At 67.7% G+C, this 57,671-nt stretch carries 52 protein-coding genes, 1 tRNA gene and 2 pseudogenes (1 of these 55 running past the window's edge); 25 read left to right on the forward strand and 30 right to left on the reverse strand.

Going from position 1 to position 57,671, the window contains the following annotated elements; translation table 11 throughout:
• A pseudogene (locus A5753_RS00965) lies at positions 1-529 on the reverse strand (hypothetical protein); the annotation flags it as partial.
• 307 nt (positions 530-836) lie between these two features.
• Between A5753_RS00965 and A5753_RS00970 the strand changes: the two are divergent.
• From A5753_RS00970 to A5753_RS00980, 3 genes are read left to right on the forward strand one after another with little or no spacing between them, the layout of a single operon-like run.
• Complete coding sequence (locus A5753_RS00970; RefSeq protein WP_067122178.1) at positions 837-2,549, forward strand: hypothetical protein; 1,713 nt, start codon at positions 837-839, stop codon at positions 2,547-2,549.
• 2 nt (positions 2,550-2,551) lie between these two features.
• Complete coding sequence (locus A5753_RS00975; RefSeq protein WP_067122181.1) at positions 2,552-3,214, forward strand: glycosyltransferase family 2 protein; 663 nt, start codon at positions 2,552-2,554, stop codon at positions 3,212-3,214.
• On the forward strand, positions 3,211-3,873 hold the full coding sequence (locus A5753_RS00980; RefSeq protein ID WP_067122184.1) for a DUF2064 domain-containing protein: 663 nt from the start codon (positions 3,211-3,213) through the stop codon (positions 3,871-3,873). The genes A5753_RS00975 and A5753_RS00980 overlap by 4 nt, the downstream gene beginning before the upstream one ends.
• Before the next feature lie 9 nt (positions 3,874-3,882).
• Here A5753_RS00980 and A5753_RS00985 read toward each other — a convergent pair whose 3' ends face one another.
• The 10 genes from A5753_RS00985 to A5753_RS01030 all read right to left on the reverse strand — a co-directional run bounded on the left by A5753_RS00985 (position 3,883) and on the right by A5753_RS01030 (position 12,095).
• Positions 3,883-5,271: a hypothetical protein gene (locus A5753_RS00985; protein WP_067122187.1), complete on the reverse strand. Its 1,389-nt coding sequence runs from the start codon at positions 5,269-5,271 to the stop codon at positions 3,883-3,885.
• An 11-nt stretch (positions 5,272-5,282) separates the two neighbouring features.
• Entirely contained in the window at positions 5,283-6,371 is a 1,089-nt protein-coding gene (gene menE, locus A5753_RS00990; protein WP_067122566.1) for an o-succinylbenzoate--CoA ligase, read from the reverse strand.
• A 68-nt stretch (positions 6,372-6,439) separates the two neighbouring features.
• Positions 6,440-6,742 carry a DUF3349 domain-containing protein gene (locus tag A5753_RS00995; RefSeq protein ID WP_067122190.1) on the reverse strand — a complete coding sequence of 101 codons (303 nt, stop codon included), beginning with the start codon at positions 6,740-6,742 and terminating at the stop codon, positions 6,440-6,442.
• Positions 6,743-6,798: 56 nt separating this feature from the next.
• Positions 6,799-7,098: a hypothetical protein gene (locus tag A5753_RS01000; protein ID WP_067122193.1), complete on the reverse strand. Its 300-nt coding sequence runs from the start codon at positions 7,096-7,098 to the stop codon at positions 6,799-6,801.
• On the reverse strand, positions 7,098-8,321 hold the full coding sequence (locus A5753_RS01005) for an inorganic phosphate transporter (protein ID WP_067122196.1): 1,224 nt from the start codon (positions 8,319-8,321) through the stop codon (positions 7,098-7,100). Before A5753_RS01005 ends, A5753_RS01000 begins: the two co-directional genes overlap by 1 nt.
• Before the next feature lie 115 nt (positions 8,322-8,436).
• Entirely contained in the window at positions 8,437-8,826 is a 390-nt protein-coding gene (locus A5753_RS01010) for a VOC family protein (RefSeq protein WP_067122199.1), read from the reverse strand.
• Between the two features lie 26 nt (positions 8,827-8,852).
• Positions 8,853-9,749: an SDR family oxidoreductase gene (locus tag A5753_RS01015; protein WP_067122202.1), complete on the reverse strand. Its 897-nt coding sequence runs from the start codon at positions 9,747-9,749 to the stop codon at positions 8,853-8,855.
• 39 nt (positions 9,750-9,788) lie between these two features.
• On the reverse strand, positions 9,789-10,691 hold the full coding sequence (locus tag A5753_RS01020) for a 1,4-dihydroxy-2-naphthoyl-CoA synthase (protein ID WP_067122205.1): 903 nt from the start codon (positions 10,689-10,691) through the stop codon (positions 9,789-9,791).
• Positions 10,692-10,704: 13 nt separating this feature from the next.
• The gene (locus A5753_RS01025; RefSeq protein WP_067122208.1) at positions 10,705-11,160 is read right to left on the reverse strand and encodes a nitroreductase family deazaflavin-dependent oxidoreductase; all 456 of its coding nucleotides are present in this window, start codon (positions 11,158-11,160) and stop codon (positions 10,705-10,707) included.
• 11 nt (positions 11,161-11,171) lie between these two features.
• Positions 11,172-12,095, reverse strand: a complete 924-nt coding sequence (locus A5753_RS01030; protein ID WP_067122211.1) for an aldo/keto reductase — start codon at positions 12,093-12,095, stop codon at positions 11,172-11,174.
• An 85-nt stretch (positions 12,096-12,180) separates the two neighbouring features.
• Between A5753_RS01030 and A5753_RS01035 the strand changes: the two genes are divergently transcribed.
• Entirely contained in the window at positions 12,181-12,720 is a 540-nt protein-coding gene (locus A5753_RS01035; protein WP_067122214.1) for a TetR/AcrR family transcriptional regulator, read from the forward strand.
• A 71-nt stretch (positions 12,721-12,791) separates the two neighbouring features.
• Here the strand turns inward: A5753_RS01035 and fadD8 are convergent.
• Positions 12,792-14,475, reverse strand: a pseudogene (gene fadD8 / locus A5753_RS01040) (fatty-acid--CoA ligase FadD8).
• A 76-nt stretch (positions 14,476-14,551) separates the two neighbouring features.
• Between fadD8 and A5753_RS01045 the strand changes: the two are divergent.
• From A5753_RS01045 to A5753_RS01070, 6 genes are read left to right on the forward strand one after another with little or no spacing between them, the layout of a single operon-like run.
• Positions 14,552-16,156 carry an amidohydrolase gene (locus A5753_RS01045; RefSeq protein ID WP_067122220.1) on the forward strand — a complete coding sequence of 535 codons (1,605 nt, stop codon included), beginning with the start codon at positions 14,552-14,554 and terminating at the stop codon, positions 16,154-16,156.
• Positions 16,153-17,133 (forward strand): o-succinylbenzoate synthase, encoded by a 981-nt coding sequence (locus A5753_RS01050; protein ID WP_067122223.1) that lies wholly within the window; start codon positions 16,153-16,155, stop codon positions 17,131-17,133. Before A5753_RS01045 ends, A5753_RS01050 begins: the two co-directional genes overlap by 4 nt.
• Positions 17,130-17,918 carry an alpha/beta fold hydrolase gene (locus A5753_RS01055; RefSeq protein ID WP_067122226.1) on the forward strand — a complete coding sequence of 263 codons (789 nt, stop codon included), beginning with the start codon at positions 17,130-17,132 and terminating at the stop codon, positions 17,916-17,918. The genes A5753_RS01050 and A5753_RS01055 overlap by 4 nt, the downstream gene beginning before the upstream one ends.
• A 45-nt stretch (positions 17,919-17,963) precedes the next feature.
• Positions 17,964-19,610, forward strand: coding sequence for a 2-succinyl-5-enolpyruvyl-6-hydroxy-3-cyclohexene-1-carboxylic-acid synthase (gene menD, locus A5753_RS01060; protein WP_067122229.1), 1,647 nt, complete (start codon positions 17,964-17,966; stop codon positions 19,608-19,610).
• Positions 19,611-19,621: 11 nt separating this feature from the next.
• Positions 19,622-20,179, forward strand: coding sequence for a DUF3592 domain-containing protein (locus A5753_RS01065; RefSeq protein WP_067122232.1), 558 nt, complete (start codon positions 19,622-19,624; stop codon positions 20,177-20,179).
• 51 nt (positions 20,180-20,230) lie between these two features.
• Complete coding sequence (locus A5753_RS01070) at positions 20,231-21,385, forward strand: glycosyltransferase family 1 protein (protein WP_067122235.1); 1,155 nt, start codon at positions 20,231-20,233, stop codon at positions 21,383-21,385.
• Positions 21,386-21,394: 9 nt separating this feature from the next.
• On the opposite strand, the gene A5753_RS01075 is transcribed toward A5753_RS01070, so the two are convergent.
• Positions 21,395-22,630, reverse strand: a complete 1,236-nt coding sequence (locus tag A5753_RS01075) for a cytochrome P450 (RefSeq protein WP_067122238.1) — start codon at positions 22,628-22,630, stop codon at positions 21,395-21,397.
• A gap of 220 nt (positions 22,631-22,850) precedes the next feature.
• Between A5753_RS01075 and A5753_RS01080 the strand changes: the two genes are divergently transcribed.
• On the forward strand, positions 22,851-26,057 hold the full coding sequence (locus tag A5753_RS01080) for an adenylate/guanylate cyclase domain-containing protein (RefSeq protein ID WP_231989955.1): 3,207 nt from the start codon (positions 22,851-22,853) through the stop codon (positions 26,055-26,057).
• Between the two features lie 7 nt (positions 26,058-26,064).
• Here A5753_RS01080 and A5753_RS01085 read toward each other — a convergent pair whose 3' ends face one another.
• Positions 26,065-27,561, reverse strand: coding sequence for an FAD-dependent oxidoreductase (locus tag A5753_RS01085; protein WP_067122241.1), 1,497 nt, complete (start codon positions 27,559-27,561; stop codon positions 26,065-26,067).
• Between the two features lie 138 nt (positions 27,562-27,699).
• Positions 27,700-28,524 (reverse strand): SDR family oxidoreductase, encoded by an 825-nt coding sequence (locus A5753_RS01090; RefSeq protein WP_067122245.1) that lies wholly within the window; start codon positions 28,522-28,524, stop codon positions 27,700-27,702.
• A 55-nt stretch (positions 28,525-28,579) separates the two neighbouring features.
• On the opposite strand from A5753_RS01090, the gene A5753_RS01095 reads away from it, so the two are divergent.
• Positions 28,580-29,272, forward strand: a complete 693-nt coding sequence (locus A5753_RS01095; protein ID WP_067122249.1) for a demethylmenaquinone methyltransferase — start codon at positions 28,580-28,582, stop codon at positions 29,270-29,272.
• Positions 29,273-29,278: 6 nt separating this feature from the next.
• On the opposite strand, the gene A5753_RS01100 is transcribed toward A5753_RS01095, so the two are convergent.
• Both A5753_RS01100 and menJ read right to left on the reverse strand, forming a co-directional pair.
• Complete coding sequence (locus A5753_RS01100) at positions 29,279-29,689, reverse strand: DUF732 domain-containing protein (RefSeq protein WP_067122252.1); 411 nt, start codon at positions 29,687-29,689, stop codon at positions 29,279-29,281.
• Positions 29,690-29,802: 113 nt separating this feature from the next.
• On the reverse strand, positions 29,803-31,041 hold the full coding sequence (gene menJ / locus A5753_RS01105; protein ID WP_067122255.1) for a menaquinone reductase: 1,239 nt from the start codon (positions 31,039-31,041) through the stop codon (positions 29,803-29,805).
• Between the two features lie 22 nt (positions 31,042-31,063).
• Between menJ and grcC1 the strand changes: the two genes are divergently transcribed.
• From grcC1 to A5753_RS01120, 3 genes are all read left to right on the forward strand, one after another.
• Positions 31,064-32,071 (forward strand): nonaprenyl/(2E,6E)-farnesyl/geranylgeranyl diphosphat synthase, encoded by a 1,008-nt coding sequence (gene grcC1 / locus A5753_RS01110; RefSeq protein ID WP_067122573.1) that lies wholly within the window; start codon positions 31,064-31,066, stop codon positions 32,069-32,071.
• 183 nt (positions 32,072-32,254) lie between these two features.
• Positions 32,255-33,118 (forward strand): zinc metalloprotease HtpX, encoded by an 864-nt coding sequence (gene htpX, locus A5753_RS01115; protein WP_067122257.1) that lies wholly within the window; start codon positions 32,255-32,257, stop codon positions 33,116-33,118.
• Between the two features lie 22 nt (positions 33,119-33,140).
• Entirely contained in the window at positions 33,141-33,401 is a 261-nt protein-coding gene (locus A5753_RS01120; protein ID WP_156655852.1) for a helix-turn-helix transcriptional regulator, read from the forward strand.
• A 24-nt stretch (positions 33,402-33,425) separates the two neighbouring features.
• Here A5753_RS01120 and A5753_RS01125 read toward each other — a convergent pair whose 3' ends face one another.
• Together A5753_RS01125 and A5753_RS01130 are read right to left on the reverse strand one after the other, a co-directional pair.
• Positions 33,426-34,976, reverse strand: a complete 1,551-nt coding sequence (locus A5753_RS01125) for a SulP family inorganic anion transporter (protein ID WP_067122265.1) — start codon at positions 34,974-34,976, stop codon at positions 33,426-33,428.
• A gap of 242 nt (positions 34,977-35,218) precedes the next feature.
• Positions 35,219-36,244: an NAD(P)H-dependent glycerol-3-phosphate dehydrogenase gene (locus A5753_RS01130; RefSeq protein ID WP_067122576.1), complete on the reverse strand. Its 1,026-nt coding sequence runs from the start codon at positions 36,242-36,244 to the stop codon at positions 35,219-35,221.
• Between the two features lie 496 nt (positions 36,245-36,740).
• On the opposite strand from A5753_RS01130, the gene A5753_RS01135 reads away from it, so the two are divergent.
• Together A5753_RS01135 and A5753_RS01140 are read left to right on the forward strand one after the other, a co-directional pair.
• Positions 36,741-37,043, forward strand: coding sequence for a PE family protein (locus tag A5753_RS01135; RefSeq protein ID WP_067122268.1), 303 nt, complete (start codon positions 36,741-36,743; stop codon positions 37,041-37,043).
• Between the two features lie 13 nt (positions 37,044-37,056).
• Entirely contained in the window at positions 37,057-38,250 is a 1,194-nt protein-coding gene (locus A5753_RS01140; protein WP_067122271.1) for a PPE family protein, read from the forward strand.
• Here A5753_RS01140 and A5753_RS01145 read toward each other — a convergent pair.
• Together A5753_RS01145 and A5753_RS01150 are read right to left on the reverse strand one after the other, a co-directional pair.
• Complete coding sequence (locus A5753_RS01145) at positions 38,247-39,758, reverse strand: NAD(P)/FAD-dependent oxidoreductase (RefSeq protein ID WP_067122274.1); 1,512 nt, start codon at positions 39,756-39,758, stop codon at positions 38,247-38,249. The genes A5753_RS01140 and A5753_RS01145 overlap by 4 nt on opposite strands.
• A gap of 101 nt (positions 39,759-39,859) precedes the next feature.
• The gene (locus A5753_RS01150; RefSeq protein ID WP_067122277.1) at positions 39,860-40,351 is read right to left on the reverse strand and encodes a YajQ family cyclic di-GMP-binding protein; all 492 of its coding nucleotides are present in this window, start codon (positions 40,349-40,351) and stop codon (positions 39,860-39,862) included.
• 69 nt (positions 40,352-40,420) lie between these two features.
• On the opposite strand from A5753_RS01150, the gene A5753_RS01155 reads away from it, so the two are divergent.
• Positions 40,421-40,501: transfer RNA gene (locus A5753_RS01155), tRNA-Tyr, on the forward strand.
• Between the two features lie 23 nt (positions 40,502-40,524).
• Here A5753_RS01155 and A5753_RS01160 read toward each other — a convergent pair.
• Positions 40,525-41,547: a methyltransferase gene (locus A5753_RS01160; RefSeq protein WP_067122280.1), complete on the reverse strand. Its 1,023-nt coding sequence runs from the start codon at positions 41,545-41,547 to the stop codon at positions 40,525-40,527.
• Positions 41,548-41,978: 431 nt separating this feature from the next.
• On the opposite strand from A5753_RS01160, the gene A5753_RS23515 reads away from it, so the two are divergent.
• Positions 41,979-42,134: a hypothetical protein gene (locus A5753_RS23515; protein WP_197694550.1), complete on the forward strand. Its 156-nt coding sequence runs from the start codon at positions 41,979-41,981 to the stop codon at positions 42,132-42,134.
• Between the two features lie 100 nt (positions 42,135-42,234).
• Here A5753_RS23515 and A5753_RS01165 read toward each other — a convergent pair whose 3' ends face one another.
• Positions 42,235-43,176, reverse strand: a complete 942-nt coding sequence (locus A5753_RS01165; protein ID WP_067122282.1) for a DMT family transporter — start codon at positions 43,174-43,176, stop codon at positions 42,235-42,237.
• Between the two features lie 200 nt (positions 43,177-43,376).
• Between A5753_RS01165 and A5753_RS01170 the strand changes: the two genes are divergently transcribed.
• Both A5753_RS01170 and A5753_RS01175 read left to right on the forward strand, forming a co-directional pair.
• A complete protein-coding gene (locus A5753_RS01170) occupies positions 43,377-43,862 on the forward strand; it encodes a hypothetical protein (RefSeq protein WP_231989956.1) in 486 nt (161 codons plus the stop codon).
• Positions 43,863-43,872: 10 nt separating this feature from the next.
• Entirely contained in the window at positions 43,873-44,409 is a 537-nt protein-coding gene (locus tag A5753_RS01175) for a hypothetical protein (RefSeq protein ID WP_067122288.1), read from the forward strand.
• 101 nt (positions 44,410-44,510) lie between these two features.
• Here A5753_RS01175 and A5753_RS01180 read toward each other — a convergent pair whose 3' ends face one another.
• Together A5753_RS01180 and A5753_RS01185 are read right to left on the reverse strand one after the other, a co-directional pair.
• The gene (locus tag A5753_RS01180; RefSeq protein ID WP_067122579.1) at positions 44,511-44,804 is read right to left on the reverse strand and encodes a hypothetical protein; all 294 of its coding nucleotides are present in this window, start codon (positions 44,802-44,804) and stop codon (positions 44,511-44,513) included.
• Between the two features lie 481 nt (positions 44,805-45,285).
• The gene (locus tag A5753_RS01185; protein ID WP_369829281.1) at positions 45,286-46,617 is read right to left on the reverse strand and encodes a hypothetical protein; all 1,332 of its coding nucleotides are present in this window, start codon (positions 46,615-46,617) and stop codon (positions 45,286-45,288) included.
• Between the two features lie 136 nt (positions 46,618-46,753).
• Between A5753_RS01185 and A5753_RS01190 the strand changes: the two genes are divergently transcribed.
• Entirely contained in the window at positions 46,754-48,196 is a 1,443-nt protein-coding gene (locus tag A5753_RS01190; RefSeq protein ID WP_067122294.1) for an amidase, read from the forward strand.
• Positions 48,197-48,238: 42 nt separating this feature from the next.
• On the opposite strand, the gene A5753_RS01195 is transcribed toward A5753_RS01190, so the two are convergent.
• A complete protein-coding gene (locus A5753_RS01195) occupies positions 48,239-49,129 on the reverse strand; it encodes an NYN domain-containing protein (RefSeq protein ID WP_067122298.1) in 891 nt (296 codons plus the stop codon).
• A 46-nt stretch (positions 49,130-49,175) separates the two neighbouring features.
• On the opposite strand from A5753_RS01195, the gene A5753_RS01200 reads away from it, so the two are divergent.
• Positions 49,176-50,054, forward strand: a complete 879-nt coding sequence (locus tag A5753_RS01200) for an alpha/beta fold hydrolase (RefSeq protein WP_067122301.1) — start codon at positions 49,176-49,178, stop codon at positions 50,052-50,054.
• On the opposite strand, the gene A5753_RS01205 is transcribed toward A5753_RS01200, so the two are convergent.
• Together A5753_RS01205 and A5753_RS01210 are read right to left on the reverse strand one after the other, a co-directional pair.
• Entirely contained in the window at positions 50,051-51,310 is a 1,260-nt protein-coding gene (locus tag A5753_RS01205) for a cytochrome P450 (protein ID WP_067122303.1), read from the reverse strand. The genes A5753_RS01200 and A5753_RS01205 overlap by 4 nt on opposite strands.
• Positions 51,311-51,393: 83 nt before the next feature.
• Positions 51,394-53,607 (reverse strand): FUSC family protein, encoded by a 2,214-nt coding sequence (locus A5753_RS01210; RefSeq protein ID WP_067122306.1) that lies wholly within the window; start codon positions 53,605-53,607, stop codon positions 51,394-51,396.
• Between the two features lie 104 nt (positions 53,608-53,711).
• Here A5753_RS01210 and galT point away from each other — a divergent pair, with 104 nt between their 5' ends.
• Both galT and A5753_RS01220 read left to right on the forward strand, forming a co-directional pair.
• On the forward strand, positions 53,712-54,815 hold the full coding sequence (galT, locus tag A5753_RS01215; protein WP_067122309.1) for a galactose-1-phosphate uridylyltransferase: 1,104 nt from the start codon (positions 53,712-53,714) through the stop codon (positions 54,813-54,815).
• Positions 54,812-55,912, forward strand: coding sequence for a galactokinase (locus A5753_RS01220; RefSeq protein WP_067122312.1), 1,101 nt, complete (start codon positions 54,812-54,814; stop codon positions 55,910-55,912). The genes galT and A5753_RS01220 overlap by 4 nt, the downstream gene beginning before the upstream one ends.
• Positions 55,913-56,014: 102 nt before the next feature.
• Here A5753_RS01220 and A5753_RS01225 read toward each other — a convergent pair whose 3' ends face one another.
• Complete coding sequence (locus A5753_RS01225; RefSeq protein ID WP_067122315.1) at positions 56,015-56,692, reverse strand: LpqN/LpqT family lipoprotein; 678 nt, start codon at positions 56,690-56,692, stop codon at positions 56,015-56,017.
• A 310-nt stretch (positions 56,693-57,002) separates the two neighbouring features.
• Positions 57,003-57,671, reverse strand: partial view of a lysylphosphatidylglycerol synthase transmembrane domain-containing protein gene (locus tag A5753_RS01230; RefSeq protein WP_067122318.1) — the end only. It continues 1,707 nt past the right edge of the window; only the last 669 of its 2,376 coding nucleotides appear in the window; its start codon lies beyond the right edge, outside the window — the gene reads right to left on this strand; its stop codon occupies positions 57,003-57,005.

Genomic DNA, 57,671 nt, shown 5'->3' on the forward strand with positions numbered 1-57,671 from the left:
CGCCCACAGCCGGGCCAGTGGTCCGCCGCCGGTGTCCAGCGCGAGGTGGTCCTTGCCGTCGAACCAGCGCGGTGACACCACCCGGCACGTTGACCGTGCCACCGAAACGGACGGTTTCGTATGCGTCGAACACGACGAAGGCGAGCACCAGCAGCAGATAGGGGACGTTGAGTGCCAAGCGAAGCCGGGCGGCCCGCGCGGGATTGAAACGCGCGCCGCCCGACCGCCAGGAACCGGCGATCGCGACGGCGGCGACGGCCAGCACCGTCACCGCGATCAGCAGCACGAAAAGTGTTGCGCTGCTGCCCGGGATTCCGAGTCCGAAGTAGAGGTTCCACGGCAGGAGCACCGCGAGGATCAGCAATGCCACCGCGGCCAGGTCGCCGACGTGCCGGTACCGCTGCGCTCCCGCGGCGGCCGGCGCGGGGCCGCCCGTGGCGTGCGAACGGATGATGCGCGGCGCCGGTGACTGCTGGGTCTGACCGCGGATGGGGCCGGTAGGCGCGTCGTCGCTGCTCTGGCTCACCATGCCTCCCGGGATGCGAGGATCGATATTCTGGGCGCAGTTTCGGGCGTTCGGCGAGGGATTACCGCGCCGGGCGAAATGCACTGCTCGCTTGCGAACATATTCTCCGTTCGGATGCCGTGGCAGTGGCTCAGGCCGGCTGCTGGGCGGAGATGATCCTGCGGCAATCGTCCTGTCGTTCGAAAAGCTGGTTACGCTGCGCTAGTAGACGAAGCTTGTCGCCTGAATGATTGATACTCCAACGGTATCGCAAGTGTAATGATGCTTCGACATCGCTGGCTGCGGGGTAGCCAGCCGAAGGAGAGCCGGGATGGACGTCGTTTTGGGGGTTGCGGTCACCGGACCCGTCGCGCGCTTGGCCCTGCTCGGGTCGGGCGCGCAGGGGACCGACGTGATCGACCAATCCGTCGTCGACCTCGCCGACAATCCGATCGGGACGCTGACCGAGACCGTGGTCGGCACGAATCGGCTGCTGGCCGGCGAGAACCACCACCTGGTCGGTACCCGGCTGTGCTGGACCGATCATCCCGCGGCCGACCAGCTGCGGCGGGCGCTGGAGGATTCCGGCGTCCACAACGTCGCGGTGCTCTCGGAGTCGCAGGCGGTGGCGGCCCTGATGCGCGCGGCCGGCCGGCCCGGCGCCGCGCTGGTGATGGACGACGCGACCGCGACGTTGTCGATGGTGGATTCGGGCGACGGTGATCCGGACGCGCCGCCGACCGTGCTGGCGAGCCAGCAGCTGGCGGGTTCATCGGGCGGCGACGCGACGACCGCGTTCCACACGATGATGGCGAATCTGAGCGGCCATCCCGGCGCCCCGCAGGATGTGTATCTGCTAGGTGCGTCGCCCGAGCTGAACCGGGTGGCCGACGAGCTTCGCGACGGGTCGACCATGCGGGTGCAGGTCGCCGAGGATCCTACCTTTGCGCTCGCCCGCGGCGCCGCGATAGCCGCCGCAACCGCGGCGGCTATGCAGGCGGGGGGCGCGACGGCCATGGTGCCAGCGGCTGGCCTGGCCGCCGATGAGACCGCGATGGCGCCCGCGTTCGGGGACGCCACCACGGCGGTGCCGTCGACGGGGCCGATCGGTGATGAGACGGCCTTCGTGCCGGCAGCGGAGTTCGCGGATCCGAACGCCGAAGACCACCAGCTGGCCTATTCGATGGCCGACGAGGGTGAGCAGTACCCGGGTGAATTCGACGAGTACGACCCCGAATTCGACGAGTACGGCGACGCCGACGAGGACGAGCCGACGAAGCTGTCGCGACGATCGTTGGTGATCGGCAACGCCGTCGTTGCCTTCGCGGTCATCGGATTGGCGTCGCTGGCCACCGCGATCGCGGTCGCAGTTGAGCCGACCGCCAGCCAGAAACCGGTGGTGGGGGTCCAGAACGGCACCCCGGGCAAGTTCATGCCGATCTTGCCGAGCCAGCAGCTGGCGCCGTTGCCGCCGCCCCCGCCCGATGCGCCGAACGCCGGATTCCAGGGCGGCACCGTCGAGGCTCCTAGCTACGTCCCGACTCCGCAGCAGGTCGGCCCTCCGTCGGGAGGCGGAGTGCCGAACGGCCCCGCTCCTGAGGCGCCGGTCAACCCCGGTGTCGCGCCGAGTCCCGATCCGGGTTGGGCGCCTCGCCCCAATCCTATTGTGCCGATTCCTATTCCGATTCCCATCCCGATCCCGGGGTGGGGGCCGAACTACCCGCCGTACAACCCTCCTTACACACCGCCGACCACCACGTACTCGCCGCCGACGACCACGTATTCGCCGCCGACGACCACGTATTCGCCGCCGACGACCACGTATTCGCCACCGACGACCACGTATTCGCCACCGACGACGACGTATTCACCACCGAGCACCAAGGCGACCACCGAGGCGCCGCCGCCGAGCACGTATTCGCCGCCGAGCACCAAGGCCACGCAGGCCCCGACGCTCCCGCCGCACACCCAGCAGACCTTGCCGCCGCCCACGCAGCAGCAGCCGGTGTTCCCGCAGCAGCCCCACCAACACCACGGATTCTGAGCGTGCCCGAGGCCGACGGGCTGGTCACGGTGGTCCTGCCCTGCCTCAACGAAGAAGAGTCGCTGCCCGCGGTGCTCAGCGCCCTACCCGCGGGCTACCGAGCGTTGGTGGTGGACAACAACAGCACCGACGACACCGCCGCGGTCGCAAGCAGGCACGGCGCCCACGTCGTCGCCGAACCGCGGGCCGGGTACGGCTCGGCCGTCCACGCGGGCGTGCTGGCCGCGACGACCCCGATCGTGGCGGTGATCGACGCCGACGGCTCGATGGATGGCGCCGATCTGCCGCGGCTGGTCGCCGAACTGGAGCGCGGCGCCGACCTGGTGACCGGCCGGCGCCGGCCGGTAGCCGGGCTGCACTGGCCGTGGGTGGCCAGGGTGGGCACCGTGGTCATGAGCTGGCGACTGCGCACCCGCCACGGCCTGCCGGTGCACGACATCGCGCCGATGCGAGTCGCCCGGCGCGAGGCGCTGCTGCGGCTGGGTGTCGTCGACCGGCGATCGGGCTACCCGCTGGAACTGCTGGTGCGTGCCGCGGCCGCCGGCTGGCGCGTCGTCGAACTCGACGTCAGCTACGGCCCGAGGACGGGCGGCAAGTCGAAGGTCAGCGGTTCGTTGCGGGGCAGCATCACCGCGATCCTGGACTTCTGGAAAGCGATTTCGTGAGCGTCCTTCCGGTCACCCTGCTGGTGGTCGCCAAGGCGCCCGAGCCGGGCCAGGCCAAGACGCGACTCGCGGCGGCCGTCGGCGATCGCGTCGCCGCCGAAATCGCCGCCGCCGCGCTGCTCGACACCCTCGACGCCGTGGCCGCCGCTCCGGTGGCGGAGCGGGTGGTGGCCCTCACCGGAGACCTGGACGCCGCCGCGCACGCCGCCGAAATCCGGCGGTGGCTCGCGTCGTTCACCGTAATACCCCAGCGCGGTGACGATTTCGCGGCCCGGCTCGCCAACGCGCACGCCGACGCGGCCGGCGGGTTTCCGGTGCTGCAGATCGGGATGGACACCCCCCAGGTGAGCCCCGATCTGTTGACAGCTTGCGCGCGCAGGCTTCTCGAGGCGCCCGCCGTGCTCGGGCCGGCCCGCGACGGCGGGTGGTGGGTGCTGGGCGTCGCGGAGCCCGCGATGGCGCAGTGCCTGCGCACCGTGCCCATGTCGGTGCCCGATACCGGTGATATGACCTTGAAGGCATTACGCGACAACGGCATTGACGTGGTCACCCTCGAGGAGCTGGCCGACGTGGACTTTGTCGACGACGTCGGGGTGGTGCGCGACGCGTGCGCACCCACCAGCCGGTTTACGCGCGTTACCCGCGCCGCCGGCCTCTAGCAGGCTTTGCTACCAGTGCGTCAGGATGATCGTGTTGAGCGCCAACGCGCCGAAGGCATTGAGCGCCAACCAGATCCGGTGTGACCGCGCCGGCAGCAGAGCGGCCGCCGCGGTGAGCCAGACGGTGAACGGCAGCCAAATGCGTTCTACCTCGGCCTTGCTGAGCATGCTCAGGTCTGCGCAGACGATGGCGATCAGCACGCCGAGCAGCAGTAAATGGAAGCCGGAGCGGCGCCGGATGGCGGCCCAGTCGAACACCCTGCTGATACCGGCGACCCCACCCAACCCGATCGCGCACACGACCGACGCCAGATTGGCCCAGCTCCAATACTGGAAGGGGCGGTCCTTGGCGATGCCCTGCCAATAGCGTTGCTGCACCAAGGTGTAACCGTTGAACCAGTAGAACCCCGCCATCGCGAAGGCTACCGCCACGGCGATCGCGGTCAGCGCCGCCGGGCCCAGCGCCCGCAGGACCGCTCGCCAGTCCGCCAAGCGGTTGCCCGTGGGCTGTCGGGCCGAGGCCAGCACCGCCACCGCCGGCAGCCCCATCAACATCAGGCCGTAGTTGCAGAACACACCCCAGCCCAACAGCAGGCCCGCGCCCGCGGCCGTCAGCGCGGGGAATCGGACCGGGCGGTGCACCGCCACGGCCAACAATGCGATGCCCCAGGCCGCCACCCCGGCGAAGTATCCGTCGGCGGAGACGGCCACCCAGATCGCGGTCGGCGCCAGGGCGACGAACGGGGCGGCGCTCCGCGCGGTCTGTTCGTCGGCCAGCGCGCGCACGGCGATCACCACCGCGGCCGTCGCGCTCGAGCCGGCCAGCAGGCACGCCAGCCCGGCCCAGGCGCCGCCGTGCAGGCCGAGCCGGTCCAGCCAGACGAACGTCAGCAGCGCACCGGGCGGATGCCCCGACACGTGCGTCGTCCACGAGTTCGGCTGATAGTCCACGATCCGGCTCGCAAACGTGCGCAACGTCGCGCCGATATCGGTGATGCCCGGCACCTGCCACAAGTATTCGTCCCGGGTGGTCAGCCGGCCGGCGAAGCCGCGCTGCCAGCCATCGATCATCGCCAGCGAGAACGCCCATCCGCACGCGGTGGCCCAGCTGCCCAGAGTTAAGGACCGCCACGAAAGACGTTGCGCCAGAATGGGTCCCCACGCGACGATGGCGATCGCAATCGCAATCGCCGGCCCGGTTCCCCAACTGGCGTGGATCAGCCATTCGCCGAAGATTGGCGCGGAGCCGGCATGGGTGGCGAACTTCTGGGCGCCGACGTCCAGGCGCGGGTGCACGCCTGAGTTCATCCGCGGCAGCACGAACGCCGCCGCCACCAGCACCACCGCGACCGTGACCGCTACCGCTTCGCGCGCTGCCTCCCGTCGAGCGATTCTCACGGACGAACAGCCTATTGACCGCTGCCGGCGAACCGGCGCACCAACGCCGCGCGGTCGATCTTGCCGATGCCGCGACGCGGCAGTGCGTCGACGATGTGCAGCTCGCGCGGCGCGGCGGTGGCGTCCAGGGTGCGCGTCACGTGCGCGCGCAGCGCGTCCAAAGTGGGCGCGGCGGATCCGTCGCGCACCACGATCGCGGCGACCACCCGCTGACCCAGCCGGTCGTCGGTCACCCCGAACACCGCGCACTCGCCGACGGCCGGATGACTGCCCAGCGCCGCCTCGACCGGCTGCGGCAACACCGTCAACCCCCCGGTGGTGATCGCGTCGTCGGCGCGACCGAGGACGGTCAGCACGCCCGTGTCGCTGACGGCGCCGAGGTCGTCGGTCGCAAACCAGCCCGGCTCGGCGAACGGATCCGGCTCAACCGGATTGCGGTAGCCCTTGGCCAGCGTCGCGCCGCCGATGACGATGCGCCCGTCGACCGTGCGCAAGCGCACGCCGGCCAGCGGAACACCGTCGTACACGCACCCCCCGGCCGTCTCGCTCATCCCGTAGGTGCGGACCACGGTGATGCCCGCCGCGGCCGCGTCGTCGAGGACCGGTCGCGGCGCGGGTCCGCCGCCGAGCAGCACGGCATCCAGTTCGGCGAGGGCGCCCGCAGCCGCCGGGTCGCCGAGCGCCTTGGCCAGCTGCGCGGCAACCAGCGAGCTGTATCGCCGCCCAGGCCTCAACGCCCTTATGGCACCGGGCAATTCGGCAATATTGAACCCCGCGGAGACGTCCATCTCGACCGGTATCGAGCCGGCGAGCGCGCTGCGCACCAAAACCTGGATTCCCGCGATGTGGTGGGGCGGCAAGGCGAGCAGCCAGCTGCCCGGCCCGCCGAGGCGATCATGGGTGGCCGCCGCGCTGGCCGTCAAAGCGGCGGCGGTCAGCAACGCGCCCTTGGGAATTCCGGTGGTTCCCGACGTCGCCGCGACCAGGGCCACGTCGTCGTCGATGGCCTCCCCGACGCGCAGACCCGCCCGCAGCGCATCCGACTCGCGGTCGTCGTCCGCGGGCAGGGCGACCAGTGCGGGCTCACGTCCGTCCAGCACCCGCTGCAGCGCGGGCAACAGTGACGAGGCCGCCGAACCCGGCGGGACATGCAGCGCGCGCAGTACGGCTATGCCGGGTCCCCGGCCTCGTCGGCGTCGTCGAAGGGCCAGCCCTGCGCCGCCAACCGCACCCGCACCCGCTCGACGTCGGCGGGTGACGGCAACTCATCGGTGATCTGGGTGACCAGCACGCCGATGTCGACATCGTCGAACTCGCCCCGCCGAACCAGCTCGCAGGCCACCGCCTTGGCTTCGTCGTTCGACAACCGGCGGGCCAGCAGCGCGAGCACCGGGAAGGTGTCGGTCGCTGGAACGCCTTCGGGGTATCCCGCACGAAGCCAGGAGACGATCGAATTGAGGAATCCGTTCACGCTCTGACAACACCCCCCGGTGTTTGGCTTAGCAAATCCGTGGGCACCAATCGATGCTACTTGGCTTTAGCTCCGAGGAAAGCGTAGCCAGTGTGATGCGCGATGAAGTCGCGCGAGATGTACGCCAGCGCGAAGGCGATCACCAGGATCACCACCGCATAGATCGCCCAGGCGATGGCCAGCAGCGCCGGGTTCTTCTGCGGCGAGCCACCATCGGTGCTGGCCTGTCCGGCGCCCACCGCGTGGAATCGGAGGCCCAGGGCGAACAGTGCCGGCAGTGCGGCGCCGGCCAGCATGGAGAAGAGCAGGATCTTGAGGGAGGCCTGGTAGTTGAACCAGTCGCTGAAGTGACTCATCAAGCGTTCGCCTTAATCGTGGGGTCGTCGGAGTCGTACCGGGCGGTGGGTCCGGCATCCGAGGGCGGGTGCTGATCGTCGGACTCTTCGAGGCCGGCGGTCAGGTCGCCCTTCCATTCGGCGTTGACGTTGTTGGCGTCGACCTTGACCTTGCGCGACCGGATGTAGATGGTGGCCGAAACCGCGGCCAGCAGCGCGAAGCCCACTATGGCGCCCGGGTAGCCGCCGATCAGGTGGACGGTCCAGTAGGTGAGTGCGCCGACAACGCCGGCCAGTGGAAGCGTGACCAGCCACGCGACGGCCATGCGACCGGCCACGCCCCAGCGAACCTCGCCCCCGGGCTTGCCCAGCCCGCTGCCCAGCACCGAACCGGTGCAGACCTGCGTCGTCGACAGCGCGTAGCCGAAGTGGGTGGAGAGCAAAATCACTGCGGCCGAGGAGGATTCGGCCGCCATGCCCTGCGGCGACTGGATTTCGACCAGTCCCTTGCCCAGGGTGCGGATGATCCGCCAGCCGCCCAGGTAGGTGCCCGCCGCCATCGACACCGCGCAAGCGACTATGACCCATAGGGGCGGCATGGCGGTGTTTCTGCTGATCGAGCCGTAGGACATCAGCGCCAGGAAGATGATGCCCATCGTCTTCTGTGCGTCGCCGGTCCCGTGCGCCAGCGACACCAGCGACGCCGAGCCCCACTGGCCGTACCGGAACCCGGCCTCGGTGCGACCAGTCTCCAGACCGCGGGTGATCCGGTACACGAGCCAGGTCGCGATCGCCCCGACGGCGATGGCCAGGATCGCGGCCACCACGGCCGGGATGAGTACGTGCGACACCAGGCCCTTCCAGAGCACGCCGTGTCCGCCGACGGCGGCGATGGTGGCGCCGACGATGCCGCCGATCAAGGCGTGCGACGAACTCGAGGGGATGCCGAGGAGCCAGGTCAGCAGGTTCCATACGATGCCGCCGACGAGGCCGGCGAAAACCAGCTCCAGCGTCACGATGTGCCCGTCGATCAAGCCTTTGGCGATCGTCGCGGCGACGGCGGTGGACATGAACGCGCCCACAAGGTTCAACACCGCGGATAGCGCAACCGCTGCTTTGGGCTTGAGCGCGCCGCTGGCGATCGAGGTCGCCATCGCGTTGCCCGTGTCATGGAAGCCGTTGGTGAAATCGAAAGCCAATGCCGTGATTACGACGATGATCAAGAGGAACAATTGGATGTTCACAGGGCCTGATTCTGGTGGTAGGAGGTTTCCATTGTCGAATGCTGCGGCAGACGAAACGCGGGTGTACCTTGAGTCGTCGCCAGATGTTACCTCTCAGTTAACCGGCGTTTCCCGGTTATTCACCTCGGGTGTCACGCCGTAGCGGGTGGTCCGGGGGCACCTCGACGAAGATGAGCGTGAGGCCATCGGGATCGGTCACGTGCATCTCTTTCAAGCCCCATGGTTCCTGGCGAGCTTCGCGCGCGATCGGCACCCCGCGGCCCGCCAATTCGGCTTGGGTGGCTTCGATGTCGCGGACCTGTAGCCACAGCGCACCGGGGAACGCGGCCTGGGAGGGGTCGGGCGCGCCGTAACCGGCCAGCTCCAGCAAGGACTGGCCCGCGAAAAACACTGTGCCAGCGCCGTAGTCGCGCCAAACAGCCAGCCCGATCTCGTCGCGGTAAAAGGCTAGCGACCGCTGATAGTCCGCCGGTCGCAGCAGCATCCGGCTGGCCAGGATCTCCATGAAAACGTGTCTACCACGTGTTCGGATCAGCCATCGGTCTTGCGGTTGGGCTGGATGCTTTGGCGCTGCATGACGGCGTTGACCCAGCGAGGGCCGACGATGTCCAGCGCCCGGCCGGCGATCGCGATCCGCGGTGCGATGCGGACCGGTCGGGTGCGGGCGGCGGTGAGCATCCACTCGCCGGCCTCTGCTGAGGTCAGTGCGGGCACTCCCTCGTACGCCTTGGTCGGCGCGATCATCGGGGTGGCGACCAGCGGGTAGTACAGCGTCGTCGAATGCACCCCCTTGCTGCCCCACTCGGTTTCGATGACCCGGCTCACCGTTGACAGCGCGGCCTTCGAGGCGTTGTACACCGAGAACAGCGGGGAAGCCTCCGACATCACGCCCCAGGTGGAGACGTTGATGATGTGGCCGTCGCCGCGCTCGAGCATGCCGGGCGCCAGCCCGCGGACCAGCCGCAGCGGCGCGTAGTAGTTGAGCACCATGGTCCGCTCGACGTCATGCCAGCGCTCCAGCGATTCTGCCAACGGCCGGCGGATGGACCGGCCGGCGTTGTTGATCAGGATGTCGATGCCGCCGAGACGTTCTTCGACGTCAGCGACCAGGGCGTCGACGGCGTCCATATTCGAGACGTCGCACGGGATCGATATGGCCTCACCGCCCGCGGCCGTGATTCGCCCGGCCAGCGCGTCCAGCAGATCCTGGCGACGGGCGACGGCCACCACCGTAGCGCCCGCCTGGGCGAACTGTTCGGCTGCGGCCTCGCCGATCCCGGACGATGCCCCGGTCAGCAGGATGCGCTTGCCTGCCAACTCGATCGGCTTGATCAGCGGCCGGTTGACCAGTACCTGCGGCGCCATGGGCGGTCGCATGATCGCCAGGGAGAATTGGTCGGCGATCCGGCGGAGGGGACTCTTGCTCACGTGACGCGAGTCTAGGCGGTGCCCCCGGCGCGCCCGCCGCTAGAAGTAGCGCGGGAACCGGCTCCAGTCCGGATCCCGCTTCTCCAGGAAGGCGTCGCGGCCCTCGACGGCCTCGTCGGTCATGTAGGCCAGCCGGGTGGCCTCGCCCGCGAACAGCTGCTGGCCCACCAGGCCGTCGTCGAGCAGATTGAACGCGAACTTCAGCATGCGTTGTGCCTGCGGCGATTTGGCGTTGATCTCGCGCGCCCACTGGATGGCCTCGGATTCCAGCTCGGCATGGTCGACGACGGCGTTGACCGCGCCCATCTGGTGCATCTGCTCGGCGGTGTAGGGGCGGCCCAGGAAGAAGATCTCGCGGGCGAACTTCTGTCCGACCTGGCGGGCCAGGTACGCGCTGCCGTAGCCGCCGTCGAAGCTGCCGACGTCGGCGTCGGTCTGCTTGAAGCGGGCGTGCTCGCGGCTGGCCAGGGTGAGGTCGCAGACCACGTGCAGGCTGTGCCCCCCGCCGGCCGCCCAGCCGTTGACCAGGCAGATGACCACCTTGGGCATGAACCGGATCAGCCGCTGGACCTCCAGGATGTGTAACCGGCCGGCGCGGGCGGTGTCGACCGTGTCGGCGGTGTCTCCCGAGGCGTACTGGTAGCCGCTGCGTCCGCGGATGCGCTGATCGCCGCCGGAGCAGAACGCCCAGCCGCCGTCCTTGGGCGATGGTCCGTTGCCGGTCAGCAACACCACGCCGATGTCGGGGGACATCCGGGCGTGGTCGAGCACCCGGTAGAGCTCGTCGACGGTGTGCGGCCGGAACGCGTTGCGCACCTCCGGACGGTCGAACGCCACCCGCACCGTGGCGTCATCGACATGCCGGTGATAGGTGATGTCGGTCAGGTCGCCGAACCCGTCGACGGGACGCCATGCCTGCGTATCAAAGGGATTGTCACTCAATGTGTTTGAACTCCTATGCCGGGTCCAGCCGGAACACCGGACACACGCCGGCCAGCGCCTCGAACTCCTCGGGCCGACCGTCTTTCAGCAACCCAGAGCGTTTCATGAAGGCGACACCGGTGGGCACCTCAGTGGGAAACGCCCGCAAGAACGGCCGCGCCGCGTCGGCGGACAACTCCACCATCCGTACTCGCTCCGAGCTCCGGCCGCGGGCCAGCGTCACATAGTCGGCGGCGCGGACGTTCCGGATCCAGTCCGCGCCCGGAAATCCGCCCACCACATAACGTTTGCCGTCCACCGTCATCGGTGTCACCGGCGTCGAGCGGGGCGTTCCGGACTTCCGGCCGGGTACGGTCAACACCACCGGGCTCTCGCCGCCGAAGCTCAGGCCCAGCCGGGACATCCGGATGAAGACCTTGTTGGCCGGCTTCAGCCACCACGGCGGCCGGACGTGTTCGCCGCTTCCCATAAGCAGCGACGTTACCTCTCAAAGGGCTCCGCACCATGAGCCTGGGGCACCGTCGTACCGACGGCGTCGAGCCGCGCCAGCGCGTCGGCGTCCAGCGATACCCCGGCCGCGTCGAGGTTCTCCTCGAGGTGGGCGATCGACCGGGTGCCGGGGATCAGCAGAGTGTTCGCCGCGTGCGCCAAGATCCAGGCCAGCCCGACCTGGGACGGTGTCGCGCCGATTTCGCCGGCGATGTCGACGACCACCGAATGGTCGGCGACCTTTGGCAATCCCGGGAACGCCGAGCCGAGCGGGAAGTACGGCACCCACGCGATGCCCTCGGCCTTGCACAGTTCGAGCGTCGCTTCCTGCGAGCGGTCCAGCACGCTATAGGCGTTCTGCACGCAGACGATTCCGGCGGGCAGCGCGCGGCGCACCACCTCGAGCGGCACGGCGCTGATCCCGATCCCGCCGATCTTGCCCTCGTCGCGCAGCGCGATCATCTCGGCGAGTTGATCGTCGAGGTCGACGATCTGGTCGCCCTCGGCGGCCAGGCCCGGACCGAGATCGAGCCGGCGCAGGTTCACCACTGGAATCTGGTCCAGGCCCAACTCGCGCAGATCGTCGTCGACCGCGGCGCGCAGTTCGGCCGGCTTCTGGGCGGCGGCCAGCGGAATGGGTTGTTCGCCGGTGTAGCGGGCGCCGACCTTGCTGACGATGACGAGGTCGCCCGGGTAGGGGGCCAGCGCCGCGCGGATCCGGCGGTCCACCTCGCCGGGGCCGTAGAACGACGCGGTGTCGATGTGGTTGACGCCGAGCTCGATCGCGCGGCGCAGCACCGCGGCCGCGTCGTCGACGGTCGCTGCCTCGAACAGTTGCATGGCGCCGTAGCCCATACGAGCGACGGGCCTCGTGTCGAGCGTGCCGATGCCGCCGGGCCGGGATTGGTCAGTCATGGTGCTCCCTCGATCGTGAGACACTGGATAAATGCGGAGGGCCCTCCGCTTTCGTCAGAGTAGCAGAAACGGAGGAACCTCCGCTTTGGTTGGAAGATCGGATGCGCGCCGCAATCGCGAACGGCTGCTGGCGGCGGCCACCGCAGCATTCACCGAGCAGGGCGCGTCGGCCTCGCTCGAGTCGATCGCCCGCGATGCGGGGGTGGGGATCGGCACGCTGTACCGCCACTTTCCCAATCGGGAGGCCCTCGTCGAGGCCGTCTACCGCGCCGAGCTCGCCGAGGTGGCCGCGGCCGCCGCCCAGCTGCTCACTCGGCATCCGCCCACGACCGCGCTGCGACGCTGGATGGACCGCTACGCCGGCTTCGTGGCCGCCAAACGTGGCATGGCCGAGTCCCTGCACGCGATCTTCGACTCCGGCGCCATGGAACCCAGCCAGACCCGCGACAGCATCGTCGGCGCCGTCGCGTCGCTGTTGCGGGCGGGCGCCGACGACGGCAGCCTGCGCGCCGACGTGCGGGCTGATGACGTGGTGTCCAGCCTTATCGGCATCTTTCTGGTCAGCGGGTCGCCCGAACAGACCGGACGCATGCTCGACCTGCTGGTCGCCGGCGCGACGGCCTAGCCCTGGCCGAGTGTGCGGTCAGCCGCACGTTCGGCCTCGACTGTGCGGCCCGCCGCACGCTGGGCGAGCTTCTAGCCCACCGAGCGCTCGGCGCCCTCCCAGAACTGGGCGCGCACGGCCTTCTTGTCCGGCTTGCCCAGGCCGGTCAGCGGCAGCGAGTCGGCGAGCACCACGCGCTTGGGCGACTGCACCGAGCCCTTGCGGTCCTTGACCGCGGCCTGGATTTCGGCGGTCATCGTCTCGATCGCCGCGTCATCGCGGGGCGCGTCGGAGCGCAGCACGACCACCGCGGTGACGGCCTCGCCCCACTTCTCGTCGGGCGCACCGACCACGCACACCTGAGCGATGGCCGGGTGCTCGGCGACGACGTCCTCGACCTCGCGCGGGAACACGTTGAAGCCGCCGGTGACGATCATGTCCTTGACCCGGTCGACGATGAAATAGAAGCCGTCCTCGTCCTCGCGGGCCATGTCGCCGGTGTGCAGCCAGCCGTCCTTGAATGTTTCGGCCGTCGCCTCCGGCAGGTTCCAGTAGCCGCCCGCCAACAGCGGTCCGCTCACACAGATTTCGCCCGGCTCGCCCTGCGGGACCGGCTTGCCGTCCTCCCCGAGCAGCGCCACCCGCGCGAACAGCGTCGGGCGCCCGCAGGACGTCAGTCGCTGCTCGTCGTGCTCGGCCTTGGCCAGATAGGTGATGGCCATCGGCGCTTCGGATTGGCCGTAGTTCTGGGCGAAGATCTGGCCGAACCGGCGGATCGCCTCGGCCAGCCGCACCGGGTTGATCGCCGAGGCGCCGTAGTAGACGGTCTCCAGCGACGACAGGTCGCGGGTGTGCGAGTCAGGGTGGTCCATCAGCGCGTACAGCATCGACGGCACCAGGAAGGTCGCCGTAATGCGCTTCTCTTCAATGGTTTTCAGCACCTCGGCGGGATCGAACTTGGGCAGCACATGCATTTCGCCGCCCTTGATCAGGGTGGGCAGGAAGTACGCGGCGCCCGCGTGGGAGAGCGGGGTGATCATTAGAAACCGCGGGTTCTCCGGCCATTCCCATTCCGAGAGCTGGATTTGGGTCATCGAGGAGATCGACTGGGCGGTGCCCATCACGCCCTTGGGCTTGCCGGTGGTGCCCCCGGTGTAGGTGAGGCCGATGACCTGATCCGGCGGCAGGTCCGCGGCGGCAAGTGGCTGCGGGTCGTACTTGGCCGCCTCGGCCGCCAGGTCGACCGCGACGCCGCTGAGCGCCTCGGGCACCGGGCCGATGGTGAGGATCTGCTTGAGCCCGGGCACCTTCTCCAGCAGCGCCAGCGCCCGCTCGACGAACATCGGGTTGGGGTCGATGATCAGCGAGCTGATGCCGGCGTCGTTGAGCACGTAGGCGTGGTCGTCGAGAGAGCCCAACGGATGCAGGGCGGTGCGCCGGTAGCCCCGCGTCTGGCCGGCGCCGATGATCAACAGCACCTCGGGGCGGTTGAGCGACAGCAGGCCGACCGCCACGCCGGTGCCCGCGCCCAGCGCCTCGAACGCCTGGATGTATTGACTGATCCGCTCGGCCATCTGACCACCGGTCAGCGTGGTGTCGCCGAGGAACAGCACCGGCTTGGCCTTGTGGCGCTTGAGCGCGCCCACGAGCAGGTGGCCGTTATGGGTCGGGTTGCGCAACAGGTCGGCCGTCATGGCGCCGCTCCTCCTCATCACATCGTCCCCTCGCCGCCGCGCGGCTGGGGGTCCCCACAGCATCGTCGCGGACGCGACTCATGGGCCAGACTAGAACGTGTTGCAATTTGGGTCAGCCGCACCCTGTTCGACACCGGCAATCAGTACGATCCCTCCCCATGGCCGATGCAGATCTCGTCATGACCGGAACCATCCTGACCGTCGATGAGGCGCGGCCCACCGCCGAGGCGCTCGCCATCGCCGACGGCAAGATCATCGCCGTCGGCACCCGCACCGAGGTCGCCGAATTCGTCGGCCCCGGCACTCGGACCGTCGATGTCGGCGACGGCTGCGTGATGCCGGGCTTCGTAGAGGCACACGGGCATCCGCTGATGGAGGCGGTCGCCCTGTCGGACCGCCTCGTCGACATCCGGCCGGTCACCATGCGCGGCGCCGACGACGTCGTCGCGGCGATTCACTCCGAGGTCGCCCGGCGGGGATCCGACGGCGCCTTCCTCAACGGCTGGGATCCGCTGCTGCAGAGGGGCCTTCCGGAACCGACCCTGAGTTGGCTCGACGACGTCGCGCCCGACAGCCCACTGGTGATCATCCACAACTCCGGGCACAAGGCCTACTTCAATTCGCGCGCCGCCAAGCTTCATGGGCTCGACCGTGACACCCCGGATCCCAAGGGCGCCAAGTACGGCCGCGACGCCAATGGTGAACTCGACGGCACCGCCGAGGAGACCGGCGCCGTGTTCCCGCTGCTCGGCGGGGCGATCGACTTCGCCGACTACCCGCAGATGCTGCTCGCCGAGTGCGCTCGGCTCAACCGCGCCGGCCTGACCACCTGCTCGGAGATGGCCTTCGACCCGAACTTCCGACCCGTGGTCGAGCAACTTCGCGAGCAGCTCACGGTGCGGCTGCGCACCTACGAGATCTCCAACCCGCAGATGTCGACCGCCGCCACACCCGGGCAGGGCGACGACATCCTGCGGCAGGTCGGCATCAAGATCTGGGTCGACGGCTCGCCCTGGATCGGCAATATCGACCTTTCGTTCCCGTATCTGGACACCGAGGCCACCCGGATCATCGGCGTCGTGCCGGGCTCCTGCGGCTGCGCCAACTACACGAAAGAGCAGCTGCACGAGATCGTCGGCGCGTACTTCCCGCTGGGCTGGCCGATGGCCTGCCACGTGCAGGGCGACGCGGGCGTGGACACCATCCTCGACGTCTACGAAGAAGCCCTTAAGCGCCATCCGCGCGACGATCACCGGCTACGCCTCGAGCACGTCGGCGCCATCCGGCCCGAGCAGCTGCGGCGCGCCCACGACCTCGGCGTCACCTGCAGCATCTTCGTCGACCAGATCCACTACTGGGGGGACGTCATCGTCGACGGCCTCTTCGGCGAGGAACGCGGAACCCGTTGGATGCCAGCCGGATCCGCGGTGGCCACCGGGATGCGCATCTCACTGCACAACGACCCGCCCGTCACGCCCGAGGAACCGCTGCGCAACATCAGTGTGGCCGTGACCCGCACGGCGCCCAGCGGCCGGGTGCTCGGACCCGAGGAATGCCTGACCGTGGAGCAGGCGATCCGCGCGCAAACCATCGACGCGGCCTGGCAGCTGTTCTCCGACGACGTGATCGGCTCGCTGGAGGTCGGCAAGTACGCCGACCTGGTGGTGCTCTCCGCCGATCCGCGAGCGGTGCCGCCCGAGCAGATCGCCGACCTTCAGGTGCGGGCGACGTATCTGGCGGGCCGCCAGGTCCACAGCGCGTGACGCCGACGCTCGAGGACCTGCTCGACCGCCTGCACGTGGTGGCCCTGCCGATGCGGGTGCGCTTCCGCGGCATCACCACCCGCGAGGTCGCCCTGATCGACGGACCGGCCGGGTGGGGCGAATTCGGGGCGTTCGTCGAATACGGGCCGCGCGAGGCCGCGCACTGGCTGGCGTCGGGCATCGAGGCCGCCTACCGGAAGCCGCCGCCAGCCCGTCGCGACCGCGTCCCGATCAACGCCACGGTGCCGGCCGTGCCCGCCGCCGACGTTCCCGAGGTGCTCGCCCGCTTCCCCGGCGCCGGCACGGCGAAGGTGAAGGTGGCCGAGCCCGGGCAGACCCTGGCCGACGATGTCGCGCGGGTCAACGCCGTGCGCGAACTGGTCCCGACGGTGCGGGTGGACGCCAACGGCGGCTGGAGCGTCGATGAGGCCGTGCGGGCCGCGGCCGCACTGACCGCCGACGGGCCGCTGGAGTACCTCGAACAGCCCTGCGCGCGCGTCGATGAGCTCGCCGAGCTGCGCCGGCGCCCGGATATGCCGGACGTGCCCATCGCCGCCGACGAGAGCATCCGCAAGGCCGACGACCCGCTGGCCGTGGTCCACGCGCACGCTGCCGACATCGCGGTGCTCAAAGTCGCTCCGCTGGGCGGGATTTCGGCCTTGCTCGAGATCGCCGCGCAGATCGACATCCCGGTCGTGGTCTCCAGCGCGCTGGACTCGGCGGTGGGAATCGCCGCCGGGCTGCGCGCGGCGGCGGCCCTGCCGCAACTGCGGCACGCCTGCGGACTGGGCACCGGCGGGCTGTTCGTCGACGACGTCGCCGAGACGGCCGCGCCTGTCGACGGTGCCCTGCCGGTGGGGCCGGTCACGCCCGATCCGGAGCGGCTGCGGGCGCTGCGGGCGGCGCCCGAGCGGCGGCAGTGGTGGATCGACCGGGTCAAGGCCTGCCATCGGTTGCTTGTACCGTCGTCCGGGTGATCAACCTGGCTTACGACGACCGCGGTTCCGGTGAGCCCGTGGTATTTATCGCCGGCCACGGCGGCGCCGGACGAACCTGGCACCCCTATCAAGTCCCCGCGTTTCTGGCGGCCGGATACCGCGTCATCACCTTCGACAATCGCGGAATCGGCGCCACGGAGAACGCTCAGGGATTCACGACGGAAACCATGGTCGCCGACACCGCGGCGCTGATCGAGGGACTGAATGCGGCCCCGGCCCGCGTCGTCGGGATGTCGATGGGTGCGTTCATCGCCCAGGAGCTCATGCTGGCCCGGCCCGAGCTGGTCAGTTCGGCGGTGCTGATGGGCACGCGCGGCCGCATGGACCGGGCCCGGCAGTTCTTCCGCGACGCCGAGGCCGAGCTGTCGGACACCGGTGTCGAGATGCCGGCCGCGTACGACGCCAAAATCCGCCTGCTGGAAAACTTTTCCCGTAAGACCCTCAACGATGACACCGCGGTCGCGGACTGGATCGCGATGTTCTCCACCTGGCCCCTCAAGCCCACCCCGGGCACGCGCGCGCAGCTCGATATCGCGCCGTACACCAGCCGGTTGACCGCCTACCGCAGCATCACGACCCCGGTGCTGGTGATCGGCTTCTCCGACGACGTGCTGACCCCGCCGCATATGGGCCGCGAGGTCGCGGACGCGCTGCCCAACGGCCGCTACGTGCAGATCCCCGACGCCGGTCATCTCGGCTTCTTCGAACGACCCGACGCCGTCAACGAAGCCATGCTCAAGTTCTTCACCGACGACCAGGTCTGAATGCGCCCGGCGGGCATCGTCGGCGGTCTGTGACACCCTGTAGGAGTGAACCCTTCGACGACACAGGCTCGCGTCGTCGTTGACGAGCTGATTCGCGGCGGTGTCCGCGATGTGGTGCTTTGTCCCGGTTCGCGGAACGCCCCGCTGGCTTTCGCGTTGCAGGACGCCGACCGGTCCGGCCGCATCCGCCTGCACGTCCGCATCGACGAGCGCACCGCCGGCTATCTGGCCATCGGCCTGGCCATCGCCGCCGGCGCACCGGTCTGCGTCGCCATGACGTCCGGCACGGCCGTCGCCAACCTCGGCCCGGCGGTGATCGAGGCCAACTACGCGCGGGTGCCGCTGATCGTGCTGTCGGCCAACCGGCCCTACGAGCTGCTGGGCACCGGAGCCAACCAGACCATGGAACAGCTGGGCTACTTCGGCACGCAGGTGCGGGCCACCATCAGCCTGGGCCTGGCCGAGGACGCCCCCGAGCGCCTGGACTCCCTGAACGCCACTTGGCGATCGGCCACGTGCCGGGTGCTGGCGGCCGCCACCGGATCTCGTACCGCCAACGCCGGCCCCGTGCAGTTCGACATCCCGCTGCGCGAACCTTTGGTGCCCGATCCAGACCCTCAAACGCCGACGCCGCAGGGTCGCCCGGGCGGACGGCCGTGGACCTACACCCCGCCGGTCAGCTTCGACCAGCCGCTGGAAATCGACCTGTCACCTGACACGGTCGTCATCGCCGGGCACGGCGCGGGTCTGCAGCCCAACCTGGCGCAGCTGCCGACCGTCGCCGAGCCGACGGCGCCCGCTCCGGCCAATCCGCTGCACCCGCTGGCGCTGCCCCTGCTGCGGCCCAAGCAGGTGATCATGCTCGGCCGCCCCACCCTGCACCGGCCGGTGTCGACGTTGCTGGCCGACCCGCAGGTACCGGTGTTCGCGCTGACCACCGGGCCGCGCTGGCCGGACGTTTCGGGCAATTCGCAGGCCACCGGGACCCGGGCGGTCACCACCGGAGCGCCGAACGCGGCGTGGCTGCACCGCTGTGCGGAGACCAACCGGCACGCGCTGGCCGCCGTCCGCGCCCAGCTCGACTCGCACCCGCTGACCACCGGCCTGCACGTCGCGGCCGCCGTGGCCGACGGGCTGGCGCCCGGCGATCAGCTGGTGCTCGGGGCCTCCAACCCGGTCCGGGACGCTGCGCTGGTCGGCCTGGACACCCGCGATATCCGGGTGCGGTCCAACCGCGGCGTCGCCGGGATCGATGGGACCGTCTCCACCGCCATCGGGGCGGCTCTCGCCCACGAACGCGAGGGCGGTCCGGACAGCCCGGCACGCACCGTCGCGCTGATCGGCGACCTGACGTTCGTGCACGACAGCTCGGGGTTGCTCATCGGCCCCACCGAGCCCACCCCGCGCCGGCTGACGATCGTCGTCTCCAACGACAACGGCGGCGGCATCTTCGAATTGCTCGAACAGGGCGACCCGCGGTTCTCCGACGTCTCGTCGCGGATTTTCGGAACCCCGCACGACGTCGACGTGGGTGCGCTGTGTCGCGCCTACCACGTCGAGAGCCGGCAGATCGAGGTCGGCGAATTGCGCACGGCGCTCGACGAACCCGGAGCCAGCATGCGGGTGTTGGAGGTCAAGGCCGACCGTTCGTCGCTGCGGCAGCTGCACGCCGCCATCAAGGCCGCGTTGTGAGGCGCACCTAGATGGCGGTTTCTCCAAAAGCTCTGCTGCACATACTGATTCATGGCCGTAGTGACGAACCGCCGAGAACGCGGGCTAGGATTGCGTTGCGGTGGGCCAGAATCGCGGTGCTGATCGTGACGGGCCTGGTCACCTTGCAGTCCGTGCTGTTGGTGGCCGGCGCCTGGCGCGACGACCTCGCGATCACCCACAACATGGGTGTCGCGCAGGCGGAGGTGCTCAGTGCCGGACCGCGCCGTTCCACCATCGAATTCGTCACCCCCGAGCGGGTCACCTATCGTCCCGAACTCGGTGTGCTCTACCCGTCCCATTTGGCCACCGGGATGCGAATCTACGTCGAGTACAACAAGAACGATCCGAACCTGGTGCGCGTGCAGCATCGCAACGCCGGGCTGGCGATCATCCCCGCCGGGTCCATCGCGGTGGTGGGCTGGCTGGGCGCGGCCGCGGTCCTGATCGCGCTGGCGCTGCTGGACAAGTGGCTCGACCGTCGCGACGTACCACCGGACGCAACCGGGGGCCGGGCCGCTAAAAGCGCCGGACCTGCAAATTTCGCATGACGTATGCCCGCAGGCAACCTTGTCGACAGCCGGCGCTGACACGGTAGTGATGTGCGCGTTGCCATCGTCGCGGAATCGTTTCTCCCCGAGGTCAACGGTGTCAGCAACTCGGTGATCCGGGTGCTCGAGCATCTGCGCCGGACGGGTCACGAAGCCCTCGTCATCGCCCCCGACACGCCTCCGGGGCAGCCGCGGGCGGATCGCATCTACGACGGGATCCGCGTGCACCGGGTGCCGTCCCGGATGTTCCCCAAGGTGACCACCCTGCCGCTCGGTGTGCCCACACCCCGGCTGGTGAAGGTGTTGCGCGGATTCGATCCGCACGTGGTTCATCTGGCGTCGCCGGCACTGCTGGGCTACGGCGGGCTGCGGGCGGCCCGCTGGCTGGGGGTGCCGACGGTCGCGGTGTATCAAACCGACGTTCCGGGCTTCGCGGCCAGCTACGGCATTCCGATGACCGCCCGGGCCGCCTGGGCCTGGTTCCGCCATTTGCACGGTCTCGCCGACCGTACCCTGGCGCCTTCCAGCGTGACCATGGAATCGCTTGTCGCTCATCGGTTTCCGCGGGTACACCGGTGGGCACGCGGTGTCGACGTGTTGCGCTTCGCGCCGTCCGCGCGCGACGAGGCGCTGCGACGACGGTGGTCGCCGCAGGGCAAGCCGGTGGTCGGATTCGTGGGTCGCCTCGCGCCCGAGAAACACGTCGAGCGTCTCATCGGGCTGGCCGCCGACGACGCGGTCCAGCTCGTCATCGTGGGCGACGGTGTCGACCGCATCACGCTGCAATCGGCAATGCCGACAGCGGTTTTCACGGGTGCGCTATACGGCGACGAACTCGCCGCGGCGTACGCCAGCATGGACGTGTTCGTGCATCCCGGTGAGCACGAGACGTTTTGTCAGGTCGTGCAAGAAGCGCTGGCGTCGGGGTTGCCGGTGATCGCCCCCGACGCCGGCGGCCCACGTGACCTCGTCACACCGTGGCGCACCGGTCTGCTGCTGGCCGTCAACGAGTTCGAATCCCGGTTGCCCGACGCGGTTGCACACCTGATCGCCGAACGGGGCCGTTACACCGTGGCCGCCCGACGCAGTGTGGTCGGCCGGAGCTGGCCGGTCATCTGCGACGAGTTGCTGGGTCACTACGAAGCAGTGCTGTCGCCGTTCGTCCGACGGCAGATCGCCGCCGGGCGGCACGCGCAGGGCGAGTGAGCCGGCTTCCTATGACGGGTCGAATTCGATTGGCAGCGTGGCCGGTCCGCTGATAGCGGTGAGGGGCTTCCATGGGGCTGGGCCGCTGCGGCGCGCGTGGGGCATGCGCCGCGCCATGACCGTCAGGGCTTCGCTCAGCTCCAGTCGGGCCAGGTTGGCGCCGAGGCAGTAGTGCATGCCGGCGCCGAAGGTCTGCATCGGTGCGGCTTCGACGCGGGTGATGTCGAGCCGGTCGGGATCGTCGTAGACGGCGGGGTCGCGGTTCGCGGCGGCCGTGTTGGCGATGACAAGCGTGCCGGCCGGGATCATGAACCCGGCGACCTCGACGTCCTCGAGGGCGATGCGGAGGGTGAGGCCCGCGATCGGTGAGTGCCGCATCGTCTCTTCGACCGCATTTGCCGCGAGCTCGCGATGCTGGGCCAGCAGCGCCCACTGGTCGGGACGATCGCACAGCACCTGCACCGAGGCGGCCAACTGGTTGCGGGTGGTGTCCGTGCCGGCCATCAACAGGCCCGCTACCAGCATCCGCAGCTCTTCGGCGGTGAGGCGATCGCCGTCGTCCTCGGCGCGGATCAGATCCGAGAGGAGGTCGTCGGTCAGCGTGAGCCGCCGCTGGGCGACCATGTCGTCGATGTAGGCGTCGAGCTCGTCCCATGCCGCCAGGATGGTCCGCTCGTGCGCGGCGACCTCCCAGCTGAAGGCTTTGAAGATGTCGTCCGTCCATTCCGAGAACAGCTTCCAATCCTCGGCCGGGGCGCCCAACAGCGCACAGATGATCGGGATCGGGTATTGACGGGCGATGTCGGCGACCACGTCGCAGCGCCCGGTTGCGGTGTGGGGGTCTATGAGTTCGTTGATCACTTCGACGATCGTGGTGCCCAGCCGGGCGGTGGCCCGCGGGGTGAAGGCCTTGGACACCAGGCGGCGCAGCCGCTGGTGCGCGGGCCCGTCGAGGCTGATCAGGTTCGTTGCGACTCGCTCCCACAGCGGGCCGCTCGTAATCCCTTGGGAAGCAAGGAACATGCCCTGGGGCACGCGAAATCGGGGGTCGCGCAACACGGTCCGAACCAGTTCATAGGTCAAGAACTCCGGCCCGTGGGGGCCGATGGCAATCGGAGCCTGCCGTCGTGCGCGGCGAATGATCGCGTGGGCCTCGTCGAGGCTTCGGCAATGCTCATAGTCAATCGTCGGAAGTCCGGCATCAAAGACGTTCGGGCAGGTCGGCGCGTCAACTGCGATGGTCATGGTGGCCCCCAAGGCTGGTCGGCGAAGTACCTTCACCACCCAGCTTTGGTGCCCTGGTCACTCAGCACATGCGTAGCCGACTACCTGTCTTGCGGTACCAGTGCTTGCCGCCCGGTGAGGACGCCTCGTATCCGGACTTCAGGGATCGGTATCGCGCAGTCGCGACAGTTGGCATGCCGATCTGCAAGACATCGTTGACCAGCGGTGAAACGATACTGACGTGGACCCCACCGGGGATGGCAGCCGTGAACTGGCCCAGGTCGGGCTGGTCTGTAGTTCCTGCGGCGCGCAGACCAGTCCTCCGGCCAATTTCTGTAGCAAATGCGGTACACCCCTGCGTCACGCGACTGGAGCAGCCGAGTACAAGCAAGTCACCGTCTTGTTCGCCGACGTGGTGCATTCGATGGAGATAGCGGCGACCGTCGGGACGGAACGGCTGCGCGAGATCATGGTCCATCTGGCCAACCGTTGCGCGGCCGTTGTCCGGCGGTACGGCGGCACGGTGGACAAGTTCACCGGCGACGGCATTATGGCGGTGTTCGGTGCGCCGGCGGCAATGGAGGACCATGCCCTTCGCGCATGTCTCTCGGCGCTGAGCATTCAGGAAGAAGCGAAGGCTCTGGGCACCGAGGTCGAGCGCCGAGACGGCACGAAACTGCTTGTGCGCGTGGGTCTTAACTCCGGTCAGGTGATCGCCGGTGAAATCGGCTCGGGGCCTTCCGGTTACACCGCCATAGGTGATCAGGTGGGCCTGGCTCAACGGATGGAATCGGTCGCACCGCCGGGTGGGGTGATGCTCAGCGTCTCCACCGCGCGACTGGTTGATGACTCAGCGACGCTGAGTGAACCGGAGATGGTCCGCATCAAGGGCGCCAGCGAACCCGTCACCGCCTACCGCTTACTGGGCATAGGAGACCGGCATCGCGCTGCCGAGCGCGCTGACTCGAATCTGGTCGGTCGCCGGTTGGAGATGTCCGCCGTCGAGGGGTTGTTGAACCGCGCCCTCGGTGGTCAGGGCGCGGTGGTTGTGGTGGTAGGCGAACCCGGCATCGGCAAGAGCCGCCTGGTGCGCGAGGTGGCAGCGATGGCAGCGGTCCGGGGTGTGGGGGTGTCGACCGCCTTCTGTGAGTCACACACCAGCCAGGTCCCCTTTCACGCCGTGGCGCGTCTGCTGCGGGCGGCGACCGGCGTTGAGGGTCTTGAGGGGCAGGCGGCCCGCGCGCGAGTGCGAGACCAATTTCCGGACGCAGACCCTGAGGACGTGCTGCTGCTTGATGACCTGCTGGGCATCGCCGACCCGAGCACCGTCGTGCCCGCGATTGATCCCGATGCGCGTCGGCGGCGGTTGGCCGCGCTGGTGAACGCCGCCAGGTTGTCCCGCCACAGGCCGACGGTCTACGTCGTCGAGGACGCCCACTGGATAGACGAGATCAGCGAGTCGATGCTGACTGATTTCCTTGAGGTGATCCCGCAGACGCCCTCGCTGGTGCTGGTCGCCTACCGACCGGAATACCACGGTGCGTTGACCCGAGTGGCTGATGCCCACACCGTAGCCCTTGCGCCGCTGAGTGATTCAGAAACCGCAGCACTCGTCGCACATCTCCTCGGACCGGACCTGTCGGTCGATGCCGTGGGCCGCAGAGTCGTCGAGAGGGCGGCCGGTAATCCGTTTTTCGCCGAGGAGCTGGTCCGCGAACTGGCCGAGCGCGGTGTGTTGCGTGGGGAGCCGGGTGCCTACACGTCGGCCGCGGAGGTCAGCGAAGTGAGTGTGCCCGCCACGTTGCAGGCGACCATCGCCGCGCGCATCGACCGGCTCCATCCGAAAGCCAAGCGCACGCTGAGCGCGGCGGCGGTCATCGGCTCGCGATTCAGCGTCGACCTACTCACGGTGTTGGGTATCGAGCCTGTCGTCGACGAACTGGTGGCGGCCCAGCTCATCGACGTGGTGACCCTCACCCGACGACCGGAGTATGTGTTCCATCATCCCCTCATTCATTCGGTGGCCTACGGCGCACAACTCAGATCGGATCGCTCAGATCTGCACCGGCGGGTAGCCGCCGCAATCGAAGCCCGCGATCCGGAATCGAGGGACGAAAACGCAGCGTTGATCGCAGAACATGTGGAGGCCGCCGGTGACCTGCACGCCGCCTACGACTGGCACATGCGTGCCGCCACCTGGGCGACCAACCGTGACATAAGCGCGGCGCGAGCGAGCTGGGGGCGAGCGGCCGAGATCGCCGACGCACTGCCCGCCGATCACCCGCACCGGGCGGCCATGCGCATCGCCTCGCGCACCATGTTGTCCGGGACAGGCTGGCGAGTCCATGCCGGCGTCGCCGGTGACGGCTTTGACGAATTGCGGGAGTTGTGCAGCGCCGCGGGGGACAAGGCGTCACTTGGCATCGCGACGGCAGGGATGGTGGTTGGCTATGCCCATCAGGACCGGGTGCTCGAGGCGTCGCAGCTGGCATCGGAAGCCTGGGCCCTCGCCGAATCGGTCGGAGATGCGACCCTGACAGTAGGGCTGTCCTTCCCGGTGATCTACGGCAAGATCGAGAGTACCGAGTGGTGTGACGTCCTGCGATGGTCGCAGGCCGTTATCGACCTGGCCGACGGCGATCCGTCGAAAGGCAACTTCCTTGTCGGGTGTCCGTTAGCGCTCGCCTTCGTGTCGCGGGGGATGGCTCGTTATTTTCTGGGCCATCCTGGATGGTCGGCAGACCTGCGACACGGCCTGGATATGGCCCGTCGCGCTGACCCCGCGTCATACGCCGGCGTCGTCGGCTATATCTACTTGCTGGGCATACCGTTCGGCGTGCTGAGGGCCGATGATGGTGCCCTGCACGAGATCGAGAACGCTCTACGGATCGCCGAGCGATCCAGTGATGACGTGGTGGTGGGCTTCATCAAGGCGACGTTGGGTGTCGCGCTGGTGCATCGCGACACCATTGCGGAGCGCGGTCTGGGCCGGCAGCTGTTGGGCGAGATCGGCGAAGTGTTCCTAAACCAAGGACACAACCTCAGCGATTTGCCGATCGTCGAGGTCTATGCGGCGCGTGAGACGGCGCGGCAAGGAGATCACGATGTCGCCATACCGGTGATGCGCGCCGCCGCCGACCATTTGTTTCGCCAGGAACATCTTCTCCTGTGGGGTATTCCGGCGACGGCTGTTCTGGTGGAGTCACTGCTTGATCGCGGGGCCGTCGATGACGTGGCTGAAGCCGGGGCCGCGGTTGACCGGTTGTCGGTCGCGCCAGCCGATGAGGGTCTGGTGATGCGCGACATTTGGTCGTTGCGGCTGCGGACGCTGCTGGCCCGCAGCCGGGGTGATGCCGACTCCTACACGTCCTTCCTGCATGACCACCGCGAAATGGCGAAAGCGCTTGGCTACGAGGGGCATCTCGCGTGGGCCGAGGCAATGCCGTGAAAGACGGTCAGTCAGGAGCATGCCCACCTTGCCTTGACACAGACGCGCTAAGTGGGCCGCAGCGGATATCGAAACGCTCCCGGACTGTGTCAAGTACACGGCGGTGCCGCTCCCGTTCGCGGTGGTGCGTGAGCAAGAACCTCGTCAAGCCCGGCAGGCGGCGCGGAAACGGGTACCACTTATCGAAATCGAGGCCGTTTTCGGTGAATACCTGCCTGGGAACGTTGTCGTAGATCAGGCTGAGGTTGTGCTGGACGAGCGCGAAGAGCACGTACGGAAAAGCCAGCGGCGCCTTCTGCCTGAGGTTCATCCAGTCGACTTCGTAGAGCGGTATCTCACCGAGTTTGTCCAAGAACAGCAGATGGCTCAGGAAATACCCGATGAACGCGGGCAAGTGCAGCGTGGCCGACCGCACGTTGATGGAAACGACTGCGCCACTGGGCGAAACGTACGGCTCGTAAGGGTATTCGTCGGGAAATTTGACGTATCCCGTGCAGTTGACGACCCAGCTGCCCGGTTGAATCGTCTTCGTCGAACCGCTCCGTAACACGAACTCCGTCGTGCCATTGCGATCGACTGCATCCTCGAAATAGTCCATAACCACATCGTTTAGCCCCGCGGAGATCGTGCGGTTCTCGGCCTGCGATAACACTCCCAACACAAAGTTGTCCGCCTGCGGGGTCAAGAACGTGCCATGGGTGGCCCGGTACCAGCCTTGGACCTCTGACTCGTTCGTGCCGTCATACCGGCGACTTAGCTGTGTGGCGATGGTGCTCGACGGCGTGCCCTTCCACCACCGCCGGGTGCCGCTCGGAAACAGGCTGTCGCGGCAGGAGAAGAACGTTCCTCGACCGGCGACGAGGTTTACCTCGCGACCGGGGTATGTCGTGATTAGTGCATGTGCGGTGTCCATCGCGGTCTTTCCGCCGCCGATGATCCACACCGGCGCATCGCTTTCGCTGATGTCGCCAGCCCGGACGTCGCAGTAGTCGGGCGACACCGAATGGACGCGTGCGCTGGAGATGTCGAGTGGTTCGTTCGGCGTGATTCCCAGGCCATAGGCTTTGATCAATCGCTTGGTCTCGACGACGAGCGTCCGGCCATTGGCAGCCCTGGCGGTGACCCGCACGATTCCGTCCGCTTCTTCCTCCGAGTCGAAGTCCCACCCGAAATGCTCGTCCACCTGCACCCGTTCCCTTATCACGTCGACGCAGTGCTGGAAATGATCGAGCACCTCGCCCTTGGTTGCCAAGTAGCCGCGATCCTTGCCGAGGGTCCACTTGATGTTGCCCGCCGTGAACATCGGGTGCGGTTGGTGCAGGCGCACATACGAGTACACATCGACCCACATGCCGCCGACGCGCGGCCGTCGATCGATCAGGATGACCTTGTGGTCCCGCGACAGGTATCGGCTCGCGGCGAACAGAGCGTTTAGCCCGGCGATGCCTGCTCCCACGATGCACACGTCGCAGGTTTCCACCGGCGGGGGCTGGGGTGCGGACATGCAAGCCGCCTTTCCTCGCGGAAGTCACAATTATGTGTCCACTCCGTGGCGCCGGCATGAGTAATCGACTACTTCACTCCCCGATGAGTTGCAGATGGTGCGTGACAGAACTGAACGCGGTCCCGAAACAGTCGCGAATCACCCCTGCGCGAGCTCGGCGACGGGCTGCCATTCCTCCCAGTTCGCGAGCCGGCTCTCGTAGTCGGCCTTGGCCGTTTCCAGCGGGGAAGCGCCGAAAAAGACTCGCAGCGGCGGCTTTTCGGCGTCGACAACCTTGAGCAGGGCAGCCGCGGATGCTGACGGGTCACCCGGGCTGGCCCACCGGCGGCTGCGCTCGGCCTGGACGGCGGCGCGAACGTCGTCGTAGGCCGGCAGCGGATCGGCATGCCGGGCCGAGTCGCCGGCCCAGTCGGTGTCGAAACCGCCCGGCTCGATCAGCGTGACGTGCACACCGAACGGAGCGACCTCCTGCGCCAGCGCCTGCGAAAAGCCCTCCAGCGCCCATTTCGACGCGTGGTAGATGCCGACCAAGGGAAACGCGGTTATTCCCCCGATCGAGGAAACCTGAATGATGTGGCCGCTGCCCTGCTCGCGCAGATACGGCAGGGCGGCCTGTGTGATCCACAGTGCCCCAAACACATTGGTCTCTATCTGATTTCGTGCGTCTTGCTCGGAGAGCTCCTCGACAAAGCCGAATTGACCGTAGCCGGCGTTGTTCACCACGATGTCGAGCCGGCCGAAGTGGTCGTGCGCCTGCTTGACCGCGGCGAAATCCGCTGCCCGGTCGGTCACGTCCAGGCGAATCGGCAGCAGTGCGTCACCGTACTTCTGCACCAAGTCGTCCAGCGCGGCGGTGTTGCGGGCCGTGGCGGCAACCTTGTCGCCGCGCTGAAGCGCCGCGATCGTCCACGCCCGGCCAAAGCCTCGCGATGTACCGGTGATAAACCAAACTTTTTCAGTCACGCCCTCTCACAACGCCGACGGCGGCACCTCATTCCCGACGGGTAGCGTTTCTCTGGTGAGTCGCGCGGAATTGGACAAGGATCCCCGGGATGTCGCGTCGATGTTCGACGGTGTCGCCCGCCGCTACGACCTGACCAACACCGTGCTGTCGATGGGCCAGGACCGGTACTGGCGCAAAGCCACCCGGTCGGCGCTGGCCATCGGGCCGGGTCAGAAGGTGTTGGACCTCGCCGCGGGCACCGCGGTGTCCACCGTCGAACTGGAGAAGTCGGGGGCCTGGTGTGTGGCGGCCGATTTCTCGGTCGGCATGCTGGCGGCGGGTGCCGCGCGCGACGTTCCGAAGGTCGCCGGTGATGCCACCAGGCTGCCGTTCGGCGACGACGTGTTCGATGCCGTGACAATCAGTTTCGGGCTGCGCAATGTGGTCGACACTCAGGCCGGCCTGCGTGAGATGGCCCGTGTCACTCGCCCCGGCGGCCGATTGGTGGTGTGCGAGTTCTCCACGCCCACCAACGCGCTGTTCGCCACGGTCTACAAGGAGTACTTGATGCGGGCGCTGCCGCGGGTGGCTCAGGCGGTGTCCAGCAATCCCGACGCTTACGTATACCTCGCGGAATCGATCAGGGCATGGCCCGATCAGGCGGCACTGGCGCAGCAGATAACCCAGGCCGGGTGGTCCGGGGTGCGCTGGCGCAACCTGACCGGCGGCATCGTCGCCCTACACGCCGGGACCAAGCCCCAACGCTGACGGGTTCTAGTGGTTGCCGGCGGCTTGGACCACGCCGACCTGGTCGGGGCAGTAGTGGTCGACCGCCGCGCCCAGGAACTGCAATGACTGCCCCTCGGTGGTGCCGCGCGGCAGGTTGCGCTGAATGAAAGTCGCGGATTGGTGGGCGTCGTGGTCCACGCCGCGGCCCAACCGGTCGCAGGTGATCTTGCCCAGCCACGCCAGTTGGTCCTGCGGCTGGTAGATGCCGAAGCCGTTGACGGTGTTCTTGAATGGCGCGTCGTAGTCGCTCGGGGGCGACGGTGTCCGCGGGGTGGGGTACGGCGCGGTCGGCGGCGGATCCGCCTGCGCCGGCACGGAGAGCTGCGCCGGCGCGGCCAGCGCGGCGAGCGCGATAGCAGCGGCGGCTCCGATAGTAGCCAGCATCGTTCCCTTCATTAGCTGGACTATACACGGCCCGTTCCGCGCGCGCGGGCGAAAGCCAAACGCCGATTTGCGGCCCGGAAGGGCACGCCAAAGCCCGTCGACCAGCGGCGATGCGGGAGAATCGGTCAGCTGAACGGCGTTCGGCGGTCGAGCAGCCGGGACAGCCGCCCGCCGCCCCGCCAGGCGCGCGCCACCCAGTCCGCGTCGTCGTCGGTGACCAGATTGGCCATCACCCGCACGGCGATGGTCATCAGCGTCGTCGAGCGCATCGCGATCGGTCCGGTCGACGGCAGGAACTGCTGGAACGTCAGCAGCAGCGCCAGCCTGCGCGCCACCGAGAAGCCGCGGCCGTAGTGCTGCTGCAGCAGCGACGGCCACACCTGCGACAGGTCGGGACAGTCCAGCAGCTCCGCGGCCAACCGCCCGGTCTCGAGCCCGTAGTCGATGCCCTCGCCGTTCAGTGGATTCACGCAGGCCGCGGCGTCGCCGATCAGCATCCAGTTGGCGCCCGCCACGCCCGACACCGCGCCGCCCATCGGCAGCAGCGCCGAGGCCACCGCCCGCGGATGGCCGGTAAAGCCCCACTCGTTGCGGCGCAGGTCGGTGTAGTAGTCGATCAGCGGCCGCAGCGCCAGATCGGCGGGGCGTTTGGACGTCGACAACGCTCCGACGCCGATGTTCACTTCGCCGTTGCCCAGCGGGAAGATCCAGCCGTAGCCGGGCAGCACTTTGTCCTTGGAGCCGTCGGGTCCACGCAGCTCCAGATGCGACGTCAACCAGGGGTCGTCGGCGCGCGCGGTCGTCAGATAGCCGCGGGCGGCGACGCCGTACACCGTTTCCTGATGCCAGCGCCGGCCCAGCTTGCGGCCCAGCGACGAACGGGCACCGTCAGCGACGATCAACTGACGGCAGCTCACCTCGCTGCCGTCGGCCAATGTCACCGATGTCACCCGGCCCAATGAATCATGTTGTGCAGCAACGGCTTTGGTGCCGAGCAGCATCCGCGCCCCGGAATCTTCGGCGACTTTGCGGATCCGGTCGTCCAGTTCGAAGCGGGCCACCGCGCTGCCGGTGGACGGGAATGACGGGCCGGGCCAATCCACTTCCAGCTCGCCGCCGAATCCGCTCATCCGCAGCCCCCGATGCCGGATGCGGCTGTCCAGCCAGTCGCCCAGCCCTAACCGTTCCAGCTCGGCGACCGCGCGCGGGGTCAGCCCGTCGCCGCAGGCCTTGTCGCGGGGAAAGCTCGCCGAATCGATGACCAGTACGTCGTTGCCGGCGCGGGCGGCCCACGCGGCCGCCGCCGAACCGGCGGGTCCCGCGCCCACGACCACCACTTGGGCTCGGGTCGCTCCCGTCTTCATGCACACCAGTATGTTTGGTGCCGTGAGTACTCCGGCAACGGTGGTGGCGGGCGTGGACTTCGGCAACCCCGCGTTCGCGGCGACCGTACGGGACGGTGTGGGGCGGATCGAGCAGCTCATGGACACCGAGCTGCGCAGCGCCGACGACATCATGACCGAGTCGCTGACGCACCTGTTCAAGGCCGGCGGAAAGCGGTTCCGGCCGCTGTTCACCGTGCTGTCGGCCCAGATCGGACCCAGCCCGGACTGCGCGGACGTCACCATCGCCGGTGCGGTCATCGAACTGGTGCACCTGGCCACGCTGTACCACGACGACGTCATGGACGAGGCGGAGGTTCGTCGCGGCACGCCCACCGCCAACGTGCGCTGGGGCAACAACGTCGCGATCCTGGCGGGGGATTATCTGTTCGCCACGGCCTCCCGGTTGGTTTCCCGACTGGGGCCTGACGCGGTGCGGCTGATCGCCGAGACGTTCGCCCAGTTGGTGACGGGACAGATGCGCGAAACGCGCGGCTTCGTCGAGGGGTCCGACCCGATCGAGCACTACCTGAAAGTGGTGTACGAGAAGACCGCCTGCCTGATCGCGGCGGCGGGCCGGTTCGGTGCGATGTTCTCGGGTGCGGACGCCGATCAGGTGGAGCGGCTGAGCCGCCTCGGCGGCATCGTGGGCACCGCGTTCCAGATCTCCGACGACATCATCGACATCGACAGTGACTCCCGCGAGTCCGGCAAACTGCCCGGCACCGACGTGCGCGAAGGCGTGCACACCTTGCCGATGGTCTACGCGCTGCGTGAATCCGGGCCCGAGGCGGCGCGGCTGCGTGAGCTGCTGGTCGGGCCCATCGAGGAGGACGACGCGGTGGCCGAGGCGCTGGCGCTGTTGCGGGCCTCGCCGGGCATGGTCAAGGCCAAGCAGTCGCTGCACGAGTACGCCGAGCAGGCGCGCCAGGAACTGGCCCTGTTACCGGACGTCCCCGGTCGCCACGCGCTGCAGACGCTGGTCGACTACACCATCAGCCGGCACGGCTAGCGGCGATCGCAAGCGCGACGCAGCCGGGCGCTGGGGGTACCCCGCGAAGCTGGGGGACGGGTCGCCACCATTCGGCAAGCGTCGCCTGCGACGGGACTGCGGAACCAAAAAGGCCGTCTCGGGCGTTCAATGAGCTGTAATCGGCAGTAACGCGCGCTTCCGAGTGTTCCGAGGAGGACACCGATGACCTGGCATCCGCATCACAACACGTTCAAGACGTTCGCGTTGTTGGTCGGCATGTCCGCGTTGATCGTCTTCGTCGGCTCGCTGTTCGGCAGGACCGCGATGTTCCTCGCGGTGCTGTTCGCCATCGGCATGAACGTCTACACATATTTCAACAGCGACAAACTGGCGCTGCGGGCGATGCACGCACAGCCGGTCTCGGAGGTCCAAGCGCCGGCGATGTACCGGATCGTGCGCGAGCTGGCCACCGCGGCGCACCAGCCGATGCCCCGGCTGTACATCAGCGACACCAACGCGCCCAATGCGTTCGCGACCGGGCGCAACCCCCGCAACGCGGCGGTCTGCTGTACCACCGGCATTCTGGACATCCTGGGCGAGCGCGAGTTGCGTGCCGTGCTGGGACACGAACTTTCGCATGTCTACAACCGCGACATCCTGATCTCGTGCATCGCCGGCGCGCTCGCGTCGGTGATCACCGCGCTGGCGAACATGGCCATGTTCGCCGGTATGTTCGGCGGTAACGACCGCGACGGCGAGAATCCCTTTGCGCTGCTGCTGGTTTCGCTCCTAGGTCCGATCGCGGCGACGGTGGTGCGGTTGGCGGTGTCGCGGTCACGCGAATACCAGGCGGACGAATCGGGCGCGGTGTTGACGGGTGACCCGCTGGCGCTGGCGTCGGCCCTGCGCAAGATTTCCGGCGGGGTCCAGGCGGCCCCGCTGCCGCCGGAGCCGCAGCTGGCCAGCCAGGCGCACCTGATGATCGCCAACCCGTTCCGGGCGGGCGAGCGGATCGGGTCGCTGTTTTCGACACACCCGCCGATCGAGGACCGTATCCGCCGGTTGGAGGAAATGGCGGGACGGTAGCCCGGTTCGCCAGTACCATCGGATTTGGATGGTGATGGCGATGACTGAACCCAACTCGATGGACATTCACGAAGCCGGCCTCGCGCTGGACCTGCCCGACTTGATCTTCGAAACACGCGCCGGTGCCGGTATGAACCAGGCCCAACTGGCCGAAGCGATGGGCACCACCCAGGAAGCCGTCGCTGCGTGGGAGGACGGGACCGAGGTGCCCCGTGTCGACGTGCTGCAACGGCTGGCGCGGGTGTGCGGCAAGCGGTTACACATCAGCATCGACGTCGACTGACCCTTGCGGCCAGCGGCGAACGAATTACGCTGCGGCCTCTGATCTTTCGGCTTCGACCGAGGATTCGTGGGTGTCGGACTGATCCGTCGCGGCCACGCCGTGGATCGCAACCGTGCCGCCCGTCGCCTCGTGCTGTTGCTGCCAGTCGGTAATAGCCTGGTGGGCAGCGTGATCGAGGTAGTGGACCGCTATGGCCACCGTCACCGTCGCGCCCTGCGGAACCGACGCCAGCATTCGCGTCAGCCTCGGCAGCGCCAGGAAGGTGCATGCCGCGCCCTCGATGCTCACCCGCCATTCGTCGTTCACCGATGTGGTTTCGACCTTGGCTCGGATGACTCGCCATCCGGTCAGCGTGATGGCCAGCGCGAGCCCGATCATGACGCCGTGCAGCAGGTTGAGGAAGATGACGCTGACGGCGGTCACAACGTAGACCGCGAGATCACCCTGTTTCATTGCGGTTTCGATGTGAGCAGGCTTCAGCAGCTGAATCCCGATCACGATGAGCAGCCCGGCGAGGGCGGCGGTGGGGATCTCCTCGACCAGCCCGGCGAACGGGATGGTGAACAACAGGATCCAGACGCCGTGCATAATCGCCGAAGCGCGAGATTTGGCCCCCGCGTTGACATTTGTCGAGCTGCGGACGATCACCCCGGTCACCGGCAGGCCGCCGATGGTGCCCGACACGATGTTGGCGGCTCCCTGCCCCACCAGTTCGCGGTTGAAATCGGTGCGGGGCCCGTGGTGCATCCGGTCGACCGACACCGCCGACAGCAGGCTTTCGACGCTGGCGATGAGCGCCACCGTGATCACGCCGATTGCGACCGCGCCCCAGTTGCCGTGGGGCAGGTCGGGCAACCGCAGCGCGTCCAGCGGTGACCCCTCGAGGTCGATCCGGCGCACGTGGAATCCGAAGACCACCGAGATGACCGTCACGGCGACGATGGCGACTAGGGGAGCCGGGACGCGGCGCACTTTGGCCGGAACCCATCGCCAGGCCACCAGGATCACGATCACCAGCACGCCCAGGATCACCCCGGGGCGGTGCGCACCGATGATCTGGCCGGGTAGTCCGATGAGGTTGTGCCAGGCCGTACTCTTGGATTTCCCGCCGAGCAGTACGTGCGCCTGCTGCAGGGCGATCGTGATGCCGATGCCGGCCAGCATGGCGTGCACGACGACCGGTGAGATCGCCAGGGCGGCGCGCGCAACACGGCTGAGTCCCAACAGAACCTGCACGACTCCGGCGGCAACGGTGATCAAGCACGTTATGCCCCAACCGAAATCGGCAACCAGGCCGGCGACAATTACCGTCAGCCCTGCCGCGGGGCCGCTGACCTGCAGCGGGGATCCACCCAACGAGCCGACGACGATTCCGCCGACGATCGCGGCGATCAGGCCGGCGAGCACGGGGGCGCCCGAAGCGATTGCGATGCCCAGCGACAGGGGCAGGGCGACCAGGAAGACCACGAGTGAGGATGGCAGATCGTGCCGGATGACGCCGCGCAACCGATCGACACGCGGTTCGGTCCGGCCTTGAGCGCGGGTTTTCTCACCCGACTGTTCGACGTTGTGCATCGGTCGCGTCCCTCGGTAGGTGTTAGCGGGGGATGTTCCGATATCCGCCCCATTGTGAGCCCATTACCTCTTCGTAACGCGCTGGCGTACAGACGATTACGGCCGGACTAACCCGCAGGATCGCGCCCGGAAACCCCTGGCCACCTGGGTCGACGGTATTTTGCTGGCAAAGGCCGGTCAAGCCGACGGGCGCGGCCCATAGAGAACGCAAAGATTTGAATTCCTGGCGTAAAGCCGCCAGCTCAGAAGCCGGACCCGTGCACCTCGTGCCCCGGCACCTCGGCGATCAGGCCCCGATAGGCCTCCTCGACGGTGGAACCGTGATTGATCACGGCGTCGACTTCACGGGCGATCGGCATGGTCAGGCCGAATTCGTTGGCAAACTCCATGATCACGCTGGCGGCCTTGACACCTTCGGCGACCTGGTTCATCGAGGCGATGATCTCGTCGATCGGCTTGCCCGCCCCCAGTTGTTCACCGACGTGTCGGTTGCGGCTGCGCTGGCTGGTACAGGTGACGATCAAGTCGCCCAGGCCGGCCAGCCCCGGGAAGGTGTCGGGGTTACCGCCCAGGGCGACGCCCAGCTTGGTCATCTCGCGAAGCGCGCGGGCAATCACCAGCGCGCGGGTGTTCTCCCCGATGCCCAGCGAGTAGCCCATCCCGACCGAGATGGCGTAGACGTTCTTCAGCGCGCCGGCCATCTCGACGCCGATGACGTCGTCGGTGGTGTACACGCGGAAGCGCCGCGTGCGGAACAGGCCCGACAGCCGGGTCGCCAGATGCTGGTCGGGCATCGCCAGCACCGCCGCGGCGGCATAGCCTTCGCCCACCTCGCGCGCGATGTTCGGTCCGGCCAGGATCCCCGCGGGGTGGCCGGGCAGCGTCTCCTCGATGATCTGCGACATCCGCATGTTGGTGCCCTGCTCGAGTCCCTTGACCAGCGAGACCACCGGCACCCACGGCCGCAGCTCCTTCGCCAGCTCGCTCAGCACCCCCCGAAAGCCGTGCGAGGGAACGCCCATCACGACGACGTCCGCCGAGTTCGCCGCCTCGGCGAAGTCGGTGGTGGCGCGCAGGGTGTCGCTGAGCACGACGTCGTTGCCGAGGTAACGGCTGTTGCGGTGGTTCTCGTTGATGTCGGAGGCGGTGGCCTCGGAGCGCACCCACTGCAGTGTCGGCCCGCGACGCGCGCAGATTGATGCCACGGTGGTGCCCCAGGAACCGCCACCGAGGACGACGACGTTGGGTTCGCGCTTCTCAGATGCCATGGCGATCAGCGTATTGGGGACACCTGCGAATTTGTAGGAGTTCACGAAGCGGGGTCGGCAACGGCGTGTGCCTGCACACCGCGGGCGTCGCGGAGTGGTATCTGCGGCTGCCCATGCTGAATTCATAACTACCGATGACAACATTTGCGTTCGATCAGCCGGGGGCCGCAATTTTCCCGCCACTCCTCGAAAAGGCATGGGAAATTCATATTTCTTAGCGGGACGACTCGCATTCGGCACGGCAAATGGCCCGCCCTCATGTCGGAGTCATAAACAACATCCGATGCCTTCCCCGCCAAAAGCCAACTCGCTTAAAGCCACTGGTGAAGCGCACACAGGGGCGCGGCAAGACGAAACGGCGAGCGGCTAAAAATCAGCATGAATGTTGCCGAAAAGACAAGCTCAAGGTCCATTTGTATAAATTGCCGACGCTGAATTCGCCATACCCTCGTTTAGCGTTTCGCGACATCCGAACACACGCTGAAGGGAAAACGGTATGTCTTTCGTGACTGTCCAGCCAGACCAGCTGTCGGCGGCGGCAAGCAATCTCCAGTCGATTACCGCGGCGCTCAACGTCGGCAAAGCGGCCGCGGCCATCCCGACGACGGGGGTCGTACCGGCCGCCGCGGACGAGGTGTCGGCGTTGACGGCGGCGCAGTTCGCCGCCCACGCGGTGCAGTTTCAGGCGCTGGCCGCCCGGGCCCTCGCGGTGCATGAATTGCTGGCGGCCACCCTGGCGCACAGCGCGGGGACCTACGCGGCCACCGAGACGGCGAACGCCGCCGCGTCGGCGCTGTAGAGCGGAGACGCAGATGGACTACGCGCTACTGCCGCCGGAGATCAACTCGGGTCGCCTGTACGCCGGCCCGGGAGCGGGTTCGTTGTTGGCCGCCGCCGCAAGCTGGGGTGAGCTGGCGGCACAGTTGCACAGCAGCGGGGCCTCCTTTCAGTCCGTCATCTCCGCACTGACCGGCGGGCCCTGGCTGGGGCCGTCGGCGCTGGCACTGGCTGCGGCGACCACCTCGTGTGTGACGTGGTTGCGCACCAGCGCGGGGAACGCCGAGCTGGCCTCCAGCCAGGCGACGATGGCAGCGGCGGCGTACGAGACAGCCTTCGCGCTGACGGTGCCGCCGCCGGTCATCGCGGCCAACCGCGCGCTACTGGCGTCGCTGATCGCGTCAAATGTCCTGGGACAGAACACCGCCGCGATCGCCACCGTCGAGGCGGAGTATTTCGAAATGTGGGCACAAGACGCCGCGGCGATGTACGGCTACGCGGGGTCCTCGGCGACGGCCGCACAGTTGACCGAATTCGACGAGCCGGCGGAAGTGACCAATCCCGCCGCATCGTCCGAGCAGGCCGCCGCGGTCGCGAAAGCCGTTGGCAATTCGGGTCAGAGCGGGGCGCAAGACGTCGCGGCGAACGCGAACGCGCAGGCCGCGGAGAATTTGCAGACTCTGGCCGAGCCGACTTTCGGCAACCTCAAGCCGATCGATGAATGGATCTCGGAGAACACCCCGTTCGACGACATGGCCTCTATGTACTCGAAATACGTTGTGCCATATATCTCTACGGGACAGGTCGGCGTGCAGACGGCGCAGTCCTTCGGGCAGATCAGCAACGGAATCACGGCCATGAGCACCTTCGGCAAGGCTCTGGCCCCGGCGGCGTCCTCGGCGGCTCAGGCGGCGGGAAACGGCGCCAAGGCGCTGGGCGCGGCCGGGGCCGGTCTGGGCAACGCCGGGTCGGTGGCAGTGGGTGTGGGGCGCGCGGTTCCGTTGGGAGCGCTGTCCGTCCCACCTAGCTGGGCTCCGGTCACCGCCGTCATCAACCCCGGGGTCGCGACGCTGACGGGTGCGACCTCCGCGGTACCGCCAGCCGCGAACGGGATGCATCCGATGCCGATGACGCCGTTCGGGACGATCGTCGGTCAAGGGAGCTGGCGCAACCTGCCGACCTACGGATTCAAACCGTCGGTGATGGCCAGACCGCCGGCGGCGGGTTAGCCGGCAAGCGATGCCGGGTCGTCGACGCGGCCGAACACCATCGCCTCCTCGATGCGGTCGAACCGGTAGTCGAGGGCATCGGCCAGATAGTTCTGCCGCACATTCCAGGGCCGCTTGGTGCCCGACTTCGGCAGCATGTGCACCGAGCGCAGCACGTAGCCCGCGTTGATGTCCCACGATGGCTTCTCGGCCATCGGCTCGTTGCCCCGATGTGGGGCGGCGTGTGTGTAGCCGTGAGAGGCCATGTGTTCTATCAGCTTTGCCGTTGCCCGGGCGGTGATGTCGGCGCGCAGCGTCCACGACGCGTTGGTATAGCCCACGCACCAGAACAGGTTCGGCACGTCTTCGAGCATGTGCGCTTTGTATACGAAACGGTCGCTGACCTTGATTTCGTTGCCGTCCAGGCTGATCGCGGCCCCGCCCAGCGCCTGCAGCTGCAGGCCGGTGGCGGTGACGATGATGTCGGCGGCGAGGTGTCCACCGGATTTCAGCGCGATACCCGTCGCGTCGAAGTGATCGATGTGATCGGTGACCACCTCGGCGCCGCCCGCGGTGATGGCGCTGTACAGGTCGGCGTCCGGGATCAGGCACATCCGCTGGTCCCACGGGTTGTAGCGCGGCTTGAAGTGGGTGTCGACGTCGTAGCCGGGGGGCAGGCTGCTGATGGCCTTGCGCCGCAGCAACCACCGCACCAGGCCCGGCGCCTTGCGGGACAACGCGAAGAACACCGCCTCGGTCAGGGCGCTGTACAGGCGGATGACGAGGTGAGCGGGCTTGCGGGGCAACAGCTTTCGAGCCAGCGCGGCAACGGCGCCGTACTTGGACGCGGAAATGAGGTAGGTCGGCGAGCGCTGCAGCATGGTCACTTTGGCGGCGCGGTCGGACAACGACGGCAGCAGCGTGACCGCGGTCGCCCCGCTGCCGATCACCACGACCTGCTTGCCGGAATAATCCAGGTCTTCGGGCCAGTGCTGCGGGTGCACGACGGCGCCCGTGAACTGATCGATGCCGGGGAAGTCGGGGGTGTAGCCCTCGTCGTAGTTGTAGTAGCCGCTGCCGAAGAACAGGAAGCGGCCCCGGTACAGCTTGCGTGCCCCGTCCTGCTCGACGGTGACCGTCCAGGTGTCGGTTGTGGAGTCCCAGTCCGCCGAGCGCACATGGCTGTTGAACCGGATGTGCCGGTCGATGCCGTACTTGCGGGCGGTGGCGGCCAGGTACTCGCGGATGTGCACGCCGTCGGCGACGCCCTCTTTGCGGGTCCACGGCTCGAACGGGAAGGACAGCGTGAAGATGCTGCTGTCCGAGCGCACGCCGGGATAGCGGAACAAGTCCCAGGTGCCGCCGATCTGCGCCCGCCGCTCCAGGACGGTGTACGTCAGGTGCGGATTGCGCTCGGTGATCCGATACGCCGCACCGATGCCGGAGATGCCGGCGCCGACGATGATCACATCGGAGTATCCGGCCTCGGTGGCACCGCTATTCGCGGTCTCCTGGGGAGTCACGGTCATCGTGAACCTCTGCTCAAATTGTGGGACTCGTCACCAGCCTAGAGACCCACCGGTTGGTCGGGCTAATAACTCGTGAATCCGGGGGGCGCGCATCGCGCCGGTCAGCGGTAGTTGACGAACTGCAGCGCGACGTCGACGTCGGCCTGCTTGAGCATCGCGATCACGGCCTGCAGATCGTCACGCTTTTTGCTGGTGACCCGGATTTCGTCGCCCTGGATCTGGGTTTTGACGTTCTTGGGGCCGTCGTCACGGATCAGCTTGGTGATCTTCTTGGCGTTCTCGCTGCTGATGCCCTGCTTGAGGGAGCCGCTGATCTTGTAGGTCTTGCCCGAGGCTTGCGGTTCGCCGGCGTCGAAGGCCTTCATCGAGATGTCACGGCGGATCAGCTTTTCTTTGAAGACGTCGACCGCCGCCTTGACGCGTTCCTCGGTGGATGAGGTCAGCTCGATAGCCTCGTCGCCCTTCCAGGCGATTGTGGTGTCGGTACCGCGGAAGTCGAACCGGGTGGCCAATTCCTTGGCGGCCTGGTTGAGCGCGTTGTCGACCTCTTGGCGATCCACTTTGCTGACGATGTCGAACGATGAGTCCGCCATGCGTTCCGTCCCTTCATCCGGTGATAGGCGTTTGTGCTTTGTCTACTCGCTCGTTGTAACCTGTCTGGCGGCAGGTTGCCCGAGCGGCCAATGGGAGCGGACTGTAAATCCGTCGCGAAAGCTTCACAGGTTCGAATCCTGTACCTGCCACCCAACGTCAGAGGTCGCGCCTCCTAGGCGGGCACGGCTTCGATGACGCAGAGCGGTCCCGCCGTCTGCACCACGCGCCGCAGTCGGAAGCCGCCACGTTCGAGTAGGTCGGTCCACTGCGTTCGGCTGCGTTCCAGCGCACCCGCCATCACCAGCATCTCCATATCGGCATAGTGGCCGAGGAACTCGCGGTCATGATCCGGGACCACCATCTCCAGCAGCAGCAGTTTCGCACCCGGAGGGGCCGCGGCTTTGATGGTGCCTAGGATCGCGATGGCTTCGTCGTCGGGCCAGTCGTGGATGACGTTCTTCATCACATAGGCATCAGCGGACGGCACGCTTTCGAAGAACGATCCGCCCGTGACCGTGACTCGGTCGGCGACACCGTGCGCGGCCAAGATCGGCGGCGCTCCCTCGACCGCCTCGGGCAGGTCGAACAGCACGCCGCGGGCGCCGGGGGCGGCGGCGAGAAGCGATGACAGTAGCCGGCCGTGGCCGCCACCGATATCGGCGATGACGCCGAAGTTGCTGAAGTCGTATGCCGCGACTACCGCCGCCTCCAGCACCGCCGACGTGGACGTCATGGCGCTGTTGAAGATCTCCGCGAACTCGGGGTCGTCGCGCAGGTAGCCGAACACGTCCTTGCCCAACACTTTTGGGGGGTTCGGCTCTCCGGTGCGCACCGCATCGGCCAGCCGCGTCCAGTTCGCCCGGTGTTGCGGGGAGCCGAAGAGCAGGGCGACCCCCCGCGTCGAGATCGGCGAATCGGTGCGCAACGTGTCGGCCAGCGCGTTGAGCGCGAAACGACCGTCGCGGCGCCTGCGGAACACGCCGCGGCTGATCAGCAACCGCATCAGCCGCGCCACGCTGTCCGGGTCGGCTCCGATGCGACGCGCCAAGTCCTCGTTGGTCAGCGGGCCCGCGGCCAGCGCGTCGGCGATGCCTAACTGCGCGGATGCCGAAATAGCCTGCGACAGAAAGGCGCCGAAAACCATGTCGATGACCGTTATCGGCGGAGGTGCCAGTCGCTGGTATAGACGCCCCACGTGATGGCGGACTCGTTCGACCGCGCGAGCCACCCGGGCGGGCGGCAGCTTCGGGGTTGATGTCGGTGACTTAGGCGGCATCGTCTTCCTTTCCGCGGCGAGTTTCCGCGCTCGATCTTGTCTCATATTGCGGCCGAGAGCCTCGGGCCGGCGTCAATTCTGGTCTAGTTCAAACAACAGGTCGCGAAAGACCCGTTGCCGACAAGACGCCGGTGGTCTCCTCGCAGCTGAATTGATTGGCGAAACCGCGGCGGTAACCTTTTCCCGAGCGTAGAAGGGGCGGCCATGGTGAGCGGCTGAGGATCCCATGCAATTGCGCTACCTGAGCATCCCGGCGCTGATCGCCGCAGCCGGTGGCGACCCTTGGGCGATCAGCCGGACTTTGCAAGCCGGCAGCTCGTTGCGGATTTCCAATCTGGGGCCCGGCCAGTGTGCCCGACGGCCACGGCGGCACCCTCCACCTCGGTGGCGCGCACGGTCACAGCGACTACCCCCGCTTTCCCGACGGCGGAGGGACCCGGACGACCGACTTCAGCATCGCGGAGGTCCTGGCCGGACTCGGCGACCAGGCGGTTCCGCAGAAGTGACCCACGACCAAATAACGAGAACCCCGAAACCGCGACGCCACGGACTGTTGTTCGCCGCCGTGGCCGCCACCGCACTAGCCGCCACGGGATGCCACGTGAATCAGCCCCACCGGACGGCCGCAAGTGCGGCCTCGTCCGGGCCGGACGGCGAAGGTCGGCGCTCACTCGGCACATCGTCATTTTCGAGCGCCTGGCTGCGGCCCAGGGCGACCGTGGCCGCCGCCATCGCCACCACCGCGATGACAAGGATCAACGCCGTCAGGCCGCCCACCGCCAGGTGCTCCCCGAGCACGACAACCCCGAGCAGCACGGCGACGACCGGCTCACCCACCAGCATGATCGGTACCGAGGCCTGCAGCGCACCCGCATGAAACGCCGAGTTCTGCACCACGGTCACGGTCACCGCCAGGCCCACCAGCACATACGGAGCCGGGACGGTCATCAGCGCATGCCATCCGCCGACCGAGTAGCGGTGGGTGCAGACCTTCGTGATGACCGCGATCATGCCGAGCAGGACGGCGACCGCGACGCCCAGCAGCGAGGCCCGCACCCGACCGGCGGCGCGGCGGGCCGCGATGACGCACGCGATCACCGACGGCACGGTGATCGCCAGCGCCAGCGTCCACGCCGGAATCGGCGGACGGTTGTGGCCCTCGCGGGGCTGGCCCACCAGCAGAAAAACCGCCAGTGCGGCCGTCAGCAACATCGCCCAGCCCCACTGGACCCGGCTGATGCGCTGGTGGCACAGCGCCGCACTCAACGGCAAAGCGAACAGTAACGACGACACCAAAAGCGGCTGAACGAGCAGCAGCGATCCGTGCGCCAGTGCCGCTGCCTGAAACGCGTAGCCGGCGACTGCGGCAAAGGTTCCCGCCCACCACAACGGTTGGCGAACCAGCGTGGTCGCCATCGTCGCGGACATGGCTTCATCACCCGGAACGCGCTGGGTGGCTCGTTGGCGGATCACAATTCCCACCGCAGCCCAGAAAGCGGAGAGCAAAGCCGAGACGATCGCGACCGCATGCGTCGTCACCCACCCCATGCCCCGACGGATACCCCTGAGCGCGGCGCGGTTAACGCGCGCTGGTACGCCTATCCACGATTCATCCATGCCGTTGAGCTGCTCAATGGCGTGCACCCCTGCTCGGAATTTCCCACCGACCGTCATACCCTGGTTGGCCGGCTGGAAGTTCGTCCTGACTGTGGAAAGGGAACCTGGTGCGTACCAAGGCAATCACCGTAGTGGCCGTCGTGGCGGCAATCGCGTCAGCCGCACTGACACTTCTGCCCTGGATCGACGTGAGCCATCTGGGATTACCCATTCGGTGGAACGGCCTCGGCATCTACATCGGTGAGCACGGCGAATACTACGGCTCCCTGCTCACCGACATGGTGGACAGCACGCCCGGGTGGATCGTGGTGATCGCGTCGCTCGCCGCCGCGGGCGCGCTGGTCGCCGCGACGCGAGTGCGCTGGCTCGCGTTCGGCGCATGCGGGTGCGCGGTGGTCGCGTGTATGACCGCTGTTCTGTGTTTGGTCTCGCCGGCGGTACTGGTCGGCGACGCCAAGAATGAACTGGGGATATCCCTGGTCGCCGACCGGCAAGTGCTGAATTCCGGTGCGTTGATCGCCGAAGCTGCGGTCACGGGCGTGCTGGTGGTCTGCACCGCGCTCATCGCTGTAAGGACGAGACGCAGTGTAGGACAAGCTGATTCGGAGCAGAACTAGGCGGGGTGCTATGAAAGTCAGCCTGTTCGTTGGGATTTGCGTTGTCGCAGCGTCGGCGCTCGCGCGGGTTGCGTCCGCAGATACTCATGCATTCCCGGATCTGAGCGACTACCACGCCGTCGACGCGGACGATTACGAAACGTATGCGACCTACGGGATTCAAGGCGTGCAATTCGCTACCCCGACCGGCTACCGGTGCCGTATGAGCACAAACTTCAAGGCGTCAAGGCAGGTCATGGAATGCTGGGGCGCACTACCCGGGACGGCGCTAAATCACGTCGGGTTCGTCACCCAGTCCAAACGGACAATCGCCGCGACGTTCTCCAACGTGGATCTGTCCTCAATGGAGCAATACGACTTTGGGCCTAGCGAGGGATCAGCAGGGCTCATCGACCCGAAAAACTACAAAGCGCTATCGACACACAACAAGGTGAGCTTTGCCGGATTCAGTTGTGGTGTCGATTCGGCCACGACGGCCTGCGAGGCAGACGACCCATCCAGTCAGCACGGATTTGTCCTTTCCCAACAAGGCAGCTGGACCTTCTAGGCCCCCGGCGCCGGGATCGCCTACTGCTCCGATGAGCCGAGAGACCGGAAATGCGCGCCGCCGACACCCGCTTTGGCTAAGACATTGCCGCGCAGGTTATCTCACGGCGGTGGCATGATCTCGACGGGATTTTGGCTCCACGGCTCAATGACGACCGCCACGTCCTTCATCAGCTCAATCGAGCGAATGGTTTCGAGGACTGTCTGTACGTCTCCCTCGAGAATCATGTAACCGGCGCGATTTGCTTTCTCGTAGTAAGCGATGAGCGACTCCCTGCTGCGAAAAACTGGAAAAAACTGCATGCCGTCGCGTGCGAGCAGAAAGACCTTTTGTTTGCCGTCGGTAGCGTCGCCAAAAGGGGTGGAGTAGTAGACCTTAGCGTCATCGGCGGTCAGTCTATTCTTCTCGAAAAAACCCGCGGCGTCTCCATCGTGGTTGCGACGGCCCGTCTGAGCGGAACCGGCGGACGACGCTGCGGCGCGAATCTGGTCGGCGACCTTCGCGGCGCCGAAGCAGCGGAATTTGTTCATGCGGTCACCGGTGCGTATGGCGACGATCTTGGTGAGGACGCCCGGCAGCAGTTCGACCGATTCGATCGAGCGAAGGTCGATGACGATGTCCAGCTGTCCCGCCTGGATCGAGCGGTTGAGGGCATTGGCGTGGAACTGAATATCGGTGTTGGTAACCGTGAGCCGTCCACCGACCCACAGGCCACCGTAGCGGCGGCGGTAACGGTCCAGGACTCGTCTATTGGCCGAAGTCGTCGGTGCGGTGACATCGACATTCGCGATTAGCGCGTTAGCCACGCGGGAGATGATCGCCGTCACCGGTTGCCCACCCCTCTCTTCTTGCGCGTTTTGGAGAATGACGCTCTCGTCAGAACCACGGCCCGGGGTAGTGGCCGTCTTGATCTTGCACCATGACGATCTCCTTGCACTCGCCATTGGACGCCGGCGCGGTCTCACCGCGGCACACCAGCGTCCACCCGGAGATCCGCTCGAAAGGCCGTAGTGCCCAGTTCGATGCCACGGGATCGGTTGCGGGCAAGGCGATTACCGAGAACGTCCCGCCGGTGCCGGTGATGTAGAGGTGGTCTTCGAAAAACGCCAGCTTGGAGACCGACAACTTCTTTGCGTCGTCTCGGTTCTTCTGGAAGTCCCACTGCTGGCTGCGCAGGTTCCATACGCCGAAGCCGAATTGGGAGGAGTCCGAGCCGTGGCCGTCGACGAACAGTTTGCCATCGGAGAGCGCCGCGGCCAGGCCGCCGCCGGAGATCCGGTCGGAATCGCCGATCCTGATGATGGACTTTGCGTTGAGGTCGTAAAACATCGTTGACAGCACGGGCGGCTTGTACGAATCCCAGTGCGTGATCTTCACCAGTTTGGTTGAGCCGTCGATTAATTCGGCATCGACGGATTGCACGTCGTTGTCCTGGTAGATCGCTTCGCCGCTAGGTTGGCGCAGTTCCGCGCCGGAAGCCTTGCCGGGCTCGGTGTTTCGCGCAAACGCCAGGACGTCCTGCCAGACCCGCCCGGGCTGCGGATCGTTCCACATCATCGACAGGTCACCGCCGGACAGGACCACGGTCCGTGGCGGCGATGCGGCACTGTGGCCGTCGGTGAAGGCGTTCAGCCACGCCACGCCCGAGGCGGTCGAGGCAAGTCCCCAGTCCTTCGGCGCGGCCAGCTTCAGTTCTGGGGCCGGCGGCTGCAGTTCCTTGCTGGTCAGCTGCCGGCCCGACTTGGTGTCGAACACATAGGCGGTGGTCTTGGCCACTTCCGGGGCAGAAGTCTGCGCCGGCTTGACGGTGGTGAGGACGTACACGACCTTCATGTCGTCGGCCGTGCCGGTCGGCGCGCAGATGGCGCCGGTGAGGTTCTCGCCGGCGGGAACCGAGGGGATGCCGGGCGCGACGTACTGCCCGGATTTCGGGTCGAAGATTTTGGGCCGGATATCGTCCAGTGCCGATTTGCCGGCCGAGAACTTCTCGGGGCAACCGAAGTACGCCGTCCCGCCGTAGCTTTTCCAATCCTTTTCCAGCGGTCCCGTTATCGGGACGGGCGGGGCTGGTGCGCGGGTGCTGGTTTTCGAGGCGGATGTCGAAGTGGTCGCGCTGAGCGGGGGTGGCGCGGCGGTTTCCGAGCAGGACGCGATGGCCAGGCAGGCAACCGCCGCGAGCACGAGCGGGGCGAACCACTGTCTGGACACGATTCGCCCCTTGATCCCACGCATCAATAAACCCCCGTTGAGTTCGTGCAACCAACGAGCGTAAAGCCGGTGCGCCGGCACCGCGACTCGTGTGCGGGCGCGGGTGCGACGTTGACCCCGTGATACACCGGAAGCCATGACTGCTCTGGCCGACGAGACGCGCTGGATGGACGCCACGGATCAGGCTGCGCTGGTGGCCCGAGGCGAGGTCACGCCGAGTGAACTGCTGGAGGCGGCGATCGAGCGGATCGAGCGTGTCAACCCCTCGCTGAACGCCGTGGTCATCGAGTGGTTCGGGCACGCGCGTACCGTGGCGGCCGACCCGGGCCTGCCCAACGGCCCGTTCCGCGGGGTCCCCTTCTTGCTCAAGGACCTCTACACCAGCTTCGCGGGCCAGACGCTGTCGAACGGGAATGTCGCGCTGAAAGAGGCCGCCAAGGTCGACCCCCGCGACACCACGCTCGTGGCCCGGTTCAAGGCGGCCGGGTTGGTGATCGCCGGCCGGACCAACAGCCCCGAGCTAGGCAGCCTGCCGACCACCCAGCCGCTCGCGTGGGGGGCGACCCGCAACCCCTGGGCGCTGGACCGCACGGCGGGCGGATCCAGTGGCGGCGCGGCCGCCGCCGTGGCCGCCGGGATGGTCCCGTTCGCCAACGCCTCGGACGGCGGCGGAAGCATCCGCATCCCGGCGTCCTGCTGCGGGCTGGTGGGACTCAAACCGAGCCAGGGCCGAATCACCGTCGGGCCGGTGCGCGCCGAGGTGGGCCTGGGCGTCGAGCTGTGCGTCAGCCGCACGGTGCGCGACACGGCGGGCCTGCTCGACGCCGTGCGCGGACCCGGCGTCGGGGACACCGTGATCGCGCCGCCGCCCGAGCGCGCCTACCTCGACGAGGTCGGCGCCCAACCCGGCCGGCTGCGCATCGGGCTGCTCGACGTCCACCCGCGCGACGACTTCCTGCACCCCGACTGCGTCGCGGCGGTGCGTGCCGCCGGATCGATGCTCGAGGGACTCGGGCACATCGTCGAACCGGCGTGGCCGGCCTGCCTGGCCGACACCACCTTGACCGAGAAATTCATGGCGCTGTGGGCCACGCAGATGGCGATGGGGGTGCGCGGCTTCGGCCAGACGCTCGGCCGTGAGCTGACCTCCGACGAGGTCGAGCCGGTGAACTGGGTGCTCGCCCAGCGGGCCCGCCACGTGACCGCGCTCGACTACGCGGTGGCGCAGGAGGCGGTCTATGCGTTTCGGCGGGCGCTGCAGCAGTGGTGGGCCGACGGCTGGGACCTGCTCCTCACGCCGACGGTGACCGAACCACCGCCACTGCTAACCGAATTCGAGAACGATCCCGAGCACCCGACGGCGCCGATGCGGCGCGCCGGTCGGTTCGCCGCGTTCACGCCCCCCTTCAACATGAGCGGGCAGCCGGCGATCAGCCTTCCCCTGCATCGCAACGCTGAGGGTCTTCCCGTCGGAGTGCAGCTCGCCGCCGCCTACGGGCGCGAGGATGTCCTCATTCGTGTTGCGTCCCAACTGGAATCGGCCCATCCCTGGTCATCCGATCGTCCGGGGACCCATTGATGGTCAGAAGTCTGCCCGAGATATGTGTTTCCACTCCGTCGCTCACTCGTGTGCGCGCAGCCGCACCATCCGCGTCGTCGACGTCTCATCCAGTTCGACGACCTCCGAGCGCGAACGCAGGAAGTCGCTGAACGAGCGGAATCCCAGGGATCTTTCGCTGAACGACGGATCCATCCGCTTCATCTGTGCCTTCACGGCGGAGTTGTGCAGCCAGTCGACATCGTCCTTCTCCAAGCCGATTTGCAGGGCCCGCGTCAGCAGCGCGGTGGCGGCGGCCTGCGGTTCGGGCTGCTCGTCACTCTCGTCGCGCTTGGCCGACTTGCTGCCGGCGGTCCGTTTTTTCGGCTTGTCCGCCTCCGCGTCGCCCGGCGCCGGTTCGGGCACGGGCACCCCCGGCAGCGCGTCGTAGATGACGAAATCGTCGCAGGCGGCCGCCAGCGCCCGGCTCGACGCGCCCGCCACCCCGATGCCGACCACGTACCGGCCGAGCCGCTTGCAGCGCTGGGCCAGCGGAATGTAGTCGGAGTCACCGGCCACGATCACCACATGGGTCAGGTCGGGGAGCCGGAACATGTCCTCGACCGCGTCGACGGCCAACCGGATGTCGGCGCCGTTCTTGCCGTAGGCCGCCGCGGGGAACAACTGCACCAGGTCGACCGCGCGGGCTACCAACTGCCCGCGATACCCGGCATTGATGTCCGCCGACCAGTCGGCGTAGGCGCGGGTGAGCACCAGGGTCCCGAACGACGACGCGAAGTCCAGGATCGCGGCGACGTCGACCGTCGCCCGGTCCAGCCGCTCCGTGTGCTGCTCGAGCCCCTTGGCCTTGTCCCGCTGGAACGAATTCCGCCCGTGGATCTGGTCGTAGCGGGAGATCACGATGTTGTCGAAGTCGAGGTAGACGGCCACTCGGGTCGCAACCGGTTCAGTCATGCACTAGATCATTGCTGAGCAGGACCAAAGCGGGTACACAGGCCACATGAATGAGCTGAAGTTTCTCGAACTACACGGCGATCGCATCGCCTACCGCGATGAAGGTGACGGCGAGGTGCTGCTGCTCATCCACGGCATGGCGGGCAGTTCGGAGACGTGGCGGGCGGTGATCCCGCCGCTGTCGAAGAAGTTTCGCGTCATCGCGCCGGACCTGCTCGGCCACGGCGAGTCGGCGAAACCCCGCACGGACTACTCGCTGGGCGCGTTCGCGGTGTGGCTGCGTGATTTCCTCGACGAGCTCGGCATCAGCCGTGCCACCGTCGTCGGTCACTCGCTCGGTGGCGGTGTCGCGATGCAGTTCGTCTACCAGCACCCCGACTACGCCCAACGATTGATCCTGATCAGCAGCGGCGGCCTGGGGCCCGACGTGGGATGGGTGTTGCGGCTGCTCTCGGCGCCCGGGGCGGAGTTCGTACTGCCGATCATCGCGCCACCGCCAGTGTTGTCCGTCGGCAACAAGCTGCGGGCCTGGATGAAAAGCGCCGGCATCCGTTCGCCGCGCGGCGCGGAGCTGTGGAGCGCCTACTCGTCGTTTTCGGACGGCCAAACACGGCAGTCGTTCCTGCGGACGCTGCGATCGGTCGTGGACTACCGCGGGCAGGCGGTCAGCGCGCTCAACAGGCTGCGGTTGCGCGAGGATCTACCGGTCATGGCGATTTGGGGGGAGCGCGACGGCATCATTCCCGTCGCCCACGCCTACGCCGCGCACGAGGCGCGCACCGATGCGAGGCTCGAGGTGCTGCCCGACGTCGGTCACTTCGCACAGGTGGAGGCGCCCGAGCAGGTGGTGGAGCTGGTCGAGGACTTCATCGCCACGGGCGAGCGCCGCGACACCCACAGCCCGCAGCCGTCCGCACCGAGTTAGCGCGCCGCCGGACAGGCGCCCCGGTAGTCGACCTGCCAGTGCTTGATGCCGTTGATGAAGGACGACCGCAGCCGCTCGGGATCACCGGCCGAGCGCAGGTCGGGCATGTGGTCCGCGATCGCGTTGAACATCAGGTCGATCGTCATGCGGGCCAGGTTCGCGCCGATGCAGTAATGTGCCCCCGTCCCGCCGAATCCGACATGCGGGTTGGGGCTGCGCAGAATATTGAACGTGAACGGGTCGTCGAAGACCTCTTCGTCGAAATTCGCCGACCGGTAGAACAGCACCACCCGCTGGCCTTTCGCGATGGGCACGCCGCCGAGTTCGGTGTCCACCAGCGCGGTGCGCTGAAACGCGGTGATCGGCGTGGCCCAGCGGATGATCTCGTCGGCCGCCGTCTGCGGCCGCTGCGCTTTGAACAGGTCCCACTGGTCGGGGTGGTCGGTGAACGCCATCATCCCTTGCGTGATCGAGTTTCGGGTCGTCTCATTACCGGCCACCGCCAGCGTGACCACAAACATGCCGAACTCGGCCTCGGAGAGTCGCTGCTCCTCGGAATCGGCCTCGATCAGCGTGGTGACGATGTCGCGATCTTTCGGGCCGGGTTCCTGCGCCTTGCTTGCCGCCAATTGCATTGCATACCACATTAATTCGCCCGCCGATGTCAACGCGTCATGGTCGCCGAACTCGGGGTCGTCGCTGCCGATCATGTTGTTGGTCCAGTCGAACAGTTTGTCGTAGTCCTCCGCCGGTACACCGAGCAGACCCGAAATGGCTTGCAGCGGAAGCTCGCACGCCACCTGACGGACGAAGTCGCCCGACGCGTACGCGGCGGCATCGGCGGCGATGCGTCGCGCGCGTTCGGTGAGTCCGGCGCGCAACCGCTCGACCGCGCGCGGCGTGAAGCCACGCGAGACGATCTTGCGCAGCCGGCTGTGCTCGGGGTCGTCCATCATGATCATCGAGGCGCGTCCCGCCTCGATCTGCCCCTGCGCCAAGTCTTCTCGATAGCGCGGCACGATCGACTTGGTTGCCGACGAGAAAACGTCGCTGCGCAATGACACCTCGCGGATGTCGCGGTGCTTGGTTACCACCCAGTAGCCACCGTCGCCGAAACCCCCGTGATCGAGCGGCTGCTCGTTCCACCAGATGGGCTCCGTGGCACGCAGTTCGGCGAACTCCTGCACCGGAAGCCGATGCGCGTAGATGTCGGGGTCGGTGAAATCGAAGCCCGGCGGGAGGTTCGGTGTCGCCATGGGTTTTCTCCTCGACTCCTACTTGCCGACCGCGGCGGTTAGGAAGATGGTAGCCGCGCGCGTCTGGATCGCCTAGCAAATCCTCAGCGCGATGCGCCGGGGCCAGCCGTCCTGACGCTTTCGCGCCCACCGAGATTGGTGGCCGCGGTGATGACGGCGCGCTCGATCTGGCGCAGGGCGTGCACGGCGGTGAGGAAGCGCCGGGTGTCGGGGGCCGTGTCGCCGGGGCCGTCACCGCCCTGTTGCCGGGCCACCGTTTCGGCGGCGTCGAGCTCGTCGGTCGCCGAGACCAGCGTCGGGGCGTGGCCGCCCTCGATGGCTTCCTGCAGGGCGTCGATGTTGCGCCTCGTCTGAGCCGCGGCCGCCGAAAAGGCCTGCGCCAGTTCCGAAACCAGCGATGCGGACCGGACCGGATCTCGATACTGCTCGGCGCTGCGCGCCAGGCTCCGGCCGTAACGATCGCAAGCGGCGAAGATCCGCAGGGCGCGCAGGATGCTGCGCCGGCCGGCGAGTCCGGCGACGCCGGCTACCAACGGCTTGGCGGTGACCCGGAACTGCTGCAGGTCCCGGTCGAGCTGGCGCGCCTGTTCTGACGGGCTGGAGCTGTCCTGGACACCGAACATGGTCGCGGCCGAGATCTCGATCAGCACGGACAGGCTCGTCAAGAAGGCACGCGCGTCGCCGCGGATCGCCGTTCTGGTGTTGGTCGGCAGGACCGCGACCGCGACGGTCGCTCCGATGACGGCACCGATCGCGGTCTCCTCGATCCGCAGCATCAGCACGCCGAAGGAGAACTGGCCGAGCAAGCCGTACAGCAGTGCCAGCATGGTGGTGATCCAGAAGGTCATCAGGCTGTAGGTGACCGTCATGAAGTAGAAGGCGCAGAACAAGCACACAAAGATGCCGGCCAGCGCGGCCGTTTTATGGCCGGTGAGCAGCGTGGCCACCAGCACGCCGCAGGGCACGCCGAGCAGCGTCCCGAGCAGGCGTTGCCAGCCCTTGGTCAAGGTCTCGCCCCACGAGTTGGTGCCGGCGAAGATGACGAACGCGGCGATCACCGCCCAATACCAGCGCGCCGGCGAAACCAGCTCGCCGACGACGATGGCCAAGGACGCGGCAACCGCGACCTGGATGGCTTGCCGGGTGGTCGGCCGCAGGCCGGCGGTCTCCTCTTCCCCGGTGGCCACGTCGGGCACGGCATCCTCGGGCGCCGGGGGCAAGGCGTGGGCATCGTCGATGGGGCGGCCGGCGGCCACCCGGTCGACGATTGCCCGCACGTCCGAAGTTGCCGACGCGGCGTTGATTATCGCCAGCGCGAGACGGCGCACGGCCGCGCTGCCCTCGTCGTCGCCCGCGGGCTCGCGCAGCTCGTCCAGCAGCCGCCGCGCTCGGTCGGCGGCCCCGCGCAGCCCGTGGGGCTCGGGAAGCCGGATGGCTCGCGACAATTGGGTAAGCGCGTCGACGAGCGCGTTCCGGGTGGGCGAGGGCAGGCAAGCGGGGTCCTCGCACGCGAGGACGGCCGCCCGTCGGCCGGCGGTGGCGACCCATTCGATGGCGAGCTCAGCGTCCAGCAGCCAGGGGACCAGTTCCTCGGCGGTGACGCCGGGCCACACTGTGCCGGGGTCGGCCTTGTCCTCGATCTGGCTCTGCACCATCAGGGCGGTCTCGTTGAGCCGGATGGTGCGGGCTCGCATGCGGCGGCGCCGCCGATCATCGAGGCGGCCCGTCCGCACCGCTTCGGCGGTCGTGTCGAGGACGATCGCCATCCGCGCCCGCAGCGCCCGAATCGTCGCACGCAGCACCCGTTCGGGCCGATCGGGCATCAGGTAGGCGCTCATCACGTACGTGCACACGGTGCCCACCGCGACCGCCCCGATCATCCACGGCAGCTCCGCGAGGCGGGCGTGCAGATACAGCGTGAAGAAGTAGGACATGAACGCGACCATCCCCAGCGCCCTGCCCCGCGCCCCGAAGCGCCGGATGTATGCGGCGGTGAACACGACGATCACGAAGGCGATGTCGCTGACCACCGTGTGCGGCGCCAGCACCGCGGCGGCGGTGATGCACACCGCGGCGGCCAGCGGCAGCAGCGCCATGGTGATCCGCTGCTGGCGCGGATCGGGTTCGTTGACCGACCGCGACGCGACCATGGTGATCACGACGCCCAGCAGGGCGACCGTCAGCGGTTGACCCGTCGCCCTGGTCAGAATGAAAAGCGCCAGCAGTGAAAGGCCAAGCGCGGCCGTGGTCCGAGTGGCCATCCGCAGCCGAAGCAAGCCAGGATCGGAGCCGATCACCCAGTTGCGGGCGCGTTCGTAAAGAACAGTTATCGACAGACCGCCTCTCTTGCGCTTACCCAACATAGTTACCCGAAAATCGGCACAAGCTAGTCTTCGACATCGTGACTCCGCCCACGCGCGCGAAGCTGGCTGACGGTCGCGACCTGCTGTTCTTCGCGCTGCCCGGGCATCGTCCGGCGCCGGTCGAAGATCGCCGGCCGTTGCCGCCGCGCGCCGCTGAGCCCGTCGCGCAGTCGCAGTTGCGGTTCGACCGATCCACCGGGCAGTGGGTGATCATCGCGGCGCTGCGCCAGGACCGCACCTATAAGCCGCCACCGGAGTCGTGCCCGCTTTGTCCGGGCCCGACCGGGCTGACCAGTGAGGTGCCCGCTCCCGACTACGACGTCGTCGTGTTCGAAAACCGATTCCCGAGCCTGTCCGGCGCGCTGCCGGCGTTGCCCGCCACCGCACCCGTGCCCGGCGACGACGGCTTCGTGACCGCGCCCGGCCATGGCCGCTGCGAGGTCATCTGTTTCTCCGCCGACCACATCGGGTCCGTCGCCCAGCTGGAGCCCGCGCACGCGCGGCTGGTGGTCGAGGCGTGGCGGCATCGCACCGCCGACCTGATGGCCCGGCCGGGGATCGAGCAGGTGTTCTGCTTCGAGAACCGGGGCGAGGAAATCGGGGTGACGCTGACCCACCCGCACGGTCAGATCTACGGCTACCCCTACCTGACGCCACGCACTTCCACCATGTTGGATCAGGCGGGCCGGCATCGAAAACGGCACGGCGCCAACCTCTTCGGTGATCTGCTGGCGCGTGAGGTCGCCGACGGCAGGCGCATCATCGCGCGCGACGAGCTGTTCACCGCCTTCGTGCCGTTCGCGGCGCGCTGGCCGGTCGAGGTGCACATCTACCCGAACAGGTTCGTGCGCAACCTGACCGAACTCAGCGGGGCCGAAGTGAACGCGTTCGTGGCCCTCTACCTCGACGTGCTCGGACGTTTCGACCGGATGTATTCCACACCGCTGCCCTACATTTCGGCGCTGCACCAATACGCCGACACCGCGGCTCAGGCCGAGGGCTACTTCCACGTCGAACTGATGTCCATCCGGCGCAGCGCCACCAAGCTGAAGTACCTGGCGGCCTCCGAATCGGCGATGGACGCCTTCATCGGCGACGTCACTCCGGAGAGCGTGGCCCGACTGCTGCGGGAACTGCGATGACGACCCGTTACGCCGCGCCGGGGCGGATCAATCTGATCGGCGAACACACCGACTACAACCTGGGTTTCGCGCTGCCCATCGCACTACCGCAGCGGACCGTCGCGGCATTCACCCCAGCCGACGACGACGCGATCACCGTTGTCAGCGACCGCGCCGATCGCCCGGTGCGGGTTCGGATTGGTACCGCTCCCGGCGAGGTGGCCGGCTGGGCTGCCTACGTGGCCGGGGTGGTGTGGGCGCTGCGCCAGGGCGGTCATCCGGTGCCCGGCGGGACGATGTCGATCACCAGCGGCGTGGAAATGGGATCGGGCCTGTCCTCCTCGGCGGCGCTGGAATGCGCGGCGCTGGGCGCGATCGCCTCGGCCGCCGGTATCCGCATCGACGCAGCAGAACAGGCCCGGCTGGCTCAGCGCGCCGAGAACGAATACGTAGGCGCGCCAACGGGTTTGCTCGATCAGATCGCGGCGCTCTTTGGCCGGGACGCGACGGCGGTGCTGATCGACTTCGCCGACCTCACCGTCACCCCGGTGGTTTTCGACCCGGAGTCAGCGGGTGTCGCGTTGTTGCTGATCGACTCCCGGGAGCGTCACACCCACGCCGGCGGCGACTACGCGGCACGGCGCGCGTCCTGCGAGCGGGCGGCCGCCGATCTGTCGGCGTCGTCGCTGCGCGAGCTGCAGGACACCGCGGCCGGGCAAGGCCTCGCCGTGTTGGCCGGCGTGCGTGACCCCGTCGACGCCCGCCGGGCCCGCCACGTGCTCACCGAGAACCGGCGCGTCCTTGATTGCGTTGCGGCGCTGCGTGACTCGGACTTTCCCGAAGCGGGGCGAATCTTCACCGCCTCGCACGCCTCGATGCGCGACGACTTCGAGATCACCACCGAACGCATCGACTTGATCGCCGACACCGCCGTGCGCGCGGGCGCGCTGGGCGCGCGGATGACTGGCGGCGGCTTCGGCGGCTGTGTGATCGCCCTCGTGCCGGGGGACCGTGTCGATACGGTCGACGATGCAGTGCGGTGCGCCGCGGCCGACGCCGGCTTCGAGCAACCCATCGTCACCCGGACCCGCGCGGCCGCGGGTGCGGGGCTTGCGTGAAGGCGTCGGTGCCGAGACACCGTGGAGCCGACGCGGCTGCGCAGCTAGCGATGCGGCGAAGCCGCGGAGCCTGCCGGCCTCCGCGGCCGCGCGCATCCGGCTTCAGCCGGCGCTGATGGTGGTCTGGTCGTCGATGATGTTGGTCGCGTCCATCAACGGGCCTTGATCGGCCTCCAGCCCATCGGCGTTGAGCTGCAGCACGTAGACCGCACCCTGGCTGGGAATTATCACCGTTTTCTGTGCGATTGCACGGGTCTGACCGCCGCGCTGGTACGTGCCGCCGATCTGCCAGGCTTGGTAACCGCCGAGTGTGGACGCGGACCCGTCACCCTGGCCCCGGTACCCGGGCAGATTCTGCACCTCGCCCGGCGCGGATTGGATGAGCTTCGCCGGGTCGACATTGCCGCTCAGCCTGGAAAACAGGGCAGAGACCGTCGGCGGATCCGACGGAGTGGTGGGCTGGAGTTGCACGATGCCGCCGTAGGAGGTGCCGGAGTTCTGGTTGAGCTGCCAGCCCGCGGGCACCGGCAGGTCGACGTTCGGGCCGGGATCGCCGTGGTGCACTGGCGTCTCGGAGATGTTGTTGTCCTTCACGTAGTCGGCGATGGTGTATTTGGCTTTGGCCGCCGGTGCCGCGCTCGTCGTCGACGATGTTGACGACGACGTCGTCGTCGTCGGGGCGGTCGTCGACGTTTTTTCACCGGATTTGTTGTCGCTGCCGCAAGCGACGAGCGCCAAACTCAGCGCCACAGAAATGGTTGCTAGCGTCAAATGTTTCATCGATCCAATCTCCCGAAAATTGGGCCGGTACCTGCGCCAGCCGTGGTGGGATGACAGTAGCCGAAATATCACGCCGCTTTGCCAAAATCTTTTTCCTGCCTTATGCTGCGGCGCCACTGAACCGGCGGTCAATATCAAATTCGTCGCCCAAAGCGCCACAGGACTACGGCGATATGCAGTCGGTACCGTCGAAGGGATCGCGGGGGGTGAGACGGTTACCACCTGCCGGGCTTTGACCACCGCGGCCGGGCCAAAGCGTGTGCACCGCAACGGTTCTCATGGTGGCTCGGGCCGACTCCGAATCAGCTCCTCAGATCATGTCGTTGGTGGTCAGCCAGCGCATCACCGGCCAGCCGACGAACACCGGCAGCCAGCAGGTCAGCACCCGGTACAGCAGGACGGAGGGCACGCCGACGGCCGCCGGCACACCGAACGCGGCCAGGCCACCGATCAGCGCCGCTTCGACCGCTCCGACGCCGCCGGGCGTTGGAGCGGCAGACGCCAGCGTCCCGCCGACCATGGTGACCACGGTGACGGCAACGAAAGTCGTTCCGCCACCGAACGCTTCGATGCTGGCCCATAACGCCAGCGCTGCGCCGAGAGTGGTGCCCGCACAACCCAGCAAGATCAGGGCCAGCCGCCGCGGTTCGCGTGCCAGCTTGACCAGATCGGTCACCACCTCGTTCAACTTGGGGCGCACTTCGGTCGCCAGCCACTTGCGCAGCGTGGGCACGAACAGGAACGCGCCGACGATGCCCAACGCGATCCCCGCGATCAGATACAACAGGGTCGCGCTCGGGACGAAATGCCGCAGGTTCATCGAGGCCCCGGCGGCGGCGCTGAACAGCACCAGCAGCGCGAGGTGCGCGATCACCTGTACCGACTGCTGCAGGGCCACCGCCGCGGTGGCCCGCATCGCCGACAAGCCGCTCTTCTGCAAGAACCGCGTGCTCAGCGCCAGACCGCCGACGCCCGCCGG

It is taken from the genome of Mycobacterium sp. 852002-51971_SCH5477799-a (genome assembly GCF_001667145.1).
In the GTDB taxonomy this organism is placed as follows: Bacteria; Actinomycetota; Actinomycetes; order Mycobacteriales; family Mycobacteriaceae; genus Mycobacterium.

Excerpts from the sequence above, each read along its gene's own strand:
- A5753_RS00970 (WP_067122178.1), top strand. The coding sequence starts at position 837 with ATGGACGTCGTTTTGGGGGTTGCGGTCACCGGACCCGTCGCGCGCTTG.
- A5753_RS01000 (WP_067122193.1), bottom strand. The coding sequence starts at position 7,098 with ATGAGTCACTTCAGCGACTGGTTCAACTACCAGGCCTCCCTCAAGATC.
- A5753_RS01010 (WP_067122199.1), bottom strand. The coding sequence starts at position 8,826 with ATGGAGATCCTGGCCAGCCGGATGCTGCTGCGACCGGCGGACTATCAG.
- A5753_RS01025 (WP_067122208.1), bottom strand. The coding sequence starts at position 11,160 with ATGGGAAGCGGCGAACACGTCCGGCCGCCGTGGTGGCTGAAGCCGGCC.
- A5753_RS01030 (WP_067122211.1), bottom strand. The coding sequence starts at position 12,095 with ATGACTGACCAATCCCGGCCCGGCGGCATCGGCACGCTCGACACGAGG.
- A5753_RS01045 (WP_067122220.1), top strand. The coding sequence starts at position 14,552 with ATGGCCGATGCAGATCTCGTCATGACCGGAACCATCCTGACCGTCGAT.
- A5753_RS01065 (WP_067122232.1), top strand. The coding sequence starts at position 19,622 with ATGGCGGTTTCTCCAAAAGCTCTGCTGCACATACTGATTCATGGCCGT.
- A5753_RS01075 (WP_067122238.1), bottom strand. The coding sequence starts at position 22,630 with ATGACCATCGCAGTTGACGCGCCGACCTGCCCGAACGTCTTTGATGCC.
- A5753_RS01085 (WP_067122241.1), bottom strand. The coding sequence starts at position 27,561 with ATGTCCGCACCCCAGCCCCCGCCGGTGGAAACCTGCGACGTGTGCATC.
- A5753_RS01100 (WP_067122252.1), bottom strand. The coding sequence starts at position 29,689 with ATGAAGGGAACGATGCTGGCTACTATCGGAGCCGCCGCTGCTATCGCG.
- menJ (WP_067122255.1), bottom strand. The coding sequence starts at position 31,041 with ATGAAGACGGGAGCGACCCGAGCCCAAGTGGTGGTCGTGGGCGCGGGA.
- htpX (WP_067122257.1), top strand. The coding sequence starts at position 32,255 with ATGACCTGGCATCCGCATCACAACACGTTCAAGACGTTCGCGTTGTTG.
- A5753_RS01125 (WP_067122265.1), bottom strand. The coding sequence starts at position 34,976 with ATGCACAACGTCGAACAGTCGGGTGAGAAAACCCGCGCTCAAGGCCGG.
- A5753_RS01130 (WP_067122576.1), bottom strand. The coding sequence starts at position 36,244 with ATGGCATCTGAGAAGCGCGAACCCAACGTCGTCGTCCTCGGTGGCGGT.
- A5753_RS01135 (WP_067122268.1), top strand. The coding sequence starts at position 36,741 with ATGTCTTTCGTGACTGTCCAGCCAGACCAGCTGTCGGCGGCGGCAAGC.
- A5753_RS01140 (WP_067122271.1), top strand. The coding sequence starts at position 37,057 with ATGGACTACGCGCTACTGCCGCCGGAGATCAACTCGGGTCGCCTGTAC.
- A5753_RS01145 (WP_067122274.1), bottom strand. The coding sequence starts at position 39,758 with ATGACCGTGACTCCCCAGGAGACCGCGAATAGCGGTGCCACCGAGGCC.
- A5753_RS01150 (WP_067122277.1), bottom strand. The coding sequence starts at position 40,351 with ATGGCGGACTCATCGTTCGACATCGTCAGCAAAGTGGATCGCCAAGAG.
- A5753_RS01165 (WP_067122282.1), bottom strand. The coding sequence starts at position 43,176 with ATGGGGTGGGTGACGACGCATGCGGTCGCGATCGTCTCGGCTTTGCTC.
- A5753_RS01175 (WP_067122288.1), top strand. The coding sequence starts at position 43,873 with ATGAAAGTCAGCCTGTTCGTTGGGATTTGCGTTGTCGCAGCGTCGGCG.
- A5753_RS01190 (WP_067122294.1), top strand. The coding sequence starts at position 46,754 with ATGACTGCTCTGGCCGACGAGACGCGCTGGATGGACGCCACGGATCAG.
- A5753_RS01195 (WP_067122298.1), bottom strand. The coding sequence starts at position 49,129 with ATGACTGAACCGGTTGCGACCCGAGTGGCCGTCTACCTCGACTTCGAC.
- A5753_RS01200 (WP_067122301.1), top strand. The coding sequence starts at position 49,176 with ATGAATGAGCTGAAGTTTCTCGAACTACACGGCGATCGCATCGCCTAC.
- A5753_RS01205 (WP_067122303.1), bottom strand. The coding sequence starts at position 51,310 with ATGGCGACACCGAACCTCCCGCCGGGCTTCGATTTCACCGACCCCGAC.
- A5753_RS01220 (WP_067122312.1), top strand. The coding sequence starts at position 54,812 with ATGACGACCCGTTACGCCGCGCCGGGGCGGATCAATCTGATCGGCGAA.
- A5753_RS01225 (WP_067122315.1), bottom strand. The coding sequence starts at position 56,692 with ATGAAACATTTGACGCTAGCAACCATTTCTGTGGCGCTGAGTTTGGCG.